Origin of the sequence: Sulfurovum sp. UBA12169 (assembly GCA_002742845.1) — a bacterium.
GTDB lineage: Bacteria > Campylobacterota > Campylobacteria > Campylobacterales > Sulfurovaceae > Sulfurovum.
Genome location: DLUH01000001.1, coordinates 648,758 through 705,650, shown reverse-complemented (window position 1 = coordinate 705,650; position 56,893 = coordinate 648,758). Strand labels below are relative to the sequence as shown.

General features: G+C 39.3%; 51 protein-coding genes and 1 other RNA gene (1 of these 52 only partly in view). 45 read left to right on the top strand and 7 right to left on the bottom strand.

Translation table 11 applies throughout. The features are described 5' to 3' along the window. The first annotated feature begins 338 nt into the window (after window positions 1–338). The gene (gene argH, locus CFH81_03630; GenBank protein ID DAB41393.1) at window positions 339–1,727 is read left to right on the top strand and encodes an argininosuccinate lyase; all 1,389 of its coding nucleotides are present in this window, start codon (window positions 339–341) and stop codon (window positions 1,725–1,727) included. A 107-nt stretch (window positions 1,728–1,834) separates the two neighbouring features. Further along, the gene (locus tag CFH81_03625) at window positions 1,835–3,181 is read left to right on the top strand and encodes a hypothetical protein (protein ID DAB41392.1); all 1,347 of its coding nucleotides are present in this window, start codon (window positions 1,835–1,837) and stop codon (window positions 3,179–3,181) included. 53 nt (window positions 3,182–3,234) lie between these two features. On the opposite strand, the gene CFH81_03620 is transcribed toward CFH81_03625, so the two are convergent. Further along, complete coding sequence (locus CFH81_03620; protein ID DAB41391.1) at window positions 3,235–3,588, bottom strand: histidine triad nucleotide-binding protein; 354 nt, start codon at window positions 3,586–3,588, stop codon at window positions 3,235–3,237. Between the two features lie 235 nt (window positions 3,589–3,823). Between CFH81_03620 and CFH81_03615 the strand changes: the two genes are divergently transcribed. From CFH81_03615 to CFH81_03465, 31 genes are all read left to right on the top strand, one after another. Further along, entirely contained in the window at window positions 3,824–4,816 is a 993-nt protein-coding gene (locus CFH81_03615; GenBank protein DAB41390.1) for a phenylalanine--tRNA ligase subunit alpha, read from the top strand. Beyond that, window positions 4,813–7,146 (top strand): phenylalanine--tRNA ligase subunit beta, encoded by a 2,334-nt coding sequence (locus CFH81_03610; GenBank protein DAB41389.1) that lies wholly within the window; start codon window positions 4,813–4,815, stop codon window positions 7,144–7,146. The genes CFH81_03615 and CFH81_03610 overlap by 4 nt, the downstream gene beginning before the upstream one ends. Then, on the top strand, window positions 7,143–8,432 hold the full coding sequence (gene aroA, locus CFH81_03605) for a 3-phosphoshikimate 1-carboxyvinyltransferase (protein ID DAB41388.1): 1,290 nt from the start codon (window positions 7,143–7,145) through the stop codon (window positions 8,430–8,432). Before CFH81_03610 ends, aroA begins: the two co-directional genes overlap by 4 nt. Beyond that, on the top strand, window positions 8,429–9,274 hold the full coding sequence (locus CFH81_03600) for a 4-hydroxy-3-methylbut-2-enyl diphosphate reductase (GenBank protein DAB41387.1): 846 nt from the start codon (window positions 8,429–8,431) through the stop codon (window positions 9,272–9,274). The genes aroA and CFH81_03600 overlap by 4 nt, the downstream gene beginning before the upstream one ends. 57 nt (window positions 9,275–9,331) lie before the next feature. Beyond that, the gene (locus CFH81_03595; protein ID DAB41386.1) at window positions 9,332–10,984 is read left to right on the top strand and encodes a 30S ribosomal protein S1; all 1,653 of its coding nucleotides are present in this window, start codon (window positions 9,332–9,334) and stop codon (window positions 10,982–10,984) included. An 11-nt stretch (window positions 10,985–10,995) separates the two neighbouring features. Continuing rightward, on the top strand, window positions 10,996–12,585 hold the full coding sequence (locus CFH81_03590; GenBank protein DAB41385.1) for a phosphoglycerate dehydrogenase: 1,590 nt from the start codon (window positions 10,996–10,998) through the stop codon (window positions 12,583–12,585). A 180-nt stretch (window positions 12,586–12,765) separates the two neighbouring features. Next, window positions 12,766–14,148 (top strand): transporter, encoded by a 1,383-nt coding sequence (locus tag CFH81_03585; GenBank protein DAB41384.1) that lies wholly within the window; start codon window positions 12,766–12,768, stop codon window positions 14,146–14,148. Beyond that, window positions 14,145–14,945: an efflux transporter periplasmic adaptor subunit gene (locus CFH81_03580; protein DAB41383.1), complete on the top strand. Its 801-nt coding sequence runs from the start codon at window positions 14,145–14,147 to the stop codon at window positions 14,943–14,945. Before CFH81_03585 ends, CFH81_03580 begins: the two co-directional genes overlap by 4 nt. Window positions 14,946–14,953: 8 nt before the next feature. Beyond that, a complete protein-coding gene (locus CFH81_03575) occupies window positions 14,954–16,582 on the top strand; it encodes a multidrug transporter AcrB (GenBank protein DAB41382.1) in 1,629 nt (542 codons plus the stop codon). Then, window positions 16,579–18,303 carry a multidrug transporter AcrB gene (locus CFH81_03570; protein ID DAB41381.1) on the top strand — a complete coding sequence of 575 codons (1,725 nt, stop codon included), beginning with the start codon at window positions 16,579–16,581 and terminating at the stop codon, window positions 18,301–18,303. The genes CFH81_03575 and CFH81_03570 overlap by 4 nt, the downstream gene beginning before the upstream one ends. Before the next feature lie 100 nt (window positions 18,304–18,403). Next, window positions 18,404–18,970, top strand: a complete 567-nt coding sequence (efp, locus tag CFH81_03565; protein DAB41380.1) for an elongation factor P — start codon at window positions 18,404–18,406, stop codon at window positions 18,968–18,970. A gap of 601 nt (window positions 18,971–19,571) precedes the next feature. Next, window positions 19,572–20,525 carry a cbb3-type cytochrome oxidase assembly protein CcoS gene (locus CFH81_03560; protein ID DAB41379.1) on the top strand — a complete coding sequence of 318 codons (954 nt, stop codon included), beginning with the start codon at window positions 19,572–19,574 and terminating at the stop codon, window positions 20,523–20,525. A gap of 38 nt (window positions 20,526–20,563) precedes the next feature. Next, entirely contained in the window at window positions 20,564–21,130 is a 567-nt protein-coding gene (locus tag CFH81_03555) for a DJ-1 family protein (protein ID DAB41378.1), read from the top strand. 190 nt (window positions 21,131–21,320) lie between these two features. Continuing rightward, the gene (locus CFH81_03550; protein DAB41377.1) at window positions 21,321–24,875 is read left to right on the top strand and encodes a DNA polymerase III subunit alpha; all 3,555 of its coding nucleotides are present in this window, start codon (window positions 21,321–21,323) and stop codon (window positions 24,873–24,875) included. Window positions 24,876–24,961: 86 nt separating this feature from the next. Further along, complete coding sequence (locus CFH81_03545) at window positions 24,962–25,228, top strand: hypothetical protein (GenBank protein ID DAB41376.1); 267 nt, start codon at window positions 24,962–24,964, stop codon at window positions 25,226–25,228. Between the two features lie 152 nt (window positions 25,229–25,380). Continuing rightward, window positions 25,381–27,585, top strand: coding sequence for an isocitrate dehydrogenase (NADP(+)) (locus CFH81_03540; protein ID DAB41375.1), 2,205 nt, complete (start codon window positions 25,381–25,383; stop codon window positions 27,583–27,585). A gap of 194 nt (window positions 27,586–27,779) precedes the next feature. Then, a complete protein-coding gene (gene mdh, locus CFH81_03535; GenBank protein DAB41374.1) occupies window positions 27,780–28,739 on the top strand; it encodes a malate dehydrogenase in 960 nt (319 codons plus the stop codon). 102 nt (window positions 28,740–28,841) lie between these two features. Then, a complete protein-coding gene (gene fumC / locus CFH81_03530) occupies window positions 28,842–30,239 on the top strand; it encodes a fumarate hydratase, class II (protein ID DAB41373.1) in 1,398 nt (465 codons plus the stop codon). A gap of 206 nt (window positions 30,240–30,445) precedes the next feature. Beyond that, complete coding sequence (locus CFH81_03525) at window positions 30,446–31,618, top strand: ADP-forming succinate--CoA ligase subunit beta (GenBank protein DAB41372.1); 1,173 nt, start codon at window positions 30,446–30,448, stop codon at window positions 31,616–31,618. Window positions 31,619–31,621: 3 nt separating this feature from the next. Further along, window positions 31,622–32,494, top strand: a complete 873-nt coding sequence (locus CFH81_03520; GenBank protein ID DAB41371.1) for a succinate--CoA ligase subunit alpha — start codon at window positions 31,622–31,624, stop codon at window positions 32,492–32,494. A gap of 243 nt (window positions 32,495–32,737) precedes the next feature. Beyond that, window positions 32,738–33,070, top strand: a complete 333-nt coding sequence (gene oorD / locus CFH81_03515) for a 2-oxoglutarate:acceptor oxidoreductase (GenBank protein ID DAB41370.1) — start codon at window positions 32,738–32,740, stop codon at window positions 33,068–33,070. Continuing rightward, window positions 33,070–34,203, top strand: a complete 1,134-nt coding sequence (locus tag CFH81_03510; protein ID DAB41369.1) for a 2-oxoglutarate synthase subunit alpha — start codon at window positions 33,070–33,072, stop codon at window positions 34,201–34,203. The genes oorD and CFH81_03510 overlap by 1 nt, the downstream gene beginning before the upstream one ends. 1 nt (window position 34,204) lies before the next feature. Beyond that, the gene (locus CFH81_03505) at window positions 34,205–35,062 is read left to right on the top strand and encodes a 2-oxoglutarate ferredoxin oxidoreductase subunit beta (protein ID DAB41368.1); all 858 of its coding nucleotides are present in this window, start codon (window positions 34,205–34,207) and stop codon (window positions 35,060–35,062) included. Between the two features lie 9 nt (window positions 35,063–35,071). Then, entirely contained in the window at window positions 35,072–35,641 is a 570-nt protein-coding gene (gene oorC / locus CFH81_03500) for a 2-oxoglutarate:acceptor oxidoreductase (protein DAB41367.1), read from the top strand. 116 nt (window positions 35,642–35,757) lie between these two features. After that, window positions 35,758–36,114: RNase P RNA component class A (gene rnpB, locus CFH81_03495), an RNA gene on the top strand. 642 nt (window positions 36,115–36,756) lie between these two features. Next, window positions 36,757–37,044, top strand: a complete 288-nt coding sequence (locus CFH81_03490) for a coiled coil domain-containing protein (protein ID DAB41366.1) — start codon at window positions 36,757–36,759, stop codon at window positions 37,042–37,044. 183 nt (window positions 37,045–37,227) lie between these two features. Beyond that, a complete protein-coding gene (locus CFH81_03485; GenBank protein DAB41365.1) occupies window positions 37,228–37,434 on the top strand; it encodes a hypothetical protein in 207 nt (68 codons plus the stop codon). A 431-nt stretch (window positions 37,435–37,865) separates the two neighbouring features. Beyond that, window positions 37,866–39,659, top strand: coding sequence for a molybdopterin oxidoreductase (locus CFH81_03480; GenBank protein DAB41364.1), 1,794 nt, complete (start codon window positions 37,866–37,868; stop codon window positions 39,657–39,659). A gap of 1 nt (window position 39,660) precedes the next feature. Further along, entirely contained in the window at window positions 39,661–40,848 is a 1,188-nt protein-coding gene (locus CFH81_03475) for an aspartate aminotransferase family protein (protein ID DAB41363.1), read from the top strand. Window positions 40,849–40,969: 121 nt separating this feature from the next. After that, entirely contained in the window at window positions 40,970–42,139 is a 1,170-nt protein-coding gene (locus CFH81_03470; GenBank protein DAB41437.1) for a hypothetical protein, read from the top strand. Window positions 42,140–42,146: 7 nt separating this feature from the next. Then, the gene (locus CFH81_03465) at window positions 42,147–43,115 is read left to right on the top strand and encodes a hypothetical protein (protein ID DAB41436.1); all 969 of its coding nucleotides are present in this window, start codon (window positions 42,147–42,149) and stop codon (window positions 43,113–43,115) included. On the opposite strand, the gene CFH81_03460 is transcribed toward CFH81_03465, so the two are convergent. Further along, the gene (locus tag CFH81_03460) at window positions 43,116–43,541 is read right to left on the bottom strand and encodes a hypothetical protein (protein ID DAB41362.1); all 426 of its coding nucleotides are present in this window, start codon (window positions 43,539–43,541) and stop codon (window positions 43,116–43,118) included. It lies immediately after the preceding gene. Between the two features lie 96 nt (window positions 43,542–43,637). Here CFH81_03460 and thiS point away from each other — a divergent pair, with 96 nt between their 5' ends. Further along, window positions 43,638–43,838 carry a thiamine biosynthesis protein ThiS gene (gene thiS, locus CFH81_03455; protein ID DAB41361.1) on the top strand — a complete coding sequence of 67 codons (201 nt, stop codon included), beginning with the start codon at window positions 43,638–43,640 and terminating at the stop codon, window positions 43,836–43,838. A gap of 6 nt (window positions 43,839–43,844) precedes the next feature. Here thiS and CFH81_03450 read toward each other — a convergent pair whose 3' ends face one another. Further along, window positions 43,845–44,198: a holo-ACP synthase gene (locus CFH81_03450; protein DAB41360.1), complete on the bottom strand. Its 354-nt coding sequence runs from the start codon at window positions 44,196–44,198 to the stop codon at window positions 43,845–43,847. A gap of 24 nt (window positions 44,199–44,222) precedes the next feature. Further along, window positions 44,223–45,575, bottom strand: a complete 1,353-nt coding sequence (locus tag CFH81_03445) for a DNA repair protein RadA (protein DAB41359.1) — start codon at window positions 45,573–45,575, stop codon at window positions 44,223–44,225. Between the two features lie 215 nt (window positions 45,576–45,790). Here CFH81_03445 and CFH81_03440 point away from each other — a divergent pair, with 215 nt between their 5' ends. Continuing rightward, on the top strand, window positions 45,791–46,411 hold the full coding sequence (locus CFH81_03440; protein DAB41435.1) for a 1-acyl-sn-glycerol-3-phosphate acyltransferase: 621 nt from the start codon (window positions 45,791–45,793) through the stop codon (window positions 46,409–46,411). A 173-nt stretch (window positions 46,412–46,584) separates the two neighbouring features. Here CFH81_03440 and CFH81_03435 read toward each other — a convergent pair whose 3' ends face one another. Both CFH81_03435 and CFH81_03430 read right to left on the bottom strand, forming a co-directional pair. Then, complete coding sequence (locus tag CFH81_03435; GenBank protein ID DAB41358.1) at window positions 46,585–47,451, bottom strand: signal recognition particle-docking protein FtsY; 867 nt, start codon at window positions 47,449–47,451, stop codon at window positions 46,585–46,587. Window positions 47,452–47,465: 14 nt separating this feature from the next. Further along, on the bottom strand, window positions 47,466–48,161 hold the full coding sequence (locus CFH81_03430) for a hypothetical protein (protein ID DAB41357.1): 696 nt from the start codon (window positions 48,159–48,161) through the stop codon (window positions 47,466–47,468). Window positions 48,162–48,169: 8 nt separating this feature from the next. Here CFH81_03430 and CFH81_03425 point away from each other — a divergent pair, with 8 nt between their 5' ends. From CFH81_03425 to CFH81_03400, 6 genes are all read left to right on the top strand, one after another. Then, window positions 48,170–48,721: a 5-formyltetrahydrofolate cyclo-ligase gene (locus CFH81_03425; protein DAB41356.1), complete on the top strand. Its 552-nt coding sequence runs from the start codon at window positions 48,170–48,172 to the stop codon at window positions 48,719–48,721. Window positions 48,722–48,751: 30 nt separating this feature from the next. Beyond that, window positions 48,752–50,278, top strand: a complete 1,527-nt coding sequence (gene rny / locus CFH81_03420; protein DAB41355.1) for a ribonuclease Y — start codon at window positions 48,752–48,754, stop codon at window positions 50,276–50,278. Between the two features lie 163 nt (window positions 50,279–50,441). After that, window positions 50,442–50,735, top strand: a complete 294-nt coding sequence (locus CFH81_03415; protein ID DAB41354.1) for a hypothetical protein — start codon at window positions 50,442–50,444, stop codon at window positions 50,733–50,735. After that, window positions 50,735–51,301 carry a peptidylprolyl isomerase gene (locus tag CFH81_03410; protein DAB41353.1) on the top strand — a complete coding sequence of 189 codons (567 nt, stop codon included), beginning with the start codon at window positions 50,735–50,737 and terminating at the stop codon, window positions 51,299–51,301. Before CFH81_03415 ends, CFH81_03410 begins: the two co-directional genes overlap by 1 nt. A 4-nt stretch (window positions 51,302–51,305) precedes the next feature. Then, window positions 51,306–52,214 carry a tRNA 5-methoxyuridine(34)/uridine 5-oxyacetic acid(34) synthase CmoB gene (locus tag CFH81_03405; protein ID DAB41352.1) on the top strand — a complete coding sequence of 303 codons (909 nt, stop codon included), beginning with the start codon at window positions 51,306–51,308 and terminating at the stop codon, window positions 52,212–52,214. A 168-nt stretch (window positions 52,215–52,382) separates the two neighbouring features. Then, window positions 52,383–53,042: a transcriptional regulator gene (locus tag CFH81_03400; protein DAB41351.1), complete on the top strand. Its 660-nt coding sequence runs from the start codon at window positions 52,383–52,385 to the stop codon at window positions 53,040–53,042. 19 nt (window positions 53,043–53,061) lie between these two features. On the opposite strand, the gene CFH81_03395 is transcribed toward CFH81_03400, so the two are convergent. Then, window positions 53,062–53,673: an MBL fold metallo-hydrolase gene (locus tag CFH81_03395; protein ID DAB41350.1), complete on the bottom strand. Its 612-nt coding sequence runs from the start codon at window positions 53,671–53,673 to the stop codon at window positions 53,062–53,064. A 14-nt stretch (window positions 53,674–53,687) separates the two neighbouring features. Between CFH81_03395 and CFH81_03390 the strand changes: the two genes are divergently transcribed. The 4 genes from CFH81_03390 to CFH81_03375 form a co-directional block, all read left to right on the top strand. Next, window positions 53,688–54,503 (top strand): hypothetical protein, encoded by an 816-nt coding sequence (locus CFH81_03390; GenBank protein DAB41349.1) that lies wholly within the window; start codon window positions 53,688–53,690, stop codon window positions 54,501–54,503. Continuing rightward, window positions 54,494–55,420, top strand: coding sequence for a tetraacyldisaccharide 4'-kinase (locus CFH81_03385; GenBank protein ID DAB41348.1), 927 nt, complete (start codon window positions 54,494–54,496; stop codon window positions 55,418–55,420). Before CFH81_03390 ends, CFH81_03385 begins: the two co-directional genes overlap by 10 nt. A 70-nt stretch (window positions 55,421–55,490) precedes the next feature. After that, window positions 55,491–56,342, top strand: coding sequence for an acetylglutamate kinase (gene argB, locus CFH81_03380; protein DAB41347.1), 852 nt, complete (start codon window positions 55,491–55,493; stop codon window positions 56,340–56,342). 90 nt (window positions 56,343–56,432) lie between these two features. Beyond that, a protein-coding gene (locus CFH81_03375) for a threonine synthase (protein DAB41346.1) crosses the window boundary here: on the top strand, window positions 56,433–56,893 show its 5' end (the start). It continues 1,006 nt past the right edge of the window; 461 of the gene's 1,467 nt are visible here — the first part of the coding sequence; it begins with the start codon at window positions 56,433–56,435; its stop codon lies off the right edge, out of view.

Sequence of the window (56,893 nt, the reverse complement as noted above, 5' to 3'; positions counted from 1 at the left end):
TGAGTTTATATTCTTTCTTTTTTATTCCCCCTATTTATTTTTACTGTTTAGTTTTTTTAACACAAATTTTTTCTATTTATCTGCTCTTTTACCTTTTGCTTATGAATCGTTAACGCTTTATTAATCCTCATAGTTTATACTGTCATTAGAAAAGGCGATTTCTTCGGAGTTTTACTCCTTGTCCAAATTGTAATCCTTCCTTGTTTGTGCTTTTGGGAACGTCTTTTAGAATGTGTTTTTTAAGACTTTTTCTGCTTTTTTATTCATTTTTCTTTCAATAGATGCAAACTTACTTTACGCTAAAATACTTTCAATGATATCATATTGAGGAGATAACCATGTCTAAAAAAATTGCTTCTGCGAGAATCTCAGGAAAAAGCTCTCAGTTGCTACAGGATCTTAACAATTCTCTTCCTTTTGACAAAATGCTTTATCGTGAAGATATCGAAGGCTCAAAGGCGCACGCGTTTATGCTTGCCCAGCAGGGAATCATCTCTCAAGAAGACTATGGTCAGATCGAAACGGGACTTGTTGAGATACTTAAAGAAATAGAGTCCGGTATTTTTACTCTAGATGGTGAGGATGAAGATATTCATATGGCCGTAGAAGGGCGTTTGACGCAGAAGATAGGAGATGCAGGCAAGCGTCTGCATACTGCAAGAAGCCGAAATGACCAGGTGGCATTGGACTTTAGGCTTTACGTGCAGCGAAGCACGAAAGAGATTGCGGAATTTCTTTTGAAAAACATTACTACATTGATCAAGGTTGCCCAAGAGCATACCGAAACATTGCTTCCAGGCATGACGCATCTCCAGCATGCACAGCCTATTAATTTTGGGTATCATATGATAGCGTATGCGAGTATGTTCAGACGTGATTATGAGCGTTTTATAAGTTCGTATGAGCGGAACAACTATAGTCCGATTGGATGTGCGGCACTGGCAGGCACACCACATCCAATCGACAGAAAGATTACGGCTGAAAAACTGGGTTTTCGTGCGCCGACGCTCAACTGTCTTGATACGGTAAGCGACCGAGATTTTGCTTTGGAGATCCTCTTTAATATTGCAACGATGATGATGCATATAAGCCGCTTAAGTGAAGAATTGATTTTGTGGAGTGCAAGTGAATTTAGATGGGTAACACTGAGTGATCGCCACGCAACAGGAAGCTCTATTATGCCACAGAAGAAAAATCCGGATATTCCTGAATTATTAAGAGGGAAAACAGGACGCGTTAACGGCAATCTTGTGGGATTGCTCACAGTAATGAAAGGATTGCCTCTTGCATACAATAAGGATATGCAAGAAGATAAAGAGGGTGTTTTTGACTCTGTACGTACGGCCATTTTGTCTCTTCGTGTACTCGATGAGATGATTGCGGAGATGAAGGTCAACAAAGAGCAGATGGAGAAAGCTTGCATGGTAGGGCATCTGAGCGCTACAGATTTGGCGGATTATCTTGTAAGAGAGGCAGGACTTCCTTTCCGCGACGCATATCATATTACGGGCAATGTCGTAAATTTGGCAGAAGAGAAAAAATTGGATATTTCTGAACTCAGTTTGTCTGATTTGCAAAGCATTGATAAGCGCATAGGTGAAAATGTAATGATGCTGCTTGATAATCGAGCCTCAATGAATGCTCGTCATTCAGAAGGGGGTACTGCTACAATGAGAACTTTGGATCAGATAAAGGACTTAAAGGCCTGGCTACTTACACAAGGCTAAAGATATAAGCAGTAGGTAAAAAAGTTTGTAGACGGTTTTTGCTTCTTATTTTCATAAATAATATGTATCTAAGATAAATAATTTTTATAAAATTGAGGAATTTTGTTTTGGACAACAAATCAATAGATTTTTATCTTGAAAAATTAAAAAATGGTATGCGGGCCAACAAACATGTTAATAATGCGGATCTAGCAGACTATCTGAAAGTGATTAAGCATGAAGATGAGGAAAAATTTTTTGCTTACCTTGAACTGCTTCCTCTTGAAAAGAGAGCTGCAACTCTCATAGAGCTTCCATTACCATTTCAGATTGATTTTATCAAAGAGCATGATGCAGCATACTTGGCGCAGATAATTGAAGTGTTAGATAGCGATGATGCTACTGATTTGTACCAATCTGTCAGCAAAACCGATCGTCAGAAGAGCGATACATTATTTACTTTTTTAAAACATCGAACACAAGAAACGATCAAGCAGCTTACCTACTATCGCAGTAGCGAAGCCGGCTCTTTAATGCAAACTGAGATTTTTAAAGTTTCGAGCGATAAAACTGTAGATCAAGCCATAAAGATCTTAGCGAAGCTCAAAGAGCAGGGCATTGGTACAGTTCAAAGTGTATATGTGACTGACAGCAGAGGCAGGTTTATAAAAGCTATTTGCATCGATGATCTTCTTTTGGAAAAAACAGACGGTGTATTTTCTGAGATTATAAACAAATTTCCTATATCTTATAGTGTAATGCCTTATGATTCTATCAATAAAACGATCAATATGATGGTGAAGTATAGCCTTGCAAGTATAGCTGTTGTTGACGAGAAGGGTTATCTGCTGGGTCAGATTACCCACGATGATGCCGCGGCTGCTATGCAGAAAAGGGCAACAAAACAGATCTACAACCTTAATAAATTAAGCGAAAAAGAACATATTCTTGAGAGTTTTTCAAAAACAGGAAGAGCAAGATCGATTTGGCTTGCTATCAACCTGGTAAACGCAATAGTTGCTTCAATGGTGATAGGCGTATTTGAAGAGATACTTTTAACAATCGTTGCCTTAGCAGTTCTCATGCCGATAGTGGCCAATATGGCAGGTACGGCTTCTGTACAAACGATGACAGTAGTTATCCGACAAATGGCATTAGGAGAGATCAATCTTCATAAACTTCGTCCCGTCTTTATCAAAGAGTTAAAAATGGCCGCCGTAAACGGAATACTGTTTGGCATACTTAGTGCCATCGTTACCCAATTTTGGTTTAAAAATCAATATGTTTCTCTTTCAATCGGCTTATCTATGTTTGTAAGCTTTTTATTGGCCGGTTTCCTGGGAGTATCAGTCCCTCTTCTTCTTAAAAAAATGAGGTTTGACCCAGCTGTTGCCAGCTCTGTTGTTGTGATAACCTTAGTCGATATTATTGGTTTTTTTAGTTTTCTTTGGTTTGCACAGATGATTGCATTATGAGAGTAAAAGCAATCATTCATTCTTTGTTTCTGTTTCCATGTAAAATGCATATTTTAAATGAAGTTGTGTGCATCTTCGTGGGAATGATCCCATGTAAGTTGCCCTCCGCCCAACAGATGAAAATGAAGATGAAAGACCTCCTGCCCTCCATCTTGTCCATTATTGGTGATGAGCCTATATCCTGTTTCGTCTATGCCGACTTTTGTAGCAACTTCTTGAATAAAAATCGTTAATCCCCCCATCATTTCAGCACTGGCCTCTTGAAAACAATCTACATGTTGTTTGGGGATGATAAGGATATGCACAGGCGCCTTGGGATAGAGATCATGAAATGCTAAAAAGTGCTCATTCTCATGTACTGTATTATTGGGGATTTCTTTGTTAACAATTTTACAAAATATACACATAAATATAACCTTTATTTTACTACTTTTATGGAATTATAACACACATATATATCAATAAATCCCACTATTAGTTAGTTTTGGATAAAATCACATCCATCATAGAGAAATAAAAACGATACGATAAAAACATAGTTTTTAGAGCATGACTGGGCGTATAGACCTGCTGCTGAAGCGGATTGGTATCAGCATAGTGTGCAGAGCTTTGCGTTGTGGGTGTTTTGACAAATGGAGTGAAATGAAAAATTTAAAAGAAAAAATCATTCAAGCAGATTCGCTTGAGGGATTGGAAAAAGTGCGTATTGAATTATTTGGCAAAAAGGGACTGTTAGCCGCAGAGTTTGCTAAGCTTAAAGATGTTCCGGGTCCCGAGAAAAAAGCATTTGCAGAAGAGTTGAATGAAAATAAAGCAGCCCTACAGACCGCTTTTGATATCCAATATCAAATACTGAAGGTAAAAGAGATAGAAAGCATACTTCAAAGTGAAGCCATTGATGTTTCACTTTATAGTACACTTTCTGCGAAGGGTGCTTTGCATCCGGTTGCAGAGACAATGGATAGGATTATTGACTATTTTGTAGCCTTAAACTTTGCCGTTGAGAGCGGACCAATGATTGAAGATGATTTTCATAACTTTGAGGCTCTTAATCTTCCGAAATACCATCCTGCGAGAGATATGCAAGATACTTTCTACTTTAACGACGGCGGGCTTTTGCGTACTCATACTTCTCCTGTTCAGATACGCACAATGATGTCAACCAAGCCCCCCATTAGGATGATTGCCCCGGGTGCAGTGTTTCGCAGAGATTATGATCTTACGCATACACCGATGTTTCATCAGGTGGAGGGGCTTGTTGTGGAAGAGAAGGGAAAGGTAAGTTTCGCAAATCTAAAATCTATCTTAATAGACTTTTTGCGCTATATGTTTGGAGATGTCAAGGTGCGTTTTAGACCAAGCTTTTTCCCATTTACTGAACCTTCGGCAGAAGTGGATATCTCTTGTATTTTTTGCGAAGGCAAAGGTTGCAGAGTATGTTCGGGAACAGGCTGGCTTGAAGTTCTTGGATGCGGGATTGTAGATCCTAATGTATTTAAGGCAGTCGGCTATGAAGATGTCAGCGGTTATGCATTTGGTCTTGGAGTGGAGCGTTTCGCAATGCTGATGCATAAAATACCTGATTTAAGATCGCTATTTGAGGGAGATATTCGTTTGTTGGAGCAGTTTAGATGAGAGTGACAAGAAGTTGGTTAAATGAATTTATTGATCTAAGTGACATATCAAACGATAAACTCTATGAAACATTCAATGCAATTGGGCTTGAAGTAGAGAGTATGAAATCTATTGAAATACCCCAAAAAGTAGTTATAGGACGAATTCTTTCTTGTGAAAAGCATCCGGATGCAGATAAGCTTAATGTTTGCCAGATAGATGTAGGTTTGGGGATTAGGCAGATTGTGTGCGGAGCTGCAAATGTGATCAATGCAGAATATGTCGCAGTGGCAATGATAGGAGCAGTCTTGCCGGGTGATTTCAATATTAAACATGCCAAGCTTAGAGGCGTAGAGAGTGAAGGAATGGTATGTTCTGCTTCAGAGCTTGGATTGCCTTCTCTGGGCGAAGGGATCATGATTCTTGATGAAAGTATCGGCAAGCTTGAAGCAGGAAATGAACTCGGTGCGTATGAAAAAATGGCAGATACGATTATTGAACTTGAGTTGACTGCAAATAGAGGTGATTGCTTGAGCGTTTATGGCGTAGCAAGAGATTTAAGCGTTGCATTGGATAAAGAATTGAAATCTTTTAGTTATAAACAAGAAGAGAAGATGAAGCTTGGTATTGCCAGGGAAGCAGAGATTCATACCGATGGTATAATGGAGGCAAACCTGAGGTATAAGCTGGCTACCGTAGAAACAAAAAAAAATAGCTTTATTGTGCAGTTGCGTTTAGCTTTGGTCGGGATAGAAGCGCAAGGCATTATAGGGGGGATGGTTGCATATGCAACACATGCAACCGGAGTAATATTGCGCGCTTATGACAGTGCTTGTTTTCGCAATGAAACAGACAAGATAGTTGTTAGGCCCGTAGCTGTTAAAAAAGGTATTATTGAAATAAGTAGCAATGGGATGCCTTTGAGTATTGTGGGTGTCAGTCAAGAGAAAAAATGTATAGCCAATGACGCAACCAGACAAATTCTTTTTGAGGCTAGCTATATAAATCCCGATATTCTCGTTGAAGCTGTTTTTGCGGGTTCTTTGGCCAAAGATGAACTCTACTATAAAACTTCAAGAGGAAGCAATCCTGATCTTTCTTTTGGCCTTATGTACTTAGCTTTTTTGATGGATCAATATAGTGAAATTAATTGTTACGAAGGATCTTTGGATGTAGACGCCGAGCATGAAAAAACGATCCTTCGTGTCACCGCAGATGAAATTTGCCAAATTGTAGGACAAAAAGTAGAAACCAACAAAATGATTACTATTTTAAGGCATTTGGGCTTTGAAATCAATGTTATAGGGGATCATTTGATTACAGCCGAGGTGCCGCTCTTTAGGCATGATATTACCAATATTCAAGATATTGCAGAAGAGATAGTGCGTATCATAGGAATTAACAATATACAAGCAAAACCATTGGCATTTTTTGAAAGAAATCGCCTAAACAGCACATCCAATAAATATGAAATAAAAAAATCACTAAGAAACCGTGCGGTCAGTGTTGGATTTTATGAAAACGTTTCTTATGTATTTGGTGAAAAATCCGCATTGGAATGTTATGGTTTTTCTACGGTAGAAGAAAGACTGGATCTTTCAAATCCTATTGTTGAAGAGTTAAATACCCTAAGAAGTACAATTTTAATAAATCTTCTTAATGCGGTAAAACGCAATGTGAACTATACTAAAAAATCTATTCCTCTTTTTGAAATAGGCTATGTTTTTGGAAGCAGACGCGAACAAAAAGAGGTTCTTTCTTTTGTTTTTTCCGGTCAAATAAGCAATGAAAATGTCAGCAATAGCGGAAAACCAAAAATGATTGATTTTACTTCTTTTGTACAAAAAGTAGGAGCTGTGATTGGTGTTTTTGAACTAATGCCTTGCACATATAAAAACGGCTTATTGCATCCATATCAATCTGCAGACATTCTGGTGAATGGAAAAGTATGCGGATTTTTAGGTAAATTGCATCCTAGCGTACAGCAAAGCTACGGCATTCCCGATACTTTTTTTGCAGAATTGGATTTTGACGCATTGATGCCCAAGCACATAAATGCCAAATCAATTTCTAAATTTCAAGGGGTATATAAAGACTTAAGCGTCGTGATAGATAAACAAATTTCTTATTATGAAGTGGCTAAAGTGCTTCGCTCTTTAGTGTTGCCACTGCTTAAAGATATCTATCCGGTTGATATCTACGAGGATGAAAAGCTGGGTGATAAAAAAAGTTTAACAATGCGTTTCTTTATCCAATCGATGGAAAAAACACTTCAAGAGAGTGAGATAGAAACTGTTATTACCCAGATTATGGAAATTCTTAAAAAAGAATGTAAGGCAGAACTGAGATGAAAGTAGCACATATAGCACCAATACAAAAAACATTTAAGCTGGTGTGTGATGATATCGCAGCAGACAAGTCAATCTCTCATCGATGTGCTATATTTTCTTTATTGAGCGACAAGCCTTCGCACATACGTAATTTTCTTTTGGGCGAAGATACACTGAACTCTTTAAAAATAGCATCACAGCTGGGGGCACATGTACAAAGGGAAGGATCGGATGTAGTTATTGCGCCGCCTGCAAAACTCGCTGAACCTGACGATGTTCTTGATTGCGGAAATGCTGGAACGGGTATGCGATTGTATTGTGGTTTGCTTGCGGGAGTAAAGGGTAATTTTGTTCTTACGGGGGATAAGTACCTGCGCCACCGTCCTATGAGCCGAGTCGTCAAACCTTTGCGTGAAGTGGGAGGCAAGATAGACGGGAGAGAAAATGGCAATTTGGCCCCACTTTGTATCAGGGGACAGGCCTTGAGACCTTTTCGCTACGAATCTCCTGTAGATTCTGCACAGGTTAAATCCGCACTTATTCTTGCTGCACTGGGAGCGGATGGAAAAAGCTATTATAAAGAGGCGTTGCTTAGCCGCGACCATACGGAGCGCATGCTTCAGGGTATGGGCGCAAGTATTGTATTGCAAAAAGACGGATGGATAGAGATTTCTCCGATAAAGACACCTTTAAATCCTTTAAATATGACTGTCCCGGCTGATCCTTCCAGCGGATTTTTCTTTGCCGTGGCTGCAGCAATTACGCCGGATGCTTCTGTGACAATCAAAAATGTAACACTCAATCCTACACGAATCGAAGCCTATAAGGCACTGGAACGCATGGGGGCAGAAATAATATATGCGGTTCGAGAAAATATTTATGAACCGATTGGCGATATTCACGTAAGTTACAATGGCAAATTAGAGGCCATTGATATTGAAAATCATATTGCATGGTTGATAGATGAGCTTCCTGCGCTTGCTATTGCTATGGCCAGTGCAAAAGGTATAAGCCGTGTACACAATGCGCATGAGCTGCGGGTCAAAGAGAGCGATCGTATCTCTTCGGTACTAAACGGACTCAATGCGTGCGGAATCGAAACAGTTGAATATGAAGACGGATATGAGATCGTAGGCGGAAAAATTCATAGAGCAAAAATAAACAGTTGCGGAGACCACCGAATAGCCATGAGTTTTGCAATTGCAGGGTTATTGGACGGTATGGCGATAGAAGATATTGCATGCATAGATACTTCTTTCCCTAATTTCTTTGCTATTCTTTCCCAAATAACAAAGGTAAGCCTATGAAGATTCAATTGGCATCCAGTTATGGGTTTTGTTTTGGTGTAAAAAGAGCCATTAAAATCGCAGAAGAATACAAGGGAAGCAAGACTTATGGTCCGCTCATTCACAATAAGGATGAGATTGATCGTCTTAAAAAAGGATTTCAGATTGGATTGGCAGAAAAATTTGATGAAATCAATCCCGATGATGCAGTGGTGATTCGTACACATGGCATTCCAAAGCATGAATTGGCTCAGCTTAAAGCACAAAAAAATACCATCATAGATGCTACATGCCCTTATGTAACAACGCCTCAGAAAATTGTTGAAAAGATGAGCCGAAAAGGATACAGCATTGTGATTTTCGGGGATCAAAATCATCCTGAAATCAAAGGCGTAGTCAGCTATGCACAAGATCAGCGCAATGCCTTTGTCGTCCTTGATGAAAAAGACCTTGAAGGATTGCCGATTTTAGGCAAAGTGGCTTTGGTAGCCCAGACAACAAGAAAGCCGGAAGATTTTTTCAAAATTGTTAATGCGCTAATTTTAAATCATAAAGAAGTCAGGGTATTTAATACTATCTGTAATGCTACATTTGAAAATCAAGATGCAGCCGCCGAGTTGGCTAAAAAAGCCGATATCATGATTGTAATAGGCGGCAAACACTCTTCCAATACCAAACAGCTTCATTCTATTTGCAAAACGTATTGCCATAGCAGCTATCTTGTGGAGAATGAGCAGGAGCTGGATAAATCCTGGTTTGAAAATAAAGAACTTTGCGGTATTTCTGCGGGGGCCTCAACTCCCGATTGGGTTGTCCAGAATGTAATCGATAAGATTAAATCGATGAAAAAAATAGAAGATTAAGTAATTTAAATAAAAAATAGTATAATAACGTAAAATTAGGCACACATAAGGATAGGTATGAAGTTCGAAGATATCGAAATAGAAGATGTAGATTTTGAAGCGATGCTTGAGGAGTCGTTTAAAAAATCAGAATCAAAAAATGATTTAGTGACAGGTACTATTGTTAGAATAGATGAAAAAGAAGACCAAGCAATCGTAGATATTGGAGGCGGCAGAGACGCGAGTCTTCCGCTTTGCGAATTAAAAGATAAAGTAGGGAATCTTACGTTCAAAGAGGGCGATAGTATTAGTGTGGTAACATTGGGAAGAGGCAAAATATCTCATACTATGGCACAAAACAGAGTAGCACTAAATGAATTTATTTCTGAGTATGATGATGAGCAAGAATATATCATTGAAGGCACAATAACCAAAAAAAATAAAGGCGGTTATGTTGTAGATTGCGACGGACTGGAATTCTTTATGCCGCGCACACTTTCTTATCTCTCTTCTAAAACTGATCCTATGGGCAAAAAAGTAAAAGCTGTTATCGTAAAAGTAGACAAAGAAAAAGGTTCAGTTGTTGTTTCCAGAAAAGAATTGATTGAGCGAGATAAAAGTAAAAATGATGAAATCGTTTCAGCACTTCTTGAAAACAAAGAACCGGTTGTCGGCACCATCAAAAAAATTACCAGTTATGGTATGTTTGTAGACGTGGGAGGCATGGACGGTCTTGTCCATTATTCTCAAATTTCACACAAAGGTCCCGTAAATCCGTCTAAATATTTTCAGGAAGGCGATGAGGTTCACGTTATTGCGCTTGACTACGATAAAAAGAAAAAACATCTTTCTCTTTCCATCAAAGACGCAAACCTTGATCCTTGGTCAGATATCGATTCGATTATCGGCGTAGGCGATACCGTAACAGCAACAGTAAGCAATATTGAACCGTATGGCGTGTTTGTAGATTTGGGTGAAGATCTTGAGGCATTCTTGCATGTTTCTGAAATTTCATGGGATAAAAATGTAAAACATCCCAAAGATTATCTTGTAAATGGTCAAGAGATCAACGTAGAGGTAATTGAAATTGACAAAGAAGGCAGAAGGCTGAGAGTAAGTCTTAAAAACCTTCTTCCTAAACCAATGGACGCCTTTGCCTCCGAATATAAATTGGGCGATGTTGTAAAAGGCTTTGTAACTTCTATTACTGACTTCGGCGCTTTTGTAAAAGTAGGGACGGTAGAAGGATTATTGCATAATCAAGAAATCTCATGGGATAAGGCTCAAAATGCAAAATCAACTCTTAAGGTCGGTGATGAGGTTGAGGTAAAAATTATTAAGATAGATAAGGACGCAGGGAAGATTTCTCTGAGCAAAAAAGCATTAGAGACTTCACCTATAAAAGCATTTGCCCAAACGCATAAAATAGGATCTATTGTAACGGGTATCGTAAAAGATAAAAAAGAGTTTGGCGTATTTATTTCTCTTCAAGACAATATAGATGCGCTCATAAGAACAGAAGATCTTCATCCGCTTAAATTTGATGAAATTGAAAAAGGACAAGAGATTAAGGGTGTGATAAGTTTTATTGACGCAAATAACGATAAAATCAGAGTTTCCGTAAAAAGATTAGAGCGCCAAGAAGAAAGAGAGGCCATGGAGCAGCTCAATATGGATCAAGACGACAGCATGACATTGGGTGATGCATTTAAAGAACAATTTAAAAAATAAGAGGCGATACCATGTCAAAGATTACTATTGTTGTTTGTGATCATATCCATCAGAAAGGATTAGATATTTTAAGTGGTGATGCTGATATTGAAATGATCAATGCAGCAGATGAACCCAAAGACAAGTTGGTAACGCAGATACTTCCTCTTGCCGATGTGGCAATTACACGTTCATCCACAGATGTGGATGAGTTTTTTCTTACGCACGCAGCTAAAATAAAAGCTGTAGTAAGAGCAGGCGTAGGTGTTGATAATGTTGACATTGACGGATGCAGTAAAAGAGGAATCGTTGTGATGAATGTTCCTACGGCAAATACTATCGCTGCAGTGGAACTTACGATGACACATATGCTTTCGTGCGTGAGAACATTTCCTTACGCACACAATAATCTCAAAATTGACCGTATATGGAGAAGACAAGATTGGTATGGTACTGAACTCAAAGATAAAAAGCTTGGTATTATAGGATTTGGAAACATAGGATCACGCGTCGGAAAAAGAGCTAAAGCCTTTGAAATGGATGTGATTGCCTATGATCCCTATATCGATTCGTCTAAAGTGACAAACGAAGATATTGTGTACACTAAAAATTTTGATGATATTTTGGCGTGCGATATCATTACGATACACACACCAAAAACCGAAGAGACCATTGGCATGATCGGAAAAGAAGAGATTGCCAAAATGAAAGACGGCGTAATTCTTATCAACTGTGCAAGAGGCGGTCTTTATAACGAAGAAGCTCTTCTTGAAGGACTTAAATCTAAAAAAATTGCAATGGCCGGGATTGATGTATTTGACAAAGAGCCTGCCATAGATCATCCGTTATTGGATTTAAATAATGTGACAGTGACGCCTCACTTGGGTGCAAATACTAAAGAATCGCAAGAAAATATTGCAATACAAGCGGCAGAAAATGCAATAGCTTCTGCAAAAGGGATTGCTTATCCGAATGCGCTGAATTTGCCGATCAAAGAAAATGAATTACCTGATTTTGTAAGACCATATCTTGAACTTATACAAAAAATGGGTCACTTATCAGCACAAGTGAAAAAAAGTGCTGTAAAATCTATTAAGGTAATGGCAAAAGGTGAGATTGCAGAGTATATTGAATCTATGGGTACATTTGCCACAGTGGGTGTACTGACAGAATCTCTGGCAGACCAAGTTAATTACGTTAATGCTGAATTCGTTGCGGCCGAGCGCGGAATATCGATCAGCAAAGAGATTAAACCCAACACCAGCGGATTTACCAACATTGTCATCATTAAATTGACCACAGAACAGGGCACTATCAGTATAGCGGGTACTGTATTTGATGGAAGTGTACAGCGTATTGTTGAAATTGATGATTATGATTTGGATGTTGAGCCAAAAGGAACTATGATTTTCTTTAGAAATACAGATACTCCCGGAGTTATCGGCGATGTCGGTAGAATTTTGGCACAAAACGGTCTTAATATTTCTGATTTTAGATTGGGAAGAGATACCAAGAAGCAAGCCCTTGCTGTTGTACGAGTTGACGGAAAAGTCAGCAAAAAAGTTCTGGAAGAACTTTCTGCTTTGAAGGCGTGCATCAGCGTTGCGCATGCGACACTTTAAAGAGATCGGCGGAGACGTCCGCTCGATTGTTTTATCTAAAATACTTATCATTCTTGCTTTCCTTAATTAACACAATATATTTTCTTCGATATAATTCTCTTCTTGTATAGTGTTTTATCCGGCATAGGAAAATGGTTTTATTTATGCTGCGACCAATCTGAAACCATAAGGGAGTGTTGAATGAAAAGGTATTTGATCTTTTTGCTTGCGATACCGCTTTTTGCCGGTATGGAACATTTAAGTTTACAGCAGGCGCTGGACATGCTAAAAAAGAACAACCTGGAGTTGAAAATCTCACAGTTTGAATCCCAAATGAAAATGTATGAAGCCAAAGCGGCCAAAGGGCACAACTACGGAACGCTTGATGCCACCGTATCGGCTATGCGGTCCAATGACGCGGGCAATGTATTTGGGTTTAAGCTGCAAAGCCGTGAAGCAGATTTTGGAGATTTTGGTGCAGATGAATTTATGAATAATTTTGGAAATTGTCAAGGTGGGGATATGCAAGCATGTGAAGATATGTACAATAAGCCACCCAGTAGTTTAAATTATCCCGAAGCGCGCAATCACTACCAAACCAAACTCTCCTACATGTTGCCCCTTTATACCGGCGGCAAATTGACCGAATACGGACGTATTACCCAGTCGCTTTACCGTATGAGCCAATATGATACTCAGAAACTTCTCAATGAAAAAATATTTCAAACCAAAAAAGCATTTTATGATATCTCTTTGGTTGAAAACTATATTTACAATCTTTCAAAGATCATGCAAAATATCGATAAACTCGAAGACGTCGTAAGATCTATGCATAAAGAAGGGTATGCACAAAATATTGATGTGCTTGAAGTCGAAGCACGCAAAGCAGAAGCGCAAAGTATGCTCAATCAGGCAAAACTCAACAAAGATCTGGCCTATCAGTTTCTCTCTTTTTTACTCAATACGGAAGTTAGTTCTATAAGAAAAATTGATGAGATGGCGCCTATGCCTCGAATCAATGTTGCTGAAATCGAATCAAACAATATTGATATCCAAAAAGCATTATTGGGACTGCAAATTACCCAGATGGCACTTAATGTGGAAAAATCAAATTTCCTTCCTACGGTTGGTGCATTTGCAGAATATGGAAGCGCCGACAATAGATTGTGGAATGAATTTTTAGACAAAGATGCCTACACATTTGGTGTGCAGTTTAAATGGAATTTGTTTAACGGAGGAGTAGATGCCGCCAATCTCGAAAAAGCAAAGGTCAACTATCTCAAAGTGCAAGATCAGGTGGCTTTAGCTAAAAGCGGTATTGCCTTGCAGGTAAAAAAATTACAAACCGAAATTTTAAGCAAATCCTCTGATGTCAAGAATTACAAAAAACAGCTAAGTTTTGCAAAAAAAGTGTACGAAAACTATCATGCCCGATATAAAGAGGGATTGGTTTCAATTTCGGATTTATTGATGAAGCAATCCAAAGAGCTTGAGATGCTGCTTAAGCTCTTGACCGTTGAAAATGAGCGCAATACCAAGATTTTTGAATTAAACAGCATCTTAAATGCAGGAGAGAATGTATGAAAAAAATAATTTTAATGTCGGCTTTGGTCTTCTTGGCAACGGTTGTGCAGGCCGTGGAGATTAATTTGAGCGGGAGTGTGATTTCAGACAATCAAAAAATGATCACAAGCCGATATATGGGGTATGTAAAAAATATGGCAGTATCCGAAGGCGAAATTGTCAAAAAAGGGCAGCTGCTTTATGAAATCGACTCCATAGAGATAGAAGCGGCAGAACGACAGGTTGATTTAGCTATATCCCAAGCTAGGCTCGCCTTACAAATGAACGCAAATCAATACAATAATGTACTTACCAATCTTGCAAGGCATGAAAGGCTTTATGCAAAAAAAATGGTTTCAAAGTATGAACTTGAAACGTTGCAGCTTGCAGCAAAAAATCTTCAAGATATGGTGAAGATCGCACAAGAGCAGGTCCAGCAGGCTTTGGCTAAAAAAGATGAAGTTTTAAATCAGTACAACTACCTTAAAGTGCAAGCGCCCAATGCAGGAGTGATTGTCTCCAAAAAACTCAATGAAGGAGAGATGGCGATACCGGGTATGCCTGCGGTGGTGCTTACGGATTTGAGCAAACTAAAAATCCTCGCAGAGATAAGCGAAACCGATCTAAAATATATCGAACTCGGCAAAGAAGTTTCTATCGAGATTCCTTCTATCGGATTGAAAACTATCGGCAAAATCAGTTCTATTATTCCAAGCTCCAATCCTATGACGCATAAATTTACAATCAAGATGACTTTCGATTTACAAGAACAATCCGTTTATCCCGGCATGTATGCAAAAGTCATGATAAATGGTTAGGAAGCAATATGGATGCTAAAAATGAATATCGAGTAACTGATGTTGCGGGAAAACTTGCCAAAGGGTTTTTGCGCAATCCTTTGACGGCTGTATTGGGTGTCTTTCTTTTGCTTATGGGATATTTGGCACTCAGTATCATGCCCAGAGAAGAGGATCCGCAAATTGCTATATCCGGAGGAGCAGTGATCGTGGCGATGCCGGGGGCATCGCCAAAAGAGATAGAAAATATTATCATTAATCCATTGGAAAGAAAACTCAGAGAGATTCGCGGAATAGAACATATTTATGGCATGGCTATGGATAATGTAGGGATTGTCAATGTTATGTATTATATAGGAGAAGACAGAGAAGACTCAAATCTGAAGCTGTATGATAAGGTAATGCAAAATATGGATGAGATGCCAAAAGGAGTAATGCAGCCTTTGATAAAACCGTTTGATATCGATATCGATATCCCTATCGTTACGGTGGCTTTTTATCCCAAGGCGGACTCGCAAGTAGATGATGTTACGCTTTTTAACAAAGTCAGAAATATACAGCAAAAATTAAATGCCATTGATAATGTAGCCAAAACTACCCTCAGCGGCGCCCATAAGGCACAGTACAATGTGCAGGTGGACATAGGAAAACTTTCGGCATACAATTTGTCTTTGGGGCAAATCATGAAAGCGGTGCAGTCTGTTGCTGTGGATGTGCCTGATGTAAAAAGCAGAACACATGAAGGGAAATTAGTTATTTTTGGTGTTGAAAACGCTATTGAGAGCGTAGAAGATGTAGGCAATGTGATTGTTGCGCAATATATGGGATCTCCGATTTACCTTAAAGATGTGGCCGCTGTAACCAAGGGCATAGATATTCAAAATTTCAAAGAAGCCAAAATACTGTATAAAACAGAAGCAGGCGGTGCGAAAATAACTTCTCTAGCAAAGCAGATTACGCTTACTGTAGCAAAACTGGCGGGGACAAATGCCGTTTTTGTTTCAGAGGATGTGGTGAAAGTACTCAAGGCGCATGAAAAAGAATTTTCTGATGCGGGAATAGGATATCTGGTCACCAGAAACTATGGACACAGGGCAAATGAAGCAGTAAATGAGCTTATGCATCACTTGATTATTACTATTTTTATTATTGCTTTTATGTTGGTATTTGCACTGGGATGGAGAGAGTCTTTGATTGTAACATTTACAGTACCGGCCATTTTGGCAATTACTCTTTTTATCGCCTATTTATCGGGACAAACGATTAACAGAATTACCCTTTTTGCTTTTCTCCTTTCATTGGGATTATTGGTAGATGCCGCTATTATTGTGATTGAAAATATACATAGACATTTACACAGCCATGAAGCAGAGAGCAAGGAGATGGATGAATTGCTGATAGAGGCAACCGATGAGATCGGTGCACCGACAAATATAGCGACTTTGGCAATTATTTTAACGATGGTTCCAATGGCATTTGTTGGCGGAATGATGGGTTCTTTTATGAAGCCTATCCCGTATAATGTTCCTGTTGCTTTGCTTGCGTCACTGGGAGTGGCTTATATTTTTACACCTTATTTGAGTTTAAAGCTTCTTAAAAAACCAAAAGCAGGAGACAATCATCATAAAATACAAGAAAACAAAGGAGAAGATCAATGAAAAAACTAGAACAATTTATTTATAATATTTTAGATAAAAAATCTAAAAAAATGCTCGTAATTGTTTTAACTGTTTTTGCATTTTTCGGTTCTTTGTTGATGTTTCCTGCGCAACTGGTTTTGGCAAAAATGCTGCCGGGGAAAAGCGACAATACGTTTTCTGTCTATGTCGATACGCCTGCGGGCAGCTCAATTGAGCAGACAAAAAATGTTTGCAGCTGTGTAGTTGATTTTTTGCAAAAAGAGAAAGAAGTGATGAATATTGAACTTTTTTTGGGTCAAGGAATCCCGCTTGATTATGCAGGGCTTGTAAAAGGAACAGGCATGAAGGGTACTGAAAATGTTGCTGAAATTTCTGTGAATTTGACAGACAAGCACCAAAGAGATGAGCCTTCATTTTTAATGACACAGCGCCTAAGACCTTTAGTGAAAGACAAATGCGAAAAATTAGTACCCCAAACTACAATTAAATTCATTGAGCAGCCGGCAGGACCTCCAACGATGGCATCCATTGTTGTAGAGGTGTATGGAGAAAATCTTAATGAAATCAGGAAAATTTCAACCAATGTGGCGGATATTCTTTCAAAAACGAAGGGATTGGTTGATGTGGATATGATGGCAGATGAGATCTATAGCAAATATGAATTGGTGCCCGATAAAGAGAAGATTGCCAGAAGCGGATTGAGCGTTGAGCAGGTAAATAATATTTTGTATCTTGCATTTGAAGGTATGGTGATTGCTCATAAAAATGCCAAAGACTTCCCTGATCAAATACCTATATTTTTAGTATTAGATAAAGAAAGCAAGCAATTGCGATCAGATGAAAAAGAGATTTTGCAAAGCAAGATCTCTTCTTTGAACCTTATGAATACAGAAGGAATGCTTGTGCCTCTAAGTGAGGTTGTTACGATTAGAAAAGCGGACTCAAGTCCCATGATTATGCATAAAAATCTCAATCGAATGATCAATGTAATTGCAGAAACAGACATGGTGTCGCAGGTTTATCCTTTGCTTGATGCAAGAGAAAAAATGATGGCGTATTTTGCAAAAGAGTATGAGGTAAACAAAGAGCCCGGAATATCGACATATATGTTTGACTTGCATTTGACGGATAAAAAAACGGGTGAAAAGTTTCTTTTGCGTTGGGACGGAGAGATGAAAGTGACTTTGGATACTTTCAGGGATCTTGGCGCTGCTTTTATAGCTGCTTTAGTTTTGATTTTCTTGCTTTTGGTTGTTTACTATAAAAGCTTTGCTCTTAGCGGAATTATTTTGCTTGGCTCATTCCTTTCTCTGATTGGAGTGATCGTGGGGCACTGGGTAGCCAATTGGTTTACCTCGGAAACGTTTTTTTTAACGGCAACCTCTTTGATAGGGTTTATTGCATTGATGGGGATTAGTTCTCGCAATTCATTGCTCTTGATTGATTTTGCAAAATCATTAATGCAATGCCATGGAATGTCAAAACGTCATGCGATTGCCGTAGCTACCGCGACAAGGGCCAAACCTATTGCCTTGACGGCCGTAGCAATCATATTGGGTTCTGCCTTGTTGGCAAGTGACCCTATTTTTGGCGGACTTGGCGTCGCGTTGATCTCGGGAACGGTGGCGGCTGTTTTTGTTTCATTATTCTTCGTTCCTATTTTGATGGATAATACAAAAGCTATGGATTTTAAACCGGCAGATCATTGTGATATAAACAATATATCAATTACCAAATAATTTTTTTATCGGCTTTCTCTTGTTTGATGGAGGCGCCCTTATAATTTGATTTAACCAAGCATCTGCTATAATGCACATAATTTTTTAACGAGGAGTCAAAATGGCTACAATAGGTATGGGTGATATCAAAAAAGGCGCCAGACTGGAAATGGACGGAAACCCCTATAAGGTGATAGAGTTTCAACATGTTAAGCCCGGCAAAGGTGCAGCATTCGTCCGAATGAAGATCAAAAATCTCGGTACAGGAAAAGTGATAGAAAAAACTGTCCATGCAGGGGATAAGTTTGAAGTCCCTGCGCTTGAGCAAAAAACGATGCAATATCTTTATGATGATGGCGAGATGCTGCAATTTATGGATACTACAACTTATGAACAGTTCGCTTTGACCCATGAGCAAGTAGGCAAAGAAACATTTGATTTTATGATAGACGGTATGGAGGCAGATGTACTTTTCCATAACGGTCATGCCATTTCAGTTGAAATTCCTCAAACGGTTGTGCTTAAAGTGGTTGAGACCCCGCCCAACTTCAAAGGGGATTCCCAGGGAGGCAAAAAGCCGGCTACACTTGAGAGCGGTGCGGTTATACAAGTACCATTTCATATTCTTGAGGGCGAGATGGTTAAGGTGGATACAGTTGAAGGTAAATATCTGGAAAAAGCAAAATAATATTTTTATCTAAGCAAGCAAATAGAAACACTCAAAATAGCTTAACTGACATAAGCAGTTTTTCTCTTTGGGTTTTTGGCTTTAATCTCATCTTTATGCATTTTGTTAACCTTTGCTCATTTGAATGTTGACTCCACATTTTCTAAAATTGTTTCTTCTGCTCTTGCAGGTTCTTCGGAAATATAGATGGTATGTTTTCTTGCAACCTGATTGAGAGTATGTTCTTCAGCCCGGCCAACAATTCCAAAACCGCTTTCGCCTTGAACTCTGCGCTGAATCGGCGTCATTTATGAATAACAAACTCTTAAATGACTGTTGATTTTTCGGATATGATATATCATCAATTTTCCCCGCAATTTCCTCACCGAACTTTGTGCCTATGACAATATGAGAGTCCGGCGAAGTAACAAATGGGTAAAATTTTATTTATAAATAAATTATTATTATGATATTTAATAAATAAAATAGTAAAGTTACAAACAGTCAATCCTCTTAAAATAAACTGAAATTGGAAGCAAAACCAATATGCTAGCTATTTTGAGATAGGATTTGCTGTAAGTAAAAAGTAGAATACCAAACTTAGGTCCCAAAGGAGATCGGCATGGAAGCACTTTATGATGTGATTATTATCGGAGGCGGACCGGGAGGAATCGGTTCGGCCGTAGAGGCAAAGGTCCTTGGGCTTGAGCGCATATTAATGATAGAAAAAACTGAGAACCATTCACATACTATCAGAAAATTTTACAAAGACAACAAAAGGGTGGACAAAGACTGGCAAGGTCAAACCGTAGTATTGGAAGGAAATATTGATTTTGCGGATGGAACCAAAGAGAGTACGCTGGATTATTTTGATAAGCTTTTGGATGACGGAATGATCGATACACGCTTTAACTGCATGGTTGAAAAGGTAGAAAAAAAAGAGGGTATATTTTACGTAACCACGCCTTGCGGTCTGGATAAGGCTAAAAATGTGATTGTAAGTATCGGCCGCATGGGAAAGCCCAATAAACCTTCTTATAAAATTCCTGCTTCGTTAAAGACACAAATCAATTTCAATTTAGATAAATGCGGCAATCAGGAAAAAATATTGGTTGTAGGCGGCGGTGACAGTGCCGTTGAGTATGCATGTGAGTTGAGTTGCTGCAATGACGTGACACTTAACTACCGTAAAGAAACATTGACAAGGCCCAACCCTGTCAATCAAAAAATGATTGCCCAATATGTTCAAAATCAAACCGTTACACTTAGGCTGGGGGAAGACATAGAAGGTCTTGAGGCTGAACATGGGCAAGTTAAGGTGTCTTTTACCAACGGATATGAAAAATATGACAGGATTATATATGCGATTGGCGGGACGACACCCAAAGATTTTTTAAAAAGTTGTGGAATTGCGCTTGATGAAAGCGGAGAGCCTATTTTTGATGAAAATTATGAAACTCAAGCAAAAGGGCTTTATATTGCAGGAGATATAGCGTTTAGAAACGGAGGCAGCATCGCGATTGCATTAAACCATGGGTATAAAATTGTAAACCATATCCTTAGAAATAAAATTTAAATTATGGCAAAATAAGATAAAAAAAGAAGGAGAGAATGATGGCTAGCGTATTGCTTCCTTTGGCAGAAGGATTTGAAGAGGTTGAGGCGGTATCGCTGATAGATGTGATGCGAAGAGGCGGCATAGAGGTTTGTTTGGCTTATCTGGAGGATGAGTTGGCAACCGATATGGTTACCGGAACAAACGGAATTACGATCAAGGCAGACACTTCCATTTATAATGTGATTGCGGATGATTTTGATATGATAGTGCTTCCGGGCGGATGGGGCGGAACGCATAGACTTGCAGAAAATGCAAAAGTGCAAGCGCTTCTCAAAGAATTTAAAGCCAAAGACAAACATATCGGCGCTATCTGTGCAGCACCGTATGCGCTGAAACAAGCAGGGGTGCTCGGGAAAAGCTATACGTGCTATCCCGGTTCAAAAGATGAGATCAATCATCCCGGCTACAGAGAGGATTTAAAAGTAGTTGAAGACGGCAGGGTACTTACTTCGCGGGGTCCAGGAACTGCGCTTTGTTTTGGTCTTGAAATTGTAAAACGTCTGGTAGGTATTGAGAGTTATCAGGCGATCAAAGAGGGAATGCTGCTTGATTTTTGCAGCTAAGAAAGGGCGTGTAGGGCAATTTGTGTCTGCAGACACATGGTTTTGTCCTTTGATTAAGAAAGGCTTTTGAGCTTTTCTTAATCGAAAATTTGTTATATTATAAACTCTATAATACGTTATCCTTTGTGTAGTCTTCCAAAAAGCAAAGATTTAAAATATACATAATTTCACACCCAATAAAAGGCAATAGATGTCCCAACCTAAATTTACCCACCTTCATCTTCATACCGAGTATTCATTGCTTGATGGCGCAAACAAAATAAAGACGCTCGCAAAAAAAGTCAAAGCACTTGGCATGAACTCGGTAGCGATGACAGATCATGGAAATATGTTTGGGGTTATAGAGTTTTACAATGCAATGCGCAGCGAAGGCATCAAGCCCATCATAGGAATGGAAGCTTATCTTCACAATCAAGAGGATATCGGTGATAAAAATATACGCCAGCGTTTTCATCTTTGCTTGTATGCAAAAAATGAAATAGGGTATAAAAACCTGATGTATTTGAGCTCTCAGGCATACCTTAACGGGTTTTACTATTATCCCCGTATCAATAAAAAAATTCTCAAAGAACATAGTGAGGGGCTTATCTGTTCTTCTGCGTGTTTGCAGGGAGAGATAAATTGGCATCTTAATCTTTCGGACAGGAATGTGAAATTTGGCGCCAAGGGGTATGAAGAGGCGAAGCAGATAGCCCTGGAGTACCGAGAGATATTTGGTGATGATTTTTACTTGGAGCTTATGCGTCACGGCATTGGAGACCAGTACAAAATAGACAAACAGATCGTTCAGCTTTCCCAGGAGACCGGTATTAAGATCATTGCAACAAATGACACACACTACACAGAACAAAAAGATGCTGATGCGCATGAGGCATTTATGTGCATTGCCATGAACAAACTTTATGATGACCCTAACCGTTTGCGCCACTCTGTGCATGAGTTTTATGTGAAGTCTCCGGAGCAGATGGCGCAACTTTTTGCAGATATCCCTGAGGCGCTGGAAAATACACAAGAGATTGCCGATAAATGTAATTTGGAGATTAAATTGGGAAATCCGACACCTCCGAACTTCAAATTTACTTGTCAAAAAGCAAGCGAAGAGGGATTATCTTTGCCCGAACCCGGCAAGGAGTATTCGCTTGAAAACGATAAAGTACTTTTTATTCACGCTTCTCGAAAAGGACTCGAAGAACGGTTGAAAATTGTGCCTGCACAAAAACACCAAGAATATCGGGATAGATTGGAAACAGAAATAGAGATCATCAACTCTATGAAATTTCCCGGCTATATGCTGATTGTTTGGGATTTTGTCGATGCGGCAAAGCAGATGGGCATTCCCGTTGGGCCGGGACGCGGATCTGCTGCGGGTTCTTTGGTAGCATATGCATTGAAAATTACAGATATTGATCCGATGCCGTATGGATTGCTTTTCGAGCGTTTTTTAAACCCCGAACGTGTCAGTATGCCCGATATTGATATGGACTTTTGTCAAGCCAGACGGCAAGAGATACTCGACTATGTTATTGAAAAATACGGACGTGTTAACGTAGCTCAGATCATTACTTTTGGTAAATTGCTTGCCAAGGGAGTAATCCGCGATGTTGCAAGGGTGCTTGATATGCCTTATGCTAAAGCAGATGCAATGGCAAAATTGATTCCAGATGAATTGGGGATAGATCTTAAATCCTCTTATGAAAAAGAGCCCAAAATCAAAGCGCTTTTGGAAAGCGATCCGCTTGCAAAACGGACTTGGGATTATGCATTGGCGCTTGAAGGGCTGAATCGTAATGCCGGAACGCATGCGGCAGGCGTGGTAATCTCAAATGAACCTTTATGGCAAAAAACCCCGCTTTTTAAGCCAACGGGACAAGAAGCCCTTGCGACTCAATATAATGGCAAATATGTGGAAGATGTAGACTTGATTAAGTTTGACTTTCTGGGACTTAAAACGCTGACGGTTATTGAGGAAGCAAACCAGTTGGTTGAAAAACGTCATGGAAAACGCATAAATTTTATAGAAGAGGATATTAACGACAAAGGGGTTTATGAGTATATCAGTACAGGCGATACATTGGGACTTTTTCAAATCGAATCGGCAGGAATGCAGGATTTGGCTAAAAAACTTAAACCAAGCGGTTTTGAAGACGTCATTGCGATGCTTGCACTCTATCGTCCCGGACCAATGGAATCAGGAATGCTTGATGATTTTGTTGAGCGTAAGCACGGACGTGCCCAAATTACCTATATGTTCCCGGAGCTAGAACCCATACTTAAGCCGACTTATGGAGTCATTGTCTACCAAGAGCAGGTAATGCAAATTGTTCAAACCATAGGCGGATTTAGTCTAGGAGGCGCAGATCTCGTTCGTAGAGCCATGGGGAAAAAGATCAAAGAGGAGATGGATAAACTCAAAGAAGAGTTTGCCAATGGCGCAGCCCAAAAAGGATTTGACAAAACAAAAGCTGCAGAACTTTTTGATCTTATTGTAAAATTTGCAGGATACGGATTTAATAAATCGCACTCGGCTGCGTATGCGATGGTTACTTTTTATACTTCTTTTTTGAAACGCTACTATCCGACGGAATTTATGGCAGCCATTTTAACACTTGAGAAAAACAATACCGACAAGGTGGTCAAATATGTTGATGAACTCAAGCATATGCATATTAAACTGCTTCCTCCTGATATCAATCGCTCTGATTTGGTTTTTGTTGCAGATAATATTGAAGGCGAAGAGGTTGTTGTATTCGGAATGGGTGCTATAAAAGGCGCAGGAGATATCGCTATTAATTCTATATTAAAAGCCAGGGAAGCAGGAGAATTTAAAGATTTAAGTGATTTTGTTTCCCGCATTGACTCTTCCAAGGTAAATAAAAAAGTAATAGAGTCCCTTATAAAAGCCGGTGCTTTTGATAATTTTGGATATTCGCGCCATGCATTGCTTGTACAAATCGAAGAGATTATTCAGGCATCACAACAAGCAGCACAGGCAAAAAAAATGGCAGTAGGCTCACTCTTTGGTGAAGAAGAAGAGATGATATCTGTTTCATTTGAAATTTCACATTTAGATGAGTTTGAATCTATGCAGATTCTGGAGTTTGAAAAAGAATCTTTGGGTTTTTATGTTTCAGGGCATCCTTTGGATAAGTATCGTCAAACGTTAGAGGAGATAAGCTATACGCTAAGTTCGGAGATAGATGATCTTGCAGACGGTTCGCAAGCACTGCTTATCGGAAAGATTGAAGGAATTACTGAAAAAATAAGTAAAAAAGGCAATAAATTCGGCATCGCCAATATTATGGATTTGCATGGGAATATTGAATTGATGCTTTTTGAAAATAGGCTCAAAGAACTTGAAGAAGATTTTGATATTACCAAGCCCATTGCTTTTAAGGTAAAAGTAACCAAAGATGGTGAATTTACGCGACTTAGTATTCTCAAGATAGAATCCCTCAAGGAAGCAAAAAAAGAAAAAATTAAAGTTACAAAAGAGGAAAAGCATATCCAAGAACCCGACCATCCTCCGCTTATCTTGGCCATTAATTTGATGCCTGATCCAAAAATAGCCCAAGATCTGATGTGTTTGGTTCAAAAATATCCCGGCAAGCGGCCGCTTGAGCTTCATATTAAATCAAAGCTTGCCAATGTAATTATCGAATCAAAAATGAAAGTTAACGAAAAGATCATCGAAGAGGCTAAAGAACTTGGCGCATATATAGAAGAAAGACTGATATTGGAAGACTGATTTTTCTCTTTTTGGCAGGGTAAAATCGTAAAATTTTATATTTCTGCGCAGAAAAAATGTTTTGATTGACCCAATAGAGTGCAATAATGCAAGCTGATGTGTGCGAATGTATCGCCAGAGTTACCAAACGGTGCAATTTTATAAAGTTAAAGACAGAAGAACAAATAAATTTGATAAGCATCAAGACGGCGATAAAAGCATCTTATTTCCCGGACAAAGCAAATAAAAATAAAAACCTATTTGGTAAGTGCAAAATATTTCAAGCGCCTATTTTTAGAGTCACAGGTGATTATTTTATAAAAAATATTCCGGTATCAGATGCAATTACAAAAATAGTAAAAATGTTTTTTTGATACACTTTTTATAGCGCTGCACTATAGTCTCTATGGATATATGTGTAGTATGGAAACAAATAAAAAATATAATTTTTTGATAATGCCCGGTTTCAATCTCAAAATGCATAAAGCATGTTACACTATGCCCATTAAAAACCTAAGGAATTAAAATGTCAAAATTACCAAACATAATCTGGACAAAAATTGATGAAGCGCCAGCATTGGCAACTTATTCTTTGTTACCAATTGTAAACGCATTCACTAAATCTATCGGCGTAGAAGCAGAAGAAAGAGATATCTCTCTTGCGGGCAGAGTGATTGCAACGTTCCCGGAATTTTTAACAGACAATCAAAAAATTGCCGATGAATTGGCTTATTTGGGAACAGTGGTGCAGCAGCCAGATGCCAATATTATCAAATTGCCAAATATTTCCGCATCAATTCCTCAGCTTAAAGAATGTATTGCAGAGCTTCAGGGGCAGGGGTATAATCTTCCGGATTTCCCTGAAGATCCAAAAACAGATGAAGAAAAAGAGATTCTTGCAAAATATTCTACGTGTTTGGGTTCAGCGGTTAACCCTGTTCTGCGTGAGGGAAATTCAGATAGACGTGCGGCAGCGGCTGTTAAAAATTTTGCAAAAGCAAACCCCCATAAACTAAGAGCGTTTTCGGAAAACTCCAAAACTTATGTAGCGCACATGAATGACGGAGATTTTTATGGGAATGAAAAGTCTGTTATTAAAAACGGCGACGGTAAAGTAAAAATTGAACTTAACGGCAAACTTTTAAAAGAAATAGATGCTCTTGACAAAGAGATTTTGGATGGAACTTTTATGTCAAAAGACGCATTAAGAGCGTTTTATGCCAAAACACTTGAGGAGGCAAACGCAAAAGGTGTTCTCTGGTCACTTCATTTAAAAGCTACCATGATGAAAGTTTCAGATCCGATTATGTTTGGGCATGCAGTGGCAGTATTCTTTAAAGATGTGTTTGAAAAATACGCTACAGAGTTTAAAGAGATTGGAGTGAATCCAAATTTGGGTCTTGGCGATTTGTACAAAAAACTTGAAAAACTTCCGGCCGATAAAAAAAGCGAGATCGAAGCTGCAATTATGGCAACATATGAAACACAGCCGGCTATGGCGATGGTTGATTCTGACAAGGGTATTACAAACTTGCATGCTTCCAATGACGTTATTATCGATGCTTCTATGCCGGTCGTAGTGAGAGACGGCGGTAAAATGTGGAACGCAAAGGGTGAAGTACAAGAGTGTGTATCTGTTATTCCCGATAGATGCTATGCAACCATGTATAAAGAAATCGTTGATGACTGTGTAGAGAACGGTCAATTTGATGTTACTACCATGGGAAGTGTTTCAAACGTCGGCTTGATGGCACAAAAAGCAGAAGAGTATGGTTCTCACCCCACTACATTTGAAATTGCAGAAGATGGTGTAGTGAAAGTTTTAGATAGCGACGGCAGCGAACTAATGAGCTTTAACGTGGCAAAAGGCGATATCTGGAGAATGTCTAGAACAAAAGATATTCCTGTCAAAGACTGGGTAAGGCTGGCAGTCGAAAGAGCAAAACTAACAAACACTCCGGTAGTATTTTGGCTGGATGAAAAAAGAGCTCACGATGCAAATATGATTAAAAAAGTCAATGAGTACTTAAAGGATCATGACACTTCAGGATTGACGATAGAAATTTTGGCTCCTGAAAAAGCAATGGCTTATAGTTTAAAAAGGGTACGGGCAGGCCAAGATACGATTTCTGCAACAGGAAATGTTTTAAGAGACTATTTGACGGATCTTTTCCCGATTTTGGAGCTTGGAACATCTGCAAAAATGTTATCGATTGTGCCATTATTGGCCGGCGGCGGTTTATTTGAGACAGGCGCAGGCGGCAGTGCACCTAAGCATGTGGACCAATTTTTGGAAGAGGGCCACTTAAGATGGGATTCGCTTGGTGAATTTTTAGCACTTGCTGAATCTTTAAGATATATCAATCAAAAGGCAAATGATGACAAGCTGGCTGCGCTTACGGCTGCATTGGACATCGCGAATCAAGCTTACCTGGATAACAATAAAGCACCAGGCAGAAAAGCAGGCGAGCCTGACAACAAGGCTTCCCATTTCTATCTTGCCCAATATTGGGCAAAAGCGCTTGCTGAGTGCAATAATGCAGAATTGAGCGCGAAGTTCATTCCGGTGGCAAAAGCGTTGATTGAAAATGAAGAAAAAATTATGAAAGAACTTTTGGCGGTAGAAGGAAAAGCACAGGATATTGGAGGGTATTATCATCCAAACAATGCTAAAGCTGCAGCAGCAATGAGACCATCTCAAACATTGAACAGCATTATTGATGCTATCTAAAGTTATGACGCTATATAATTATACAGAGCATTGAGCTCTGTATAACACTTTGTTTCGAGTGTAAAACGATTCAACACCCAAATATAGGGCTTTATGCTTCTTGTGGCATTGCAGAATATGATTGATAATGAAAAATCCTTATGACTTATGTTTTGCTAAAAGATCGCCCTATAATTCTAAATTAAAGGATTGTAATGAAAAAAGGTAAAAAAGTAACGATTATCGGTGCTGGAAATGTGGGGGCAACGGTAGCCTATATTCTTGCCATGAACGGCGTATGTCATAGTGTTGTGCTTCGAGACAGAAACTCCGAGATTGCCAAAGGAAAGGCTCTGGATATGTCACAAGCAGCCAATGCGGCCAGAACACACACTATTGTTTCTGTAGCAGAAACACCTGAAGGGATAGCTGATTCCGATATTGTGGTTATTACGGCAGGAAGCCCGAGACTGCCTGGAATGAGCAGAGACGATTTGCTGATGGTTAATGCTGAAATCACCAAAGAGGTGGTGCAAGAGGTTAAAACATATGCTCCAGAGGCGATCATAGTGATGGTTTCTAATCCGCTGGATGTTATGACCTATGTAGCCCTTAAAGAGTCCGGTTTTCCAAAAGAGCGTGTAGTTGGGATGGCCGGGGTTTTAGACAGTGCGCGTATGGCCCATTTTATTTTTGAAAAGATTGGTTATGGTGCCGGACAGATTCGTGCTTCCGTAATGGGCGGACACGGTGACGATATGGTGCCTCTTCCAAAATTTTCTACGGTCGCGGGGGTTCCTCTTTCGGATATTTTAACAGAAGAGGAGATTGTAGAGGTAGTGGAGCGTACAAAACATGGCGGCGCCGAAATTGTTGGTTATCTGAAAACGGGCTCGGCATATTATGCTCCCGCAAAATCAACAGCCATTATGGTTGAAGCCATCTTGAAAGATACAAAACAGATTTATCCTTGTGCGGTCTATCTTGATGGCCATTATGGATATTCTGATGTGGTTTCCGGGGTACCCGTGGCATTGGGTGCAAGCGGGGTTGAAAAGTTGTTTGAAATGACACTCAATCAGGATCAAAAAAAACGATTTGCCAAAAGCGTAAAGTCTGTAAAAACCATGATTCAAGTTCTTAAGGATAAAAAGTTTTTTAACGAAGAGGCATAGCAAAAAATGAAATCACTTTTTGTTTACTGGAGGTTTAAATTGGCGGCACAAAGGGCAGGGAGACTCTTTTAAAAGAAAAGAGCAGAACAAAAGGAGATGAAAATGAGTTTTAGAATAGAAAAAGATACCATGGGAGAAGTCCGGGTTCCTGCGGACAAGTATTGGGCGGCACAGACTCAAAGATCGGTTCAGAATTTTGAGATAGGCAATGAAAAAATGCCTATTGAAGTTATATACGGTTTTGCCAATCTTAAAAAAGCATGCGCTTTGGTCAATCATGAACTTGGTCGCCTGGATGATAAAAAAACTGAAGCGATAACTAAAGCATGTGACGCTATTTTAGCAGGCGAACTTGATGACAATTTTCCTTTGGTGGTATGGCAAACAGGTTCGGGAACCCAATCAAATATGAATGTTAATGAAGTAGTTGCAAACAAAGCGATTGAAATTTTAGGCGGAGACTTTACGAAAGAAAAACTGGTACATCCCAATGACGATGTAAACAAGGGTCAAAGCTCAAACGATACTTATCCAACAGGCATGCGTATCGCGGAAGTAGTCGCAGTAACAGATAATCTTATCCCTGCATTAAATCAGCTCAAGGCAACGCTTGAAAGTAAATCAAATGCATTTACAGATATCGTAAAAATAGGCAGAACGCACCTTCAGGATGCAACACCGCTTACCTTGGGTCAAGAGCTTAGCGGGTATGTGGCCATGCTCGAAACAAATCTGCAGCAAATCAATGATACGTTGATATATTGTCGTCAATTGGCGATTGGCGGTACAGCAGTTGGCACGGGATTGAATTCGCACCCTGAGTTTTCACAAAAAGTGTCAGCAATGCTGAATAGTTTTATGGCAAAAGATTATGGATTTGTATCTCAGCCAAATAAGTTTCATGCGCTTACAGGGCATGATGCAGAAGTAGTTCTTAGCGGAGCGCTCAAAGCGCTTGCAGGAAACTTAATGAAAATAGCCAATGATGTTAGATGGTTGGCGTCCGGACCTAGATGCGGAATTGGAGAAATTTCTATTCCTGAAAACGAACCGGGCTCATCCATTATGCCGGGTAAAGTAAATCCAACACAGTCTGAGGCTATGACAATGGTGGCTGTTCAGGTGATGGGAAATGATGTTGCGGTTGGTATTGCTGCATCCCAGGGCAATTTTGAATTGAATGTATTTAAGCCGGTTATTGCCTACAATATTTTGCAGTCAATAAAACTTTTATCAGATGCAATGAGAAGTTTTGATACAAATTGTGCTGTAGGCATTGAGCCCATAAGATCCAATATCGATAAATTTCTAAATGATTCGTTAATGTTGGTAACAGCATTGAACCCGCATATCGGATATGAAAAAGCAGCAAAGATAGCCAAAACCGCACATGCAAACGGAACCACTCTCAAAGAAGAAGCGATTAGCCTTGGGTTTTTGAGTGCGGAAGAGTTTGATAAGTATGTGCGTCCAGAGGATATGATTGCTCCTAAAGCGTAGAATGTTTAGAATTTGATTGATTCACAATGTAAAAATTCTACACAAGCAGGAGGGGTAAACCCTCTGCTTCTACTTTAGACTTTTATCAAACTGTGTAAATATTTAACACTTTTCTAAAATCATTCTTGATGATAATTGAATTAATACAATATTATTTCAGTTAAATGTATAATATTTTAACTTATTGTAATTTTAAAGGAGTACACGTGAATATTCATGAGTATCAGGCGAAACAAATATTTCAAAAATATGGCGTACCTACACCAAGAGGTATTGTGGCAAACACACCCGATGAGGCTGCGGCAAACGCGTCTGAATTGGGTGGAAATATCTGGGTAGTAAAAGCACAGATTCATGCCGGCGGCCGTGGGTTGGGCGGAGGTGTGAAGCTTGCCAAATCAAAAGAAGAAGTTAGACAGCTTGCCGACGAAATTCTGGGAATGACGTTGGTAACACACCAGACCGGACCGGAAGGAAAATTGGTTCAAAAGGTGTATATTGAAGAGGGAGCCGATATTAAAGATGAGCTCTATTTGGGGATAGTGCTTGATCGTGCCAAAGAAATGCCTGTTATTATGGCTTCAACCGAAGGAGGCATGGAGATTGAAAAGGTGGCCGAAAAATCACCGGAAAAAATCATCAAAGTTGCCATTGATCCTTCTATCGGGTTTCAAGGTTTTCACGGTAGAGAGTTAGTGTTCGGTCTTGGAATTATTGACAAAAATGAGCAAAATAAGTTCATTAAATTTGCGAAAGCACTTTATAATGTGTATATGGAAAATGACGCTGAAATGATTGAAATCAACCCGCTTATTAAAACCGGTTCCGGGGACTTCCTTGCGCTTGACGGAAAAATGGGATTTGATGATTCTGCCCTCGGGAGACATCCGGATATCGAAGAGATGAGAGATGTTTCAGAAGAAGATCCGGACGAAAGAGAAGCGGGTCGATACGGACTTTCTTATATCGCACTTGACGGTGAGATAGGTTGTATGGTAAATGGTGCCGGTCTTGCTATGGGAACTATGGATACGATCAATTATATGGGCGGCACACCGGCAAACTTCCTAGATGTAGGGGGGAAGGCGAACGCCGAAACGGTTGCAAAAGGTTTTGAAATTATATTGAAAAACCCCAATGTAAAAGCAATTTTTGTCAATATTTTTGGCGGGATCGTAAGATGTGACAGGATTGCAAACGGTATTTTGGAAGCAACTAAAATGGTAGATGTGCATGTTCCGGTTATCGTAAGACTTGATGGGACAAATGCGGCCGAAGCAGCTGAAATTTTAAAAAATGCAAACATAGCCAATGTAATTGCAGCAACAGATTTGGCAGACGGTGCGGCTAAAGCCGTAGCAGCAGCAAAAGGAGAGTAGTAGATGTCAATATTGGTAAACAAAGATACAAAAGTCATCGTGCAGGGATTTACGGGTTCAGAAGGCACATTTCACGCAGAACAATGTATGGCCTATGGAACAAAAATTGTCGGAGGGGTTACTCCGGGTAAAGGCGGAGAGGTCCATTTAGGCAAGCCTGTATTCAATACAGTCAAAGAAGCAGTGGCAACTACAGGAGCAACGGTTTCTATGGTATTTGTACCGCCTGCGTTTGTCGCTGATGCGGTGATGGAAGCTGCGGATGCCGGGGTGGAACTTGCAGTAATTATCACTGAAGGCGCACCGGTAAGGGATATGCAAGCTGCCAAAGCATACGCTGTAAAACACGGCATGAAAACGATTGGACCAAATTGTCCGGGAATCATTACTGCCGAAGAGTGCAAAATAGGGATTATGCCCGGTATGATTTTCAAAAAAGGAAATGTAGGATTGATTTCCAAATCAGGCACATTGACGTATGAGGGAGCAAATCAGGTTTGCAAAGAAGGATTTGGTATCTCTACGGCAGTAGGAATCGGAGGAGATCCAATTATCGGGCTTTCTTACAAGCAGCTTCTTCCAATGTTTGAAGCTGATCCTCAAACAGAAGCTATTGTCATGATAGGTGAAATCGGCGGGGATCTTGAAATTCAAGCGGCGAAGTATATTAAGGACCATATTACAAAACCGGTTGTTGCTTTTATCGCAGGACAAACAGCCCCAAAAGGCAAAAGAATGGGGCATGCCGGGGCTATTGTGAGCGGAAGTGCGGGAACAGCGAAAGAAAAGATGGATGCGCTTGAAGCAGCAGGCGTAAGAGTAGTGGTTTCTCCTGCGGAAATTGGTAAAGCTGTTAAAGAAGTTTTATCCAAATAGATTATCCTTAAGGCTCAGGAATATCCTGTCCTTAAGCCCATCTTTCCTCTGTTCGTTTCATTTTAATACATACCTTTTGTTTTATAGAAAAATACTTTTAGTTTTTTGCTTCAAATGGTAACAACATTTCTTGTGGCAACAATAATTCAATCCTATTTATAACACCCTTAATAAAACTAAGCTATTCTAATCTTAGTGAATAGTAAATCTCACTTAATAATTATAAAATTAAAAGGGGAAACCATGGCAGTGATGAAAGCTCCGGAAAATACTCCAGTTTGGGTAAATACAGCCAGATGCAAAGCGTGTGATATCTGTGTAGATGTATGTCCGGCTGGTGTACTTTCTATGAAAGCGGATGCAGGCTCAACATTGGGTGCGATAATAGATGTTGTGGCGCCGGATTCTTGTATAGGATGCAATGAATGTGAACTTTCATGTCCGGATTTTGCAATCTATGTTGCAGACAAGAAGGAATTTAAATTTGCAAAATTAACAGATAGTGCAAAAGCAAGACGAGAGGCAATCGTAAACAATGGTTTTAGATTGCCTGCAGACTACAAGGAGGCCAACTAATGTCAACAAGAGAAATAATATCAACAGGAAATGACTTAGCTGCAAGAGCAGCCGTTGATGCAGGATGCAAGTTTTTTTCAGGATATCCTATTACCCCATCAAGTGAAGTAATGCATACCATTTCTGATTTACTGCCACGAATAGGCGGAACTGCGATTCAGATGGAAGATGAGATAGCCGGTGTTGCTGCTGCAATCGGTGCTTCGATGTCAGGCGTAAGATCATTGACAGCTACTTCCGGACCAGGTATTTCACTTAAGGCTGAGAACCTTGGTTTGGCGCAGATGACAGAAGTGCCTTTGGTGGTTATAAATGTTATGAGAGGCGGCCCTTCTACAGGTCTTCCGACACGTGTATCTCAAGGTGACGTCGCACAAGCAAAAAACCCATCACACGGTGATTACAAATCCATTACTCTTTGTGCGGGAAATTTGGCCGAGTGCTATACTGAAACAGTAAGAGCATTTAATCTCGCAGATAGATTTATGCAGCCTGTATTTGTGCTTTTGGATGAAACTTTGGGTCATATGCATGGGAAAGCGGATATACCAACCGCTGAAGTCGTAAAATCAGGTATCAAGCCAAGAAAAACATTTGATGGTCCGGCAGAAGAGTATCATCCCTATGGTGTAGCACAGGATGAACCGGCAGTTCTTAATCCGATGTTTAAAGGATACAGATATCACTTTACGGGACTTCATCATGATAAAAATGGTTTTCCGACAGAAGAGATTGAAACATGCAGGCTCTTAATTGAAAGACTATTTAACAAAGTAGAAGCACATCAAGAAGAGATAGATTCCTATGAGGAGTTTATGATGGATGATGCTGAAGTGATGATTGTGGCTTACGGTTCAGTTTCCCTCTCAGCAAAAGAGGCAATCAGACATTTAAGGGCAGAAGGTATCAAGGCTGGCTTATTTAGACCTATTACTTTATGGCCAAGTCCGGCAGAGGCGATCAAAAAGCATACAGATAAAATCGGAAAAGTATTATGTGTTGAGCTTAATATCGGTCAATATAGAGATGAAGTACAGAGAGCTTCAGGCAGACTTGATATTGAAGGTCTATTTAAAGTAAATGGACGGCCGATTTCTCCATTTGAGATTGTAAATAAAGTAAAGGAGCTATAAGATGGCATTTAATTATGATAGTTATTTAAGATTAGAAAAGATGCCAACGCTATGGTGTTGGGGTTGCGGTGATGGAGTAATTCTTAAATCTTTTATTCGTGCTGTTGATAAACTTGGATGGAGCAAGGATGATGTGTGTGTTGTCTCAGGAATCGGATGTTCGGGAAGATTTTCATCGTATGTTGATTTTAATACCGTACATACGACGCATGGCAGAACGATTGCTTTTGCAACGGGTATCAAATTGGCAAATCCTGACAAGCATGTTGTTTGTGTTGCAGGAGACGGAGATGCTTTGGCGATCGGCGGCAATCATACCATTCATGGATGCAGAAGAAATATTGACATAACATTCATTGTTATTCAAAATTTTATTTATGGATTGACCAATTCACAGACGTCCCCAACAACACCTCAGGGTATGTGGACTGTTTCTCAAAAGGCAGGAAATATTGACCCTACATTTGATGGATGCAAGCTAGCAATTGCTGCTGGAGCTTCTTTTGTAGGCAGAGAAACTGTCACAGCTCCTAAAAAACTTGAAAAGCTTTTAGTAGATGCTATGGAGCATAAAGGTTTTTCTTATGTTGAGGCACTGTCAAATTGTCATATCAACCTTGGCAGAAAGAATAAAATGGCAAATGCTATGGAAAACCTCGATTGGATTGACAGCATTACTGTTTCAAAAGCAAAATATGATAAATTGAGTCCGGAAGAGCAGCTTAACTTATTGCCAACGGGTATCTTAAAGCAAGATACAACCGCAAAAGAGTATTGTGAAATGTACCAAGAGGTTAGAGATGTGCACCAAGGCAAGCGTGGGAAAATTACTCAAGACGACTTTGTCAAAAAAATATAAGGAGATGCAATGGCACGAACATTAATGAGATTTACAGGCGTTGGTGGGCAGGGTGTTCTTCTTGCTGGAGAGATTTTTGCCGCAGCTAAAATTAAAACGGGCGGGTATGGACTCAAGACGGCAACCTATACCTCACAGGTACGCGGGGGACCAACGGTTGTTGATATCACTCTTGATGATGAAGAGATTTTTTATCCTTATGCAAATGATGGTGAGGTGAATTTTATGCTTTCAGTTGCAGATGTAAGTTATAGGCTTTTTAAAAACGGTGTACAGCCGGGCGGTACAATCGTGATTGAGCCAAACTTGGTACATCCGACAGAGGAAGATAAAAAGAAATGGAATATCTATGAAATTCCTATCATTACAATCGCGAAAGAAGAAGTAGGAAATGTAATTACGCAATCTGTAGTTGCGCTTGCTATTGCAAATACATTCACAAAGGCACTTGACAAAAAAGTCCTTGTGGATACTATGTTGAGCAAAGTTCCGGAAAAAGTGCATGCTGTAAACCTTAAGGCATATGAACTTGGTGAAAAATACGCACTAGAGGCGATCGCCCAAGGGCCTGCTCAATAGCATATTGAATCTTTATGGGCTGGCTGAGTGAATCTTTTCTTTTGGCCAGCCTCTTCTCTATAAAACTTCCTCCATAAATCTTTTAATCTATACCGCATTTGTGCTATAATTCCAATAAGGTGCAACAGGTAGTTGCTGGCAGCATAATCGCTGCGAGAGGAAAGTCCGGGCTACAAGTGAGACAGGGCTCCATCTAACGGATGGCCAGAGTAATCTGAGGGCAAGTGCAACAGAGAGTAGGTAGCCTGTCGGTGTTCTATCGGCAGGTGATAGTGAAAGGGTGGGGTAAGAGCCCACCGGTGCTTTTGGCAACAAGAGCAGCCAGGTAAACCCTGTCCGTAGCAAGAAGTATATGGTATGAGTCTCACAAGCCATTAACTTGGCATTTATACTTTGCTTGAGCGTAGTGGTAACACTGTGCCTAGATAAATAACTACCCAAGACAGAACCCGGCTTATCGTTGCACCTGTAATTTCATAGGGATTGTTCTCCTAAATTACATACTTTTATTTATATAGTCTTCACTATTTTTAACGTAACTGAAACATTATAATATTACGCAAATTCTAATCTCAAGTGAAATTTTGCACCACTGTCAGTTTATGGACAGTTAATGCAGCACATCACCAACTCCGGCTATTTTAAACATCCACTTACAATAATAAAAATTTATATTTTATTATAATACAGTATCAGTCAAAAAAAATCTTAGTATTTTTTCTCTTGAATATCCAGATCATTACAAATCAAAATAGTATAAAAATTATATATTGGCATCTCTAAAAACTACTATTCTGGCAGTCTGGATCAACCTAATCTAATTTTTTAAAATTATTCTTAACAATTCTTTCATTTTTGGCAGAAATCTTGTTGTGGTTCCTCAAGATTATGGGCTTCTAATCGTAGGAGTGATAGTTTTTTGGTTGAGATAATTCCACAAAAAATCTACTAATAATTAAGAAACATTATTTCATGTTTTTGGCTTTCAGGGGAGTTTTAGATTAATAGTTATACATTATTATTGTTAGACCTATAATTAAAAAAAGGTGATTTTAGTACTTTTAAAGAATTATTAGAATCTGAGTATAAAGTAAATCTTGAAAAGGAAATTAATCATGAGTATGAAAGATAGTTATGAGGATAAGTTACAGGCGAAACTAGATCAGTGGAGTGCAGATATTGACAAACTGAAGGCAGAAGCGGATGAAGCAGAAGCGGATTTACAACTTGAATTATATCAGGAAATCGAAGCACTACGATCCATGCAAGAAGAGGCCAGCAGTAAGCTTATTGATCTCAAAGATGCTGGTGATGATGCATGGGAAGATATGAAAGCAGGCATCGAAAATGCGTGGGATTCACTAGGTAATATGATGAAGTCCCTCGCTTCAAAATTTAAATAAGCACCTGGAAAATAAAATTGAAGATACATAGAAGAACTTAAGTCTAAAAAAGAAGAATCTTCAAAGAAACTTGTAGCAGGATTAATAATGGCAGTAATCTTTTGGATTACAGGACGTTGAAGTGTATAGACGAAGTAGATTATTCTGCATCGGATATTAAAAACAATTTTAAAGGAGAAATTTATGAAAAATAAAATATTAATAGGGACATTGCTAGTTGCATTTGTACTTGCGGTAACAGGATGTGAAGAAAAAGGACCAGCAGAAAAGGCTGGAGAAAAAATTGACAATGTAGCAAGTGACATTAAGGATAATACTAAAGATGCTTTAGACAAAGCTGATGACACGGTAGAAGATGCCGGTGACAAAATAGAGAACAAAACAGATTAATTAGTGTAAATTGCAATTCTATGAAATCTGAACTAAACAAAAAACAGAGAAACTTTTAGTAAAAAAGTGACACAAAAAGTGTCACCAACACATGAATAGATATCGTATATACGGGAATAGGGCATAACTTATCGTTGCACCTTGTATAAATTCTAATATTATTTGTCTTGCAGTTAGAATTTTTCTATTTCCCCTTTTTGCTTAATGCTATTTTGCTATAATCTCTTAAAAAAGATATGCTCAGTAAAAAATATTAATATTGGGCAAGATGCCATTTTGGACAAAATAGTGTAAAAAAATCTATTAGCTCAAAAAATATCTCTACAATTTTGCAGCCAAAAAAATAGTTGTGCTTTTTGGGAGAGATTGTGCATGGATAGTAGAGAATGTAAACAAAAAGTTGTTATAACGTTGATGAATGTGGAGATAAAATGATGCAGACTGCTTGTGGCCTTGACTGTTATGATGCGTGCCGCATCTTGGTAAAAAATGATATTCCTTTAAAAATAGAGGGAGATCAAAAACATCCTGCAGGCAATGGAGCCTTATGTGTTAAGCTCAATAAAATGATTCTTGACGCACCTCGCATAGAAAAACCCCGCATCAATGGAGTAGAGGTAAGTATGGAGGAGGCACTGCAGGCAGCTGCAAGGGCTTTCAAGAATAAAAAAGCATTACTCTGGAGGGGGTCGGGCAATGTGGGAGTAATGCAGGAAGTGACCAATCTTTTTATGGAAAAAATAGAGGGAAGCTTAACAAAAGGCAGTTTGTGTGATGGTGCAGGGGATGCAGGTATCTTGGCAGGAAGAGGGGTAAATAAAATGTTGCCTCTTGAGCAGATACAAAAAGCCGATACGGTTGTTGTGTGGGGCCGCAACCTGACAGTAACCAATGCACATCTTATACCTTTTTTGGAAGGTAAAAAGATTGTTGTGATTGATCCTGTAAAGACTCCCATTGCAAAAAAAGCAGATTTTCATTTGCAGATCAAGCCCAGAACAGATTACTATGTAGCCATTTTGCTTGCAAGGTTTATTTTTATGGAAAACAGCGAAGATAAAAGCTGGATGAATGAATTTGCTTCTTCATATGAAGATTTTTATGATTATACGCGGGAACACCGCATTAAAGCGATTTTAGAATATATCGGTATGGATTTGGGAGATATGGGGCATATGCTGGAGTACTTAAGAAACCAAAAAGTGGTTTTTTTAGTGGGCGTGGGGGTACAAAAATATACAACCGGTTCCTATGTGCTTCATGCGATTGATTCACTTGCCGCAACGCTCGGACTTTTTGGAAAAGAGGGGTGCGGAGTAAGTTATCTTGGCAATTCGAAATGGGGATTTGAAAATCCATTTGATGTGAACTGTTCTCGCGTGTCTAAAGTGACCACACCGTTTTCTCGGTTTGAAACTGTGTTGGTGCAGGGAGGAAATCCTGCAGAATCAATGCCTGACAGCCTGCGTGTTGAAGAGGAGCTGGAGAATGTTGAAAATCTTATTTATTTTGGACTTTACGAAAACGAGACATCCAAAAGAGCAAAGATTGTTTTGCCGGCAAAAAACTTTTTTGAAAAAGAGGACATAAGGCTTAGTTACGGGCATCATTATGTGGAGCCTATGCAAAAGATTAGCGATGCTTCTTTTGGAATCAGTGAATACGATTTGACCAAAAAACTTTTTGATGCCTTTGGTTTTGACGGACTACAAAGCGAAGAGTATTATCTTCGGTTTTGGCTTGACCAGTGCAGGCGGGACCAATGGGGGAATTTTCTTTCTCCTGGATATGAGATATTGCCTTATACGGATGGATTTGGGGAGAGCGGAAGAGAGGAATTTGAGTTTATAGATGACTACAATGATGATTTTATCAATACGAAACATTTTAAAAAGCATCGAAAAGGACATCAGGAGAAACAAAAAGACCAAATCTTTTGGCTCATAAGCTCCAAGGCGGGCAAGTCACTCAATACACAATTTCTAAGAGACAATAAGGTACAACTTCATCCTGCCTTAGGATATGAGGAGGGGGAAACGGTACATATCTCTTCAGAGTATGGTTCGTATGAGTTTATTGTAAAGTTAAATGAAGATGTGCGTAGCGATTGCGTATTGATAACCAACAATACAAAGGGTATCAATAAGCTTACACCGTCAATCGTGAGTGAAGAGGGTGAGAGCGCATGTTATCAGGAAGTAAAAGTACAAATCAAAAGGATATAAAATGAATTTAGAAGAATTAGATAAAAAATATGTATTGCAAACTTATGCGCGTGATTATACCAACTTTGTCAAAGGAGTGGGTTCGGTACTGTATGATGATCAAGGAAAGGATTATATCGATTTTGCTTCGGGCATAGCGGTAAACTCTGTAGGACACGGCAATGAAAGATTGGCTAATGCTATTTGTGAACAAGCCAAAAAGATAATTCATATTTCCAATTTGCAAGTTATAGAGCCCCAGGCAAAACTTGCAGAAAAAATAGTCAAATTAAGCGGATATGATATGAGTGTATTTTTTGCAAATTCAGGGGCCGAGGCTAATGAGGGGGCCATAAAGATTGCACGTAAATACGGTGAAATAAAATTTGATAAAAAACGTTACAAAGTGATTACGCTTGAAGGTTCTTTTCATGGGAGAACGATTACTACAGTCAAAGCCACAGGTCAGGAGCATTTCCATTCTTCTTATTTTTCACCCTATCCTCACGGTTTTTCTTATGAAAATTCTATTGCTGATGTTTATGCTGCCATTGATGATGAAACAGTAGCCGTACTTATAGAGCTGGTGCAAGGAGAAGGAGGTGTTCAGCCGTTTGACAAAGAAGAGATACAAAAGCTTGCCGCTTATTTGAAAAAAGAAGGTATTTTGCTTATTGTGGATGAGGTTCAAACGGGCGTTTTCCGTACAGGAGAATTTTTGGCTTCCAATCTTTATGAAATAGAACCCGACATCATTACTCTGGCAAAAGGACTTGCCGGAGGTGTGCCTATCGGGGCAGTGATGACCAAGCTTAAGGATGTTTTAACTTCAGGAGATCATGGCAGTACTTTCGGCGGCAATTATCTGAGTACGGCAGCGGGATTGACTGTGCTTGAGATACTTGAGGAGATGTACGAGCGAGGCGATATTGCTGAAGCACTTCTTTATTTTGAAAAAAAATTACAGAATATGGTTCAAAAATATTCACATCTCTTTGAAAAAGAAGTGGGTTTGGGTTTAATGCGCGGACTTCGTGCCAAAAGCTCAGAAATTCAAATAAAGACTATCAAGCATAGTATGAAGGAGGGTCTCATTGTATTGAAGGCAGGACGAAATACGGTGCGATTATTGCCAAGTCTTACGATCACAAAGGATGAAATCGATGAGGGGTTTAAGCGTTTTGAAAAAGCTGTCAGTTCTATTGTTTAAAACTAGTATGAGACAAAATTTTATATACCGCACTGGTGTTGATTTGTCCTTTCGGAAAGAATCGCGAAAGCATCTATTCTCAAAAGCCGTGCTTTTAAGTGCAGGAGTATCTTTTTTGGGTATGTTTTCGGCAGGATGTCTTCATGCGGATGAATTGGGCGATATTCTTTCAAAAAATAAAACAGCCTTATTTGATTATCAGTTTCAAAGCAATGATCTTGAGTATGATATATTAAGCAAAAGCTGGATCAATCCTGTTGCGCTTCAGTATAGCAAAACCTATTCAGAACAATATAGCGATAAAACAGTACAGACAGGAAGTTTTAGTATCGGTATCGATCAGCCGATCTTCAAATCAGGAGGAATCTATTATTCCATAAAGTATTCTGAAGCACTGCACGATGCCAATGCCGCTGATATTATGCTCCAAAAACGTCAAATGATCGGCAGTGCCGTGACGCAGCTTTATGCAATGAAAAAACTTGAACTTCAGCAAAAGAAATTGACATATCTCATCAAGAATGATGCGATTGATATCAAACAGAAACGTGAAAATTATGAAGCAGGGCTTTTGGACAGCAGCTATTTGGATCAAGCTCTTTTGCAAAAAAATGTCGATGAGACCTCGCTTTTAGAAACAGAAATTTCTTTAATGCAATCTAGGCAGGAATTTGCACTGCTCAGTGATAAAGATCCAAAGCAGCTGCCGCTGCCCAGACTAAAGCTTATCTCCGCGTCAGACTTCAAGGGATCAAACCTGGAGCTGGCAAGGGAAAGACTGCGAGAAAAAGAGAAGGCATACAATGCAAAAATGACATGGGCCAAGTATCTTCCTGCCATTTCTGTTCAGGGAAGATATACGGATGGCGACGTTAATCCTCTTTATGCTGTTTCAGCAATCAAAGAGAGATATTACAGCTATGGATTTACGATTTCTATGCCAATTGATATCAATTCGTTAAGCGAGGTAGAGGCCGCAAAGGTTGCACGGATGAAAGCGGCTACCGAGGTGATCGATCGGCAAAATATGATCGATGAAGAGTATAATCTGGTTAATCAAAATTTACACATCATAGACAAGAAGATCCAATTGGCCAAAAAAGATGAAAAACTCTATCAAAATCTTTATCAATTGACCCGAAATCTGGAAAAAGCAGGCGAAAAAACTTCCTACGATACAGCAATGATGCAAAATTCTCTACAAATCAAAAAACTTGACCAAAAAATTTATGAAGTGGATAAGCAGATAGAACTTTTGAAGCTTTATATAAAGGTGGCAAATGCGCTTTAGTAGCTACATGAATGAGTGGCTTTATGGCGAAGAGGGGTATTATAAAAATTTTAAAGCCATAGGAAAATCAGGGGATTTTTATACCGCAGTAAGCACTAGCCGCTTTTTTGGTGCAAGTATTGCAAACTATTTTTTGAAGCTTTTAAAAGAGGGCAAAGCAGACAGAAGCGGCTGGCTTATAGAGATCGGAGCACATCGGGGTTATTTGCTTTGCGATATGATACAGTGGCTTTATACGTGTGATCCGGCCTTAATGCATACCCTTCGGTTTGGTATCGTTGAGAGGCAGCCCCATGTGCAAGAAGCGCAGCGCGCCTATATTAAAGAGCGTTTTGGCAATGATGTTGCCGTGACACACTTCAGTGACATGGATGAGGTTAAGGCATCCTATGCATTTGTGGTTGCCAATGAGATTTTTGATGCTTTTCCTTGTGAATTGCTCAAGGATGAAAAAATAGCTTTTGTAGAAAATCATCAAGTGGTCTGGGAAGAAGCCCCGGGTGAAATTTTGAAATGGTCTAGGTCTCATTATCTGAGGCAAGGTGAAATCTCGGTGGGTTATGAAGATTTTGCGAAAGCAATGTCGAAAAACATAACGCATTGTGATTTTATCTCTTTTGATTATGGAGAAAAATATGTGCGAAATGATTTTTCTATACGTATCTACAGAAAGCATGAAACCTTTCCTCTGTTTGATGAAGCTTTGAGGCTTGCAGAAAGCTATAAAAAAGATGATATTACCTATGATGTGAATTTTAAACATGTCGTTGAAGCTTTTGAGGCAGCGGGTTTTAAAGAAGAGGCTTATGAAACACAGGCAAGAGCACTGGTGCGTTTTGGTTTGATTGAAATACTGGAACGGTTTGCAAAAACAGCAACTCAATCCCTCTATACAAGAGAAGCAGATAAGACTAAAACACTAGTATCTCCCACCATGATGGGGGATAGATTTAAGATGATACATTTTAGAAAATAGCTATTGTTGTACTTTTTTAATCATCTGGCAACGCTTTATTGAAGCCTCTTCACTGCCTAGGAGAGCGGTGTATTTATCAAACTTTTCTTGACCAATCATACTGATGCACTCTTCTTTTGTGATGATTGGACCCGGTGCTTCAGGGGGTGTTGATGTTTCCTGCGCATCTGCAGCAACCTTCATTTCTTTGGCATTATCTTCAGGATACATATATTCAGGGCTGAAATTGTTGTCTTCCACTTTTTTCAATGCGATTATTTTTTTTGGTTTTTGCGGTATTTTTTTACTTATGGTCTCTTTTGTTGTATTTTTTTCGTTGTCGGAAATATTCGCTGCTTGGTTTATTTTGGGTGCTACACGAGTATTTTGAGTGGTACATCCTGTGAAAAAAAGTAACATAGAGATAAAAATAATTAGATAGTTCATTTTGAATCCTTTTTTAAATTTATACGATATTGTAGTGCAATCTAAGAGAAATTACAATATTGTTAGATAAAATAAAATCAGCAAGAAGGAGAGTTTATGCAAATTAATGTTAACGGTGAAAAGAAAAATGTTAAGCAAAATATTACAATTTCAGACTTGATAGACATATTGGGAATTAAAGTAAAAGTAATGGCTGCGGCTGTCAATATGGAGATTGTAAAAAAAGAAGAATGGAACATTCATGTACTTCAACAAGATGACAGAATTGAATTATTGCATTTTGTAGGCGGAGGATGAGAATTGTTAGTGCTGCGTAACAACAACCACTGCAATGGCAAATCCTCCATCATGGCTAATCGAAAGAGAACTCTCTTTGATGCGATGTATATTTTGAGCTTCTTGTGACAAAGTAAAAGCAGGTGCGCCTTGTTGATTTTTTACAATGACAATATCATGAAAAGAGAGCCGCCCTCCTATACCGCATCCCAATGCTTTGGAAATTGCTTCTTTTGCAGCCCATAAGCCTGCGACAGTTTCAGCTTTTTGTGCCATAGCCATCTCTTGAGGGGAAAGAAATCTTTCTTTAAATTTAGTGCCGTATTTGGCTATATTTTTCTCTACACGATCAATGCAAATAATATCTGTACCTATTTTCATGAAAGAAGTGTAGCAAAAAGAAGATTACATCCAGTCTACTATTTTGGATACTTCATCTGCTATAAAACATTTGATAGGCGTTTCTTCCAAGGGCTTGTTTGGAATAACTGCTTTTTTAAAACCTTGCGTTTGTATCTCTTTGAGTCTTTGTGTAAGTCCGGACACTTCCCGTATTTCACCTGTAAGGCTTACCTCGCCTAAAAAAAGTGTTTCCGGGCTTAATTCTCTGTTTCGGTAGCTGCTCAAAATAGCTGCAATGATAGCCAGATCTGCAGAGGGCTCATTGACTTTAATGCCGCCGCTTATATTGATAAAAACATCATAAGTTCCCAGGGGCAGATCAAGTTTTTTTTCCAAAAGGGCTAAAAGCATCGTGAGTCGGTTGTTGTCAAAGCCTGTAGAACTTCGTTTGGGATGACCATAGGCTTCGCTGACAAGCGCCTGCACTTCTATGATGATGGGGCGGCTTCCTTCCATAATGACCGTAAGGGCTGATCCTGATTGTAGTTTCTTTTTATTGAAAAACATTCCTCCCATACTTTTAGCATCACTAAGACCCTCTTTGTTCATCTCGAAAATACCTACTTCATTGGTTGAACCAAAGCGATTTTTAAATCCTCTAAGCAGTCTAAGTTCCGAGTTGCTGTCCCCCTCAAAATAAAGCACGGTATCGACCATATGCTCAAGCACTCTAGGCCCGGCAATGGATCCGTCTTTAGTGATATGGCCTATGATAAAAATGGGGATATGCAAACTTTTGGCAATACGCATCAATTCAAAGGTGATCGTACGAACCTGCGTAACAGATCCCGGAGCGGAAGGAGTATCATCGCTATAGAGTGTTTGTATAGAGTCAATCACGATAAACGCATACTTTTCAACGGATATTTCTGAAAGTACTGCAGCAAGGCTGATTTCCGGGAGCAAAAAAAGATTTTCATGATTGGCTTCTAATCGGTTAGCGCGCAGTTTAATTTGTCCTGAAGACTCCTCTCCCGAGACATAAAGTACTTTTTTATCTTCTTTTGCAAGATTGCCGGCTATTTTGAGAAGCAATGTGGATTTCCCTATGCCAGGGCTTCCTCCAATCAAGGTTAGCGATCCAGGAACAATACCTCCCCCCAATACCAAATCAAGCTCTTTGCTTCCTGATGAGAATCGCACGATATTGTCTTCTTCTATCTGCGTAATAGGTCTGGCTTTGCCGGCAGGATTTAGGCCTGTATTGTTTTTGGATACCTCTTCTAAAAATTTGATCTGGTCAGTACTGAGCTCCATCATGGTGTCCCACTGATCGCAGGAGGTGCATTTTCCCATCCATCTGGGAGATTGAAAACCGCACGCTTGACACTCGAAGAGCGTTTTTTTCTTTGCCATACTGTTGCCTTAAGTGTTTAATAAAAATATTATAGTCAAGTAAAGAAAAAGAAATTTTAAAATATGTCAAATTGTAATTTTTTTAAACGTGGAAGCTCTTTTGGGTCTATTTGGTTATAATTTCGCCACTATTTTTTTAAGGATAAAGATTGCGATTTTTAAAAAAGATTCAACAATTGCTCTATTCGCTTTATTTGACAAACAAGTATGGGTTTATGCTCAAAAGGATACAGGATGTGCAAGAAAAGAAAAAACTAAGATTGGCTTATTCCAAAGCGCAACTTGCTGCTCTTAATATTGAAATAAATATAGAAAATAAAGACAAACTTCCTTTCGAGGGACAGTATTTGCTTTTGAGCAATCATAGAACGGTTATCGATCCGCTCATTATCGAAGTAGCATTAGAATATACTAAACTTTTTGGGCTTTGGATTGCAAAAAAAGAACTATATAGCTCTCCTTTCTTCGGGCTTTTTGTGCGCAATGCAGGATCGATACTGATTGACAGAGAAAAGAGTCAGATGAGCGGATTTTTTGCGGACGTAAAAGCGGAAGTACAAAAAGGAGATTCTGTTTTTATTTTTCCTGAAGGCACTCGGAATACTACCGATAAGTCTGTCACTGCATTTAAAGAGGGATCTAGGTTGATCGCTTTAAAAAATAAATTGCCTATTTTGCCTGTATATATCAAAGACAATGCAAGAGAAATTCTCAAAGAGGCACTGTATGATAATTCACAAAAACGCAAAATCACTCTAGTGATAGGCGACATCATAGATTATAAAGATAAGGCAAATTTAGCATTGACGTATAAAGAGAGATTCGGTATTGCATAAAATGAGTTTTGCGTTGTGAAAAAAGAATATTTTTAGATTGATACAATGACAAAGCATGTATCTCAAGAGTATCGCTTGGGAATTATGCCCAAGAGAAAGAGCATGGGCATTGTTTCGTTAAAACAAAATACTATTTTGTAAGTATCGAAAACATTTAAAAATTTGAGTCTATTTTATACAAATATTTCATCTAAAATCGTATTGACATATTCGTTGGCTTTAAATCGAATAAGGTCTTTCGGCTGCTCTCCGGTACCGATATAAAAAATAGGCAGCCGAAGCTCATCTGCTATGCTAAGCACAGAGCCGCCTTTTGCCGTCCCGTCAAGTTTGGTAATGATGATTCCGTCAATGCCGATCATTTCATTAAAGGTTTTTGCTTGATTGATGGCAGAAGTTCCTTGGGTGCCGTCTAAAATAAGCATTTTGCGATGAGGAGCTCCCTCTAGTGATTTGTTTGCAACACGTATCATTTTTTTTAGTTCTTCGGCGAGATTGGTTTGAGTGTGAAGCCTTCCTGCGGTGTCGATAATGACATGATCTATCTTTTTGGCTTTTGCAGATTCGATAGTGTCGTAAACTACTGCCGACGGATCATGTCCTTGCCGTGTGGCAACAATCGGTATATTCAGTTTGTCTGCCCATCTGCTCAGCTGCTCTATGGCTGCGGCACGAAAGGTGTCACCCGCACCAAGGATCACGCTATGTCCGGCTTCTTTGTAGCGGTAAGCCAGCTTGGAGATGGTTGTTGTTTTGCCTGCACCGTTTACACCAATAATCATCTCTACATAAGGTTTTGCTCCGCTTTCTTTGAAGTCAGCTTTGTATTGGAATACAGAGATAAGTGAGTTAAATGCTTGAATACGATTTATTTTGGCACCCAGAGGCTCCAGCAATCTTTCTAGGAGATCGTAACTTACATCCGCTTCCAACAAGATATCTTCAAACTCTTCTTTGGATATTTCCTTGCGTTTGGTAGGCACTATTTCTTTGATCGCTTCGTTTGTTTTGCCTAATACTTTTTTAAACAGGTTGAACATATATTTAAAATCCTTTATTCTTGTTTTAAGTCTTTGATCGCTTCTCGTATATCATGCTCTAGTATTTCTATGGGAACCGCACCTTCATAATGCGAAAAATATTTTCCGTTATGATAAATTATGGTAAGAGGAAGAGAAAAATTACTGTCAAGATCCAATCCTTCTGCTATTTTTGTTGCCAAAGCATCGTTCTCCAGGGTAGTAGAAATATAATAATCGGCATGATTTTCTTGGATGAATTTTTCCAGTACTTCTCGCGTTGGAGTATCATTAACCGTAATCCCTGCAATAAAAAGTTCTTGAGGATATTTTTGTTGAAGATCTGACAGATAAGGAGCTTCTCCTGCACAAGGAGGACACCAGGTAGCAAAAAAATGGAATATTACCACAGGAGTATTGATCCCTTCCAGGAAGATAGCTCTATCCTTCAGTGTTCCTTTATGGCTCTTTTGCTGCAAATCACTTAGTGTAAATGCATAAGTCGCAATTTGAGTGACATTGCCGTTGAGTGAAATATTTTTTTCCGGAAATGATTCATTTTTGTCTGTTTGTACTATTTGGGTTGTATTTTCTGTGACAATGGTAGAATTTTTATTTTTTTTATCGTCACACCCCCCCAATACAAAGAGAATGATGATAAACAAAAGAGAATACACTTTTTTCAAACTCTTCCTTTGGGTATAATAATCTAAATTATAACGAAAGAGCACTTAGGGATATGATGAATAAAAATAGTTTTAGAGCTTTATGCTTAAAACGTTTGGAAAAAGCAAGCAAAACCGGCGCATTTAAAAAGGATAAGATCGTTTTGGATTCGCTTTATCAACTTATAAACCAATGCAAAGCAAAAAGAATTATGCTTTACCTTCCGTTGGGCACCGAAGTGAATATCAATCCTCTCATCAACCGTTTGCGTAGAGAAAAAAAAGATCTCTATGTGCCTTTTATGGAAGGTAAAAGTTTTAGATTGGTAAAATATAGATTACCGCTAGAAAAAAAACGCTTTGGGATTAAAGAGCCTAAAGACTCAAGACAATTTAAAAAGAAACAAATAGATTTAGCTATCGTACCTATAGTGGGATCCGACAGTACATTAAGGCGTGTCGGCTTTGGCAAAGGCATGTATGATAGATTTTATGAAAAAGAGATTAAAAATATCAAAAAAACTGTATTTGTAGCACGTCAATGGTGCTACAGCAAGAAAGAAGTCACAGATCATTATGATGTGAAGGCTGATAGCATTATCACGCCGCAGTATATACATTTTTAGGCTTTTTCTTTCACAATTAAAGGAAAAACAATGTTGGGAATTATAGGAGCATCAGGTATCGCCGGTGCAGCCATAGGGGCTGGAGGTTTTTATCTATGGCTTAAAAATAGTACATATAACAGATTTTCGCATATAGAACTCGAAATGAAGGCAAAGGCAAAAGCTATAGAAAACGAGGCTGAACTTTTGCTGCAAGAATCCAGGGTAAAAATTAAAGAAAATGAGATAGAGCAAGAACGTGAATTTCAAAAAAATTTGGCACAGATAGAGGAGCGGCAGAGAACGTTAATTCTGCAAACAAAAGAGATTGCCTCCAAAGAAAAAAAACTTGACTCTCTTATAAGTAAAGTTAGAAATAAAGAAACAAGTTTGGAAAAACTTGAAGCCAAAAAGCAAGAGGCAATCATGCAGACCATTGATAAAATGCAGCATATAGCTTCTCTCACAAAAGAGGAGGCAAAGACTTATATTCTTGAAAAAGTAGAAGAGTTGAGTCGTGCCGAAGTGGCAGGCATTGTACGCAAATATGAACAGTTAGCCAAAGAAGAGGGTGAGCGAAAAGCCAATTATATTTTAGCGCAGGCTACTACGCGTTATGCAGGTGAGTTTGCAGGGGAAAGACTAATCAATATTGTTACTTTGCCTAGCGATGAACACAAGGGGCGTATCATTGGCAAAGAAGGACGCAATATTAAAACTTTAGAGATGCTGCTGGGTGTTGATATAGTCATAGACGAAACGCCCGGAGTGATACTGGTAAGCAGCTTCAATCTTTACCGAAGAGCCATCGCAACCAGAGTCATAGAGATTTTAGTAGAGGATGGGCGTATCCATCCGGGCCGGATTGAAGAAGTGCATGAAAAAGTAGAGAAAGAATTTGAGCAAAAAACATACGAAGAGGGAGAAAATATTCTAATAGATTTAGGGCTTTTTCCTATGCATGAGGAGCTTGTCAAGCTTTTAGGTCGTATGAAATACCGTGCCAGTTATGGACAGAATGCTCTGGCGCATACACTTGAGGTTGCTAAACTTGCCAGAGTGATGGCAGCAGAGATGGGGGGAGACGAAAAGCTTGCAATGCGTGCAGGATTACTGCATGACATTGGCAAAGCATTGACGCAGGATATGGGCGGCTCCCATGTAGATATAGGCGCAGAACTTTGCAGAAAGCACAATGAACACCCTGTGGTAATCAATGCGATCTACGCCCATCATGGGCATGAAAAACCAAACAGCATTGAGAGTGCGGCCGTTTGTGCTGCTGATGCGCTTTCGGCTGCACGGCCGGGAGCAAGACGGGAGGTTTTGGAGAGTTTTACAAAGCGGGTCAAAGAGATAGAACAGATCGCCATTTCTAAAGAATATGTAGAAAATGCCTATGCTATCAATGCAGGAAGAGAGATACGTGTCTTTGTCAATGCTAGCAAAATGAGTGACAATGAAGCAGTGCTGCTAAGCAAGGAGATTGCAAAAGAGATAGAAGATAGGGTACAATATCCGGGCGAAATAAAAGTCAATGTTATTAGAGAAACGCGGGCGACATACTATGCAAGATAGAAGAATAGCAGCGTCAGCGTAGCCTGCGGGACTTTGTTTCGTAGGCGTTATATTAAAAAGTGTGGCTTGGCCGCACGAGCCCGCTGCTGAAGCGGACATAGCGTCAGCGTAGCCTGCGGGACTTTGTTTCGTAGGCGTTATATTAAATAAAAAAGGTAAAAAAATGGATCGATGTAAAGAAATCAAAGCACGCTTAAGAATGGAAGAACGTTATGGGGGGTTGAGTCTTGTTTTTGGCGACAACCAAAGCTTGAAAAAAGAGATTTTGCAAGTAATTGATGACGTAAAGAAAGAGACAGGACAAGCCCCTTTGATTTTTGACAAAATTTCAACCGAACACCCAGAAATTCAAGCGATTTGTTTAGAGTTTCACGATGATATGCACAGGGAGGGCGGCGATTTTTTTACTAAAGTGCTTAAAAAATTAAAAATAGATAAATGTGATAAGGGTGTATAATGAAAAAATGGTTACAAACACTGTTGTGTATAGGATTTTTGTCGGCAAATACATATGCTGCAGAGGTGTCCAAACCCCAAGAAAATCAAACAGTATCGCCCGTGGTAGTACTTGAGACAAATGTTGGGAATATTGAGCTTAAACTTTATCCTGAAGCTGCGCCTTTGGCTGTAGAGAATTTTGTCACACATGTTAAAAACGGCTATTATGACGGCATTATCTTTCACCGTGTCATCAAAGGTTTTATGATCCAGGGGGGTGACCCCACAGGCACAGGCATGGGAGGAGAGTCAATTTGGAAAAAAGAGTTTAAAAATGAGTATGCCCCCAATTTGGTTTTTGACAAACCTTTTTTGCTTGCTATGGCAAACAGGGGGCCTAACACCAACGGGAGCCAATTTTTTATCACTGTGGCGCCCACTGCATGGCTAAATGGAGGATATACGATCTTTGGAGAGGTGATCAAAGGACAAGAAGTGGTCCAAAAGATTGAAAATGTCACAGTTTCCCCCGGCAACGACAGACCGTTGTTTGATCAAGTCATAAAAAAAGCCTACCTTAGATAGTTTTATGGATTTAGCCGCATTACGCCATGAGCGCCAAAAATGGTTGGGATGGAAAAATATTGCACCGCTTCAGGAAGCCGTGCAAAGCTTACCTTGCTTGGATAGCCATATTACGCTAGGTGACTGCGTCACTATCGCTTTTGATGCCGTCACGCCAGAACAGCAGGCTCTCATTGAGGAGACGGCTCGCATGATGAAACCTTGGCGCAAGGGACCCTTTAGGGTGGATTCTTTATTGATTGATACCGAGTGGCAGAGTTTTATCAAGTATAATCTGCTTGAGCCATTTTTTGACCTCAAAGACAAAATTGTAGGCGATATCGGTTGCAATAATGGCTACTATTTGTTTCGTATGCTAAAGCACAATCCCAAAAAACTTGTAGGATTTGACCCCTCGGCACTCTATTATACGCAGTTTGCGTTTATCGATCATTTTATTCAGAGTGATATCACTTATGAGCTTTTAGGCGTTGAGCACGTAGAATATTACGAGCATCGGTTTGATGTGCTTTTTTGTCTGGGGGTTCTCTATCATCGCTCCGATCCTGTTTTAATGCTTAAATCTCTCTATAAAGGGCTCAATCAAGGCGGTGAACTGATTTTGGATACATTTATGATAGACGGGGAAGGGGAGCTCTGTCTCACGCCAAAAGACCGATATTCAAAGATTCCCAATATCTATTTCATTCCTACAGTCAATGCGCTTAAAAACTGGTGCTTTAGAGCCGGGTTTGATGAGGTGGAGATACTTGCTGTGATGAAAACAGATCTCAATGAGCAGCGAAAAACTGAGTGGATAGATACCCAAAGTCTGGGGGATTTTCTAGACCCTAATGATTCTACAAAGACGATAGAGGGCTATCCTGCGCCCAAAAGAGTTTACATTAAGGCAAAAAAGCTTGTAAAATTATAGGCAAATAGAAGGTCATTGCATAAAAAGTAATAAAATATCCAAGATAACCTAAAAGTTACTTTTATTTTTAAATAAGCTACTTTTCGCTATAAATAGCCAATTAAAAAAGGAAACCGCTTTTCATTAAGTTTTAGGATGTTTTCTTTGGTTAGGTAGGAAAGCGCATAAATGAGAATATTAACAGTAGGTTTTGAAGAAGAGTACGTCAAACACCTTGAAGCAGAATTAGATAAATATTTTATCTGTATCGTTGACAATGCAAGAGACATGTATGATGCAACCAACTTTACGGATTTTAGACATTATGAATTGGTGATTATTGTGGATGAGGGTGTCAGGTTTTCGCTGGAGCGCTATGTTAATGAGGTGAAAAAGAAAAAGAGCGAAACAAAGATTATGATATTGACGAGCAATTATCGTCAGCAAGCCGGTTTTTTCTCTTTGGGCGTGGATGATGTCATCTATCAGCATTGTGAGTATCCGGATCTTGTTGCAGCGAGAGTGCTGGCAAACATGAGACATCTTTTTGGTACCAAAGTTGATATAGGCAAGTTGGTGATTGATATCGCCAATAAAAAAATAGAATATGATGAGAAAATTGTTTCACTTAACGGAAAGACATTTGATATTTTGGCCTATCTGGCATTACGTAAACAGCGTGTATTTTCAAAAGACGAAATTATCAACGCGCTATGGGAAGAACCTGAATACGTGAGCGACAACACAGTTGAGGTAGCAATCAACCAAATACGCAAACGCTTAAAAAGCATTTTGGGCTTTCAGGTGATACACACCGTAAGACGTCGCGGATATAAATTTTCATATTAATGTGAAAAAGTCAGGCGCCTTATGAGTTGATGGTGTGCTTGACTTGTTCAATCCAATAAGGCATTGTTTTTTGTTCTGCCTTGAGCGTAGTATTCATTCCGTGGCCAGGGTAGATTGTGTAATCTTCTTTGGTTTTCATTGCTTTTTCCAAACTCTTTACCATTTCTTTACCGTCTGATGCAGGAAAGTCCCATCTGCCGATAGACCGTTCAAAGAGAAAATCGCCGCTAAACCAGACATCGCCGATTTGGATTACACTGCAACCCGGCGTATGCCCCGGAAAATGGAGAAATGTGATTTTTACGTTTTTGATTTCAATAGTTTCGTCATTGCTGACAAGATAATCCGGTTTACTTGGAGGGGTTCCTTGCCCAAGCGGATCATTCATTAACATGAACAGATCCTCTTTTGGGGCATAAAGAGGGATGTTGAGTTTCTCTTTAAGTTCGGCATTGCTCCACACGTGATCAAAATGTCCATGTGTGTTTAGAATGGCTACAGGATTGACTGTATGTTCCATGACCCATTTGGCCGCACCGACACCGGGATCAATAATAAAATCTTTGCCGTCAACAGTGACAATATAGCAGTTGGTTTGATAGGGTCCCATAGGTTGGATTTTGATTTGCATGTTATAATTCTCCTATGAATATATACGATGTTTTAAAAACAGCCATTTTAAGTGATGATATTGTCATGAAAGAGGTATTGACTGTTCAATGTTTGGAGTATTGTACCAAAAATGAAATAAGCCAAAGCGTCGATTTTGTTCCTGTGGTATTTGAGAAGCCTTCGTATGCTTCAAAATGTCAAATTGTTGATCCCAGGGCACTCCCCGAAAGAAAAGATTTTGACACACCGGAAGGATTGGCAGTCTTAGTGCACGCTATTGCACATATCGAATATTCTGCTATCGACTTGGCGCTGGATGCCGTGTATCGTTATCCGAAAATGCCGATGGCTTACAAGATGGATTGGCTTGAAGTTGCCCAGGATGAAATACGTCATTATAAAATGCTTGAAGCGCTGCTTGGGTCACTGGGTTATGTTTATGGGGATTTTCCTGTGCATTGCGGGCTTTTTGATGCGGCACACCATACCGCACAAAGTATCTTGGATCGCATGGCTGTTGTGCCCCGTTATTATGAAGCCTCCGGGCTTGATGTTAATCCTCAAATTATTAAAAAACTTGAAAATAAACATAAAGATCCTAAGGTCGCGGTATTGATAAATGCTTTGAGGGTGATCTATCAAGAAGAGATAGTCCATGTGCACAAAGGGGATAAATGGTTCAAATATCTTTGCAAAAAAGAAGGCGTGAAAGAGAGTGTCTATTTTGACATACTTGATCGTTACAAATTGTTTGCAAAGCATAGACCGCATATCAATGTTGCTGCAAGAAAAGAAGCAGGGTTTACTTGTGAAGAGATTAAAAAACTGGGCGCAAAAGAATGTCTCTAATGCATTTTTTTGAAACACTTTTTTTTGCCCCTCGATGGTATCATTATCTATTTATTGCGCTTCTTTCCCCTTTTGCCATAGGGTATGGTATTGTAATGTCGATACGCAGAAGTTTTACAAAGAAAAAGAAATTTGATATACCTATTGTGAGTGTAGGCAATCTGGTGGTTGGAGGATCGGGCAAAACCCCTTTTGTTATTGCGCTTGCTTCAAGATACAAACATGCGACCATTATTTCCAGGGGATATGGAAGACAGAGCAAGGGACTGATCGAAATAAGCAAAGAGGGACGCATACTGGCAGATGTACATCAAAGCGGAGATGAGCCTATGCTTATGGCTCAAAGCTTGCCTGAGTGTTCGGTCATTGTAAGCGAAGATAGGTATAAGGCTATACGTTTTGCGATAAATCAAGGTGCAAAGCTGATTATTTTGGATGACGGATTTAATAGAATGGAGATAGAAAAGTTTGAGATTCTCTTAGAGCCTTCAAGTATACAAAATATTTTACCTTTTCCGGCCGGACCGATGCGAGAATTTTATTTTAACCGAAAATATGCCGATGTGATAGCCAAAGAACAAAACGATTTTATCCGTCATGTTTCCATACAGAACCCTACATCCAAGATGGTATTGGTTACGGCTATTTCAAATCCGCAAAGATTGGAGCCTTATCTTCCAAAAGTTGAAATCGTGGCAAAAATCTATTTTCAGGATCATGCTTATTTTGAAGAATCTGCATTGAAAAAAATATTAAAACAGTATGAAGCCACCAGCCTTTTGTGCACTTCTAAAGACAAAGTAAAGATGAAAGGGTTTAAGTTGCCTATCTCTGAAATGAAGTTAAAATTAGAAATTAAAAATCATATTTTTGAGAGTGTTGATATCTATATCAAAAAGAGTATAAAAAAAGATTAAATCAAAACAGGAAGCAAAAGCAGTCGGTCAAGAAAAAGTGAAAAGATTTGCTAAAAAAGGAGATTATGTAATGAAAAAAAATATTGAAGTTGTAAAAACGCTATTGGATGCTTTGCCTTTTATCAAAAAATTTGCAAATGAAAAAATTGTTATCAAATATGGAGGTTCGGCACAAACCAGTGATACCCTTAAAGAGCAGTTCGCTCAGGACATCGTGTTGTTACATTTGGTGGGTATGAAGCCTATTATTGTGCACGGCGGCGGAAAAAGCATTACAAGCTTATTGACAGATTTAGGTGTTGAAACTAAATTTGTAGAAGGACAAAGGGTAACTACCAAAGAAGTGATGCGCATTGTCGAGATGGTGCTTAGCGGAGAAATTAACAAGGAGATTGTAGCCCTCCTTAATAATCACGGCACAAAAGCTATCGGAATATCCGGAAAGGATGCCAATTTTTTGCAGGCGCGGCCAAAAGATTTTGAACAATTTGGCTATACAGGTATTATTGAACATGTCAATCCTGAAATTGTAGAAAACATTATTGAGGACGGATTCGTGCCGGTGATCGCTCCTATCGCTACATGCAGTACAATCGGGCACCCCGGTTTTAATATCAATGCGGATCTGGCAGCAAGTCAGATTGCTATAGCTTTGCAAGCCCGCAAGATTCTTTTTTTAACAGATACTCCGGGAGTTCTGGATAAAGAAATGAATCTTATTACCAATCTGGATATTGAAAAAACACAAAAACTCAAAGAAGACGGCACAATTAGCGGAGGGATGATTCCCAAAGTAGATGCATGCATAGAAGCGCTTCGGGGCGGGGTTAAAAAGGCACATATTATTGATGGAAGGGTTGAGCATTCTTTGTTGCTGGAAATATTGACCAGCAGCGGGGTGGGTACATGTATTGAGCTATAAAGCCAAGAGACGTAACATCGGGCGGCTATAAAAGCCTTGGTTTTTTGGATATAATAACAAAAATGAATAATAAATAAAGTAGGATGAATCATGCAATTTATTGAGACACGAGGCAATGACGGACAAAAACCTCAAAGTGTATCTTTTTCAGAAGCGATACTGAGTCCAAGTGCAAGTTTTGGCGGACTGTATGTTCCAAGTGCGCTTCCAAATTTGGATAAAGATTTTTTAGAAAGCCATCTTTTGAGCCATTATAAGGTGTTGGCATTGGATTTTTTACAAAAGTTTGGCATCGATATAGAAAAAGAAGTAATGCAAGAAGCGCTCAAGAGATATGATGCGTTTGATAATGCTTTCAATCCTGTGCCTTTATCCCAGATAGAAGAAGACTGTTTTGTTGCAGAACTCTATCATGGACCCACAAGAGCATTTAAAGATATGGCGCTGCAACCTTTTGGATATATTTTAAGCAAATTGGCGCAACAAAAAAATGAAAATTATTTGATCATGGCTGCAACCAGCGGTGATACAGGTCCCGCTACACTTGAAAC

What these genes read in the sequence shown, in the direction of transcription:
- CFH81_03445 (DAB41359.1), bottom strand. Translation starts at nt 45,575, where the DNA reads ATGGCAAAGAAAAAAACGCTCTTCGAGTGTCAAGCGTGCGGTTTTCAA.
- CFH81_03600 (DAB41387.1), top strand. Translation starts at nt 8,429, where the DNA reads ATGAAGATTCAATTGGCATCCAGTTATGGGTTTTGTTTTGGTGTAAAA.
- CFH81_03590 (DAB41385.1), top strand. Translation starts at nt 10,996, where the DNA reads ATGTCAAAGATTACTATTGTTGTTTGTGATCATATCCATCAGAAAGGA.
- CFH81_03410 (DAB41353.1), top strand. Translation starts at nt 50,735, where the DNA reads ATGAAAAAATGGTTACAAACACTGTTGTGTATAGGATTTTTGTCGGCA.
- CFH81_03560 (DAB41379.1), top strand. Translation starts at nt 19,572, where the DNA reads ATGGAAGCACTTTATGATGTGATTATTATCGGAGGCGGACCGGGAGGA.
- CFH81_03390 (DAB41349.1), top strand. Translation starts at nt 53,688, where the DNA reads ATGAATATATACGATGTTTTAAAAACAGCCATTTTAAGTGATGATATT.
- CFH81_03450 (DAB41360.1), bottom strand. Translation starts at nt 44,198, where the DNA reads ATGAAAATAGGTACAGATATTATTTGCATTGATCGTGTAGAGAAAAAT.
- CFH81_03425 (DAB41356.1), top strand. Translation starts at nt 48,170, where the DNA reads ATGATGAATAAAAATAGTTTTAGAGCTTTATGCTTAAAACGTTTGGAA.
- efp (DAB41380.1), top strand. Translation starts at nt 18,404, where the DNA reads ATGGCTACAATAGGTATGGGTGATATCAAAAAAGGCGCCAGACTGGAA.
- CFH81_03585 (DAB41384.1), top strand. Translation starts at nt 12,766, where the DNA reads ATGAAAAGGTATTTGATCTTTTTGCTTGCGATACCGCTTTTTGCCGGT.
- thiS (DAB41361.1), top strand. Translation starts at nt 43,638, where the DNA reads ATGCAAATTAATGTTAACGGTGAAAAGAAAAATGTTAAGCAAAATATT.
- CFH81_03415 (DAB41354.1), top strand. Translation starts at nt 50,442, where the DNA reads ATGGATCGATGTAAAGAAATCAAAGCACGCTTAAGAATGGAAGAACGT.
- mdh (DAB41374.1), top strand. Translation starts at nt 27,780, where the DNA reads ATGAAAAAAGGTAAAAAAGTAACGATTATCGGTGCTGGAAATGTGGGG.
- CFH81_03490 (DAB41366.1), top strand. Translation starts at nt 36,757, where the DNA reads ATGAGTATGAAAGATAGTTATGAGGATAAGTTACAGGCGAAACTAGAT.
- argB (DAB41347.1), top strand. Translation starts at nt 55,491, where the DNA reads ATGAAAAAAAATATTGAAGTTGTAAAAACGCTATTGGATGCTTTGCCT.
- oorD (DAB41370.1), top strand. Translation starts at nt 32,738, where the DNA reads ATGGCAGTGATGAAAGCTCCGGAAAATACTCCAGTTTGGGTAAATACA.
- aroA (DAB41388.1), top strand. Translation starts at nt 7,143, where the DNA reads ATGAAAGTAGCACATATAGCACCAATACAAAAAACATTTAAGCTGGTG.
- CFH81_03505 (DAB41368.1), top strand. Translation starts at nt 34,205, where the DNA reads ATGGCATTTAATTATGATAGTTATTTAAGATTAGAAAAGATGCCAACG.
- CFH81_03575 (DAB41382.1), top strand. Translation starts at nt 14,954, where the DNA reads ATGGATGCTAAAAATGAATATCGAGTAACTGATGTTGCGGGAAAACTT.
- CFH81_03615 (DAB41390.1), top strand. Translation starts at nt 3,824, where the DNA reads ATGAAAAATTTAAAAGAAAAAATCATTCAAGCAGATTCGCTTGAGGGA.
- CFH81_03610 (DAB41389.1), top strand. Translation starts at nt 4,813, where the DNA reads ATGAGAGTGACAAGAAGTTGGTTAAATGAATTTATTGATCTAAGTGAC.
- CFH81_03545 (DAB41376.1), top strand. Translation starts at nt 24,962, where the DNA reads ATGCAAGCTGATGTGTGCGAATGTATCGCCAGAGTTACCAAACGGTGC.
- rny (DAB41355.1), top strand. Translation starts at nt 48,752, where the DNA reads ATGTTGGGAATTATAGGAGCATCAGGTATCGCCGGTGCAGCCATAGGG.
- CFH81_03555 (DAB41378.1), top strand. Translation starts at nt 20,564, where the DNA reads ATGGCTAGCGTATTGCTTCCTTTGGCAGAAGGATTTGAAGAGGTTGAG.
- fumC (DAB41373.1), top strand. Translation starts at nt 28,842, where the DNA reads ATGAGTTTTAGAATAGAAAAAGATACCATGGGAGAAGTCCGGGTTCCT.
- CFH81_03595 (DAB41386.1), top strand. Translation starts at nt 9,332, where the DNA reads ATGAAGTTCGAAGATATCGAAATAGAAGATGTAGATTTTGAAGCGATG.
- CFH81_03435 (DAB41358.1), bottom strand. Translation starts at nt 47,451, where the DNA reads ATGTTCAACCTGTTTAAAAAAGTATTAGGCAAAACAAACGAAGCGATC.
- CFH81_03520 (DAB41371.1), top strand. Translation starts at nt 31,622, where the DNA reads ATGTCAATATTGGTAAACAAAGATACAAAAGTCATCGTGCAGGGATTT.
- CFH81_03400 (DAB41351.1), top strand. Translation starts at nt 52,383, where the DNA reads ATGAGAATATTAACAGTAGGTTTTGAAGAAGAGTACGTCAAACACCTT.
- CFH81_03620 (DAB41391.1), bottom strand. Translation starts at nt 3,588, where the DNA reads ATGTGTATATTTTGTAAAATTGTTAACAAAGAAATCCCCAATAATACA.
- CFH81_03475 (DAB41363.1), top strand. Translation starts at nt 39,661, where the DNA reads ATGAATTTAGAAGAATTAGATAAAAAATATGTATTGCAAACTTATGCG.
- CFH81_03470 (DAB41437.1), top strand. Translation starts at nt 40,970, where the DNA reads ATGTTTTCGGCAGGATGTCTTCATGCGGATGAATTGGGCGATATTCTT.
- CFH81_03460 (DAB41362.1), bottom strand. Translation starts at nt 43,541, where the DNA reads ATGAACTATCTAATTATTTTTATCTCTATGTTACTTTTTTTCACAGGA.
- CFH81_03395 (DAB41350.1), bottom strand. Translation starts at nt 53,673, where the DNA reads ATGCAAATCAAAATCCAACCTATGGGACCCTATCAAACCAACTGCTAT.
- CFH81_03550 (DAB41377.1), top strand. Translation starts at nt 21,321, where the DNA reads ATGTCCCAACCTAAATTTACCCACCTTCATCTTCATACCGAGTATTCA.
- CFH81_03485 (DAB41365.1), top strand. Translation starts at nt 37,228, where the DNA reads ATGAAAAATAAAATATTAATAGGGACATTGCTAGTTGCATTTGTACTT.
- CFH81_03385 (DAB41348.1), top strand. Translation starts at nt 54,494, where the DNA reads ATGTCTCTAATGCATTTTTTTGAAACACTTTTTTTTGCCCCTCGATGG.
- CFH81_03440 (DAB41435.1), top strand. Translation starts at nt 45,791, where the DNA reads ATGCTCAAAAGGATACAGGATGTGCAAGAAAAGAAAAAACTAAGATTG.
- CFH81_03580 (DAB41383.1), top strand. Translation starts at nt 14,145, where the DNA reads ATGAAAAAAATAATTTTAATGTCGGCTTTGGTCTTCTTGGCAACGGTT.
- CFH81_03510 (DAB41369.1), top strand. Translation starts at nt 33,070, where the DNA reads ATGTCAACAAGAGAAATAATATCAACAGGAAATGACTTAGCTGCAAGA.
- CFH81_03480 (DAB41364.1), top strand. Translation starts at nt 37,866, where the DNA reads ATGATGCAGACTGCTTGTGGCCTTGACTGTTATGATGCGTGCCGCATC.
- CFH81_03540 (DAB41375.1), top strand. Translation starts at nt 25,381, where the DNA reads ATGTCAAAATTACCAAACATAATCTGGACAAAAATTGATGAAGCGCCA.
- CFH81_03570 (DAB41381.1), top strand. Translation starts at nt 16,579, where the DNA reads ATGAAAAAACTAGAACAATTTATTTATAATATTTTAGATAAAAAATCT.
- oorC (DAB41367.1), top strand. Translation starts at nt 35,072, where the DNA reads ATGGCACGAACATTAATGAGATTTACAGGCGTTGGTGGGCAGGGTGTT.
- argH (DAB41393.1), top strand. Translation starts at nt 339, where the DNA reads ATGTCTAAAAAAATTGCTTCTGCGAGAATCTCAGGAAAAAGCTCTCAG.
- CFH81_03405 (DAB41352.1), top strand. Translation starts at nt 51,306, where the DNA reads ATGGATTTAGCCGCATTACGCCATGAGCGCCAAAAATGGTTGGGATGG.
- CFH81_03465 (DAB41436.1), top strand. Translation starts at nt 42,147, where the DNA reads ATGAATGAGTGGCTTTATGGCGAAGAGGGGTATTATAAAAATTTTAAA.